The organism is Gordonia rhizosphera NBRC 16068 (assembly GCF_000298195.1).
Lineage (GTDB): Bacteria > Actinomycetota > Actinomycetes > Mycobacteriales > Mycobacteriaceae > Gordonia > Gordonia rhizosphera.
This window is the reverse complement of the sequence record NZ_BAHC01000078.1, coordinates 1-57,671: the sequence shown is the minus strand read 5'-3', so window position 1 is coordinate 57,671 and position 57,671 is coordinate 1. Positions and strand designations below refer to the sequence as shown.

The 57,671-nt window shown below is 68.3% G+C and carries 41 protein-coding genes and 1 pseudogene (1 of these 42 running past the window's edge); 25 read left to right on the top strand and 17 right to left on the bottom strand.

Features of this window, described 5'->3' with window-relative positions:
* Both mftD and GORHZ_RS09535 read left to right on the top strand, forming a co-directional pair.
* Positions 1 to 1,097: the 3' portion of a pre-mycofactocin synthase MftD gene (gene mftD, locus GORHZ_RS09540; protein WP_006332455.1), read on the top strand. Its footprint begins 106 nt before the window's first position; 1,097 of the gene's 1,203 nt are visible here — the last part of the coding sequence; the start codon falls outside the window, past its left edge; it ends in the stop codon at positions 1,095 to 1,097.
* A 223-nt stretch (positions 1,098 to 1,320) separates the two neighbouring features.
* Positions 1,321 to 2,133 (top strand): mycofactocin-coupled SDR family oxidoreductase, encoded by an 813-nt coding sequence (locus GORHZ_RS09535; protein WP_040531019.1) that lies wholly within the window; start codon positions 1,321 to 1,323, stop codon positions 2,131 to 2,133.
* A 239-nt stretch (positions 2,134 to 2,372) separates the two neighbouring features.
* On the opposite strand, the gene GORHZ_RS09530 is transcribed toward GORHZ_RS09535, so the two are convergent.
* On the bottom strand, positions 2,373 to 3,485 hold the full coding sequence (locus tag GORHZ_RS09530) for a CaiB/BaiF CoA transferase family protein (protein WP_040531048.1): 1,113 nt from the start codon (positions 3,483 to 3,485) through the stop codon (positions 2,373 to 2,375).
* 183 nt (positions 3,486 to 3,668) lie between these two features.
* Here GORHZ_RS09530 and mftE point away from each other — a divergent pair, with 183 nt between their 5' ends.
* From mftE to GORHZ_RS09510, 4 genes and pseudogenes are all read left to right on the top strand, one after another.
* Positions 3,669 to 4,412: a mycofactocin biosynthesis peptidyl-dipeptidase MftE gene (mftE, locus tag GORHZ_RS09525; protein ID WP_006332452.1), complete on the top strand. Its 744-nt coding sequence runs from the start codon at positions 3,669 to 3,671 to the stop codon at positions 4,410 to 4,412.
* On the top strand, positions 4,409 to 5,845 hold the full coding sequence (gene mftF, locus GORHZ_RS09520; RefSeq protein WP_006332451.1) for a mycofactocin biosynthesis glycosyltransferase MftF: 1,437 nt from the start codon (positions 4,409 to 4,411) through the stop codon (positions 5,843 to 5,845). The genes mftE and mftF overlap by 4 nt, the downstream gene beginning before the upstream one ends.
* Before the next feature lie 19 nt (positions 5,846 to 5,864).
* Positions 5,865 to 7,191, top strand: a pseudogene (gene mftG / locus GORHZ_RS09515) (mycofactocin system GMC family oxidoreductase MftG).
* A gap of 40 nt (positions 7,192 to 7,231) precedes the next feature.
* On the top strand, positions 7,232 to 7,660 hold the full coding sequence (locus GORHZ_RS09510) for a PPOX class F420-dependent oxidoreductase (RefSeq protein ID WP_040531016.1): 429 nt from the start codon (positions 7,232 to 7,234) through the stop codon (positions 7,658 to 7,660).
* A 32-nt stretch (positions 7,661 to 7,692) separates the two neighbouring features.
* Here the strand turns inward: GORHZ_RS09510 and GORHZ_RS09505 are convergent, their stop codons facing one another.
* The 12 genes from GORHZ_RS09505 to GORHZ_RS09440 form a co-directional block, all read right to left on the bottom strand.
* Positions 7,693 to 8,358, bottom strand: coding sequence for a vitamin K epoxide reductase family protein (locus GORHZ_RS09505; RefSeq protein ID WP_006332447.1), 666 nt, complete (start codon positions 8,356 to 8,358; stop codon positions 7,693 to 7,695).
* 37 nt (positions 8,359 to 8,395) lie between these two features.
* Positions 8,396 to 9,130 carry a DsbA family protein gene (locus GORHZ_RS09500; RefSeq protein WP_040531045.1) on the bottom strand — a complete coding sequence of 245 codons (735 nt, stop codon included), beginning with the start codon at positions 9,128 to 9,130 and terminating at the stop codon, positions 8,396 to 8,398.
* Positions 9,131 to 9,370: 240 nt separating this feature from the next.
* Positions 9,371 to 10,354: a TIGR00341 family protein gene (locus GORHZ_RS09495; RefSeq protein WP_006332445.1), complete on the bottom strand. Its 984-nt coding sequence runs from the start codon at positions 10,352 to 10,354 to the stop codon at positions 9,371 to 9,373.
* A 94-nt stretch (positions 10,355 to 10,448) separates the two neighbouring features.
* On the bottom strand, positions 10,449 to 11,201 hold the full coding sequence (locus GORHZ_RS09490; RefSeq protein WP_006332444.1) for an aspartate/glutamate racemase family protein: 753 nt from the start codon (positions 11,199 to 11,201) through the stop codon (positions 10,449 to 10,451).
* 6 nt (positions 11,202 to 11,207) lie between these two features.
* Positions 11,208 to 12,776 (bottom strand): NCS1 family nucleobase:cation symporter-1, encoded by a 1,569-nt coding sequence (locus GORHZ_RS09485; RefSeq protein WP_006332443.1) that lies wholly within the window; start codon positions 12,774 to 12,776, stop codon positions 11,208 to 11,210.
* 131 nt (positions 12,777 to 12,907) lie between these two features.
* Positions 12,908 to 13,603 (bottom strand): GntR family transcriptional regulator, encoded by a 696-nt coding sequence (locus GORHZ_RS09480; protein WP_006332442.1) that lies wholly within the window; start codon positions 13,601 to 13,603, stop codon positions 12,908 to 12,910.
* An 11-nt stretch (positions 13,604 to 13,614) separates the two neighbouring features.
* Positions 13,615 to 15,576, bottom strand: a complete 1,962-nt coding sequence (locus tag GORHZ_RS09475; RefSeq protein WP_051998819.1) for a S9 family peptidase — start codon at positions 15,574 to 15,576, stop codon at positions 13,615 to 13,617.
* A 14-nt stretch (positions 15,577 to 15,590) separates the two neighbouring features.
* Positions 15,591 to 17,390, bottom strand: a complete 1,800-nt coding sequence (locus GORHZ_RS09470) for an N-acetylglutaminylglutamine amidotransferase (protein WP_006332436.1) — start codon at positions 17,388 to 17,390, stop codon at positions 15,591 to 15,593.
* A gap of 1,011 nt (positions 17,391 to 18,401) precedes the next feature.
* Entirely contained in the window at positions 18,402 to 18,899 is a 498-nt protein-coding gene (locus GORHZ_RS09460; protein WP_006332431.1) for a hotdog fold domain-containing protein, read from the bottom strand.
* Between the two features lie 349 nt (positions 18,900 to 19,248).
* Entirely contained in the window at positions 19,249 to 19,998 is a 750-nt protein-coding gene (locus GORHZ_RS09450) for a succinate dehydrogenase/fumarate reductase iron-sulfur subunit (RefSeq protein WP_006332429.1), read from the bottom strand.
* 13 nt (positions 19,999 to 20,011) lie between these two features.
* Positions 20,012 to 21,982: a fumarate reductase/succinate dehydrogenase flavoprotein subunit gene (locus GORHZ_RS09445; protein WP_006332427.1), complete on the bottom strand. Its 1,971-nt coding sequence runs from the start codon at positions 21,980 to 21,982 to the stop codon at positions 20,012 to 20,014.
* A 1-nt stretch (position 21,983) separates the two neighbouring features.
* On the bottom strand, positions 21,984 to 22,781 hold the full coding sequence (locus GORHZ_RS09440; RefSeq protein WP_006332425.1) for a succinate dehydrogenase cytochrome b subunit: 798 nt from the start codon (positions 22,779 to 22,781) through the stop codon (positions 21,984 to 21,986).
* A gap of 489 nt (positions 22,782 to 23,270) precedes the next feature.
* Here GORHZ_RS09440 and rpsJ point away from each other — a divergent pair, with 489 nt between their 5' ends.
* The 17 genes from rpsJ (at position 23,271) to GORHZ_RS09355 (ending at position 34,566) form a co-directional block, all read left to right on the top strand.
* Positions 23,271 to 23,576 carry a 30S ribosomal protein S10 gene (gene rpsJ / locus GORHZ_RS09435; protein WP_003938093.1) on the top strand — a complete coding sequence of 102 codons (306 nt, stop codon included), beginning with the start codon at positions 23,271 to 23,273 and terminating at the stop codon, positions 23,574 to 23,576.
* 19 nt (positions 23,577 to 23,595) lie between these two features.
* Positions 23,596 to 24,273: a 50S ribosomal protein L3 gene (gene rplC / locus GORHZ_RS09430; RefSeq protein ID WP_006332384.1), complete on the top strand. Its 678-nt coding sequence runs from the start codon at positions 23,596 to 23,598 to the stop codon at positions 24,271 to 24,273.
* A gap of 11 nt (positions 24,274 to 24,284) precedes the next feature.
* Positions 24,285 to 24,944: a 50S ribosomal protein L4 gene (rplD, locus tag GORHZ_RS09425; RefSeq protein WP_040531011.1), complete on the top strand. Its 660-nt coding sequence runs from the start codon at positions 24,285 to 24,287 to the stop codon at positions 24,942 to 24,944.
* A gap of 2 nt (positions 24,945 to 24,946) precedes the next feature.
* Complete coding sequence (gene rplW, locus GORHZ_RS09420; protein ID WP_006332380.1) at positions 24,947 to 25,252, top strand: 50S ribosomal protein L23; 306 nt, start codon at positions 24,947 to 24,949, stop codon at positions 25,250 to 25,252.
* 33 nt (positions 25,253 to 25,285) lie between these two features.
* Positions 25,286 to 26,122 carry a 50S ribosomal protein L2 gene (gene rplB / locus GORHZ_RS09415; RefSeq protein ID WP_006332378.1) on the top strand — a complete coding sequence of 279 codons (837 nt, stop codon included), beginning with the start codon at positions 25,286 to 25,288 and terminating at the stop codon, positions 26,120 to 26,122.
* A gap of 20 nt (positions 26,123 to 26,142) precedes the next feature.
* Positions 26,143 to 26,424 carry a 30S ribosomal protein S19 gene (gene rpsS, locus GORHZ_RS09410; protein ID WP_006332376.1) on the top strand — a complete coding sequence of 94 codons (282 nt, stop codon included), beginning with the start codon at positions 26,143 to 26,145 and terminating at the stop codon, positions 26,422 to 26,424.
* The gene (gene rplV / locus GORHZ_RS09405; protein ID WP_006332374.1) at positions 26,424 to 26,831 is read left to right on the top strand and encodes a 50S ribosomal protein L22; all 408 of its coding nucleotides are present in this window, start codon (positions 26,424 to 26,426) and stop codon (positions 26,829 to 26,831) included. Before rpsS ends, rplV begins: the two co-directional genes overlap by 1 nt.
* 2 nt (positions 26,832 to 26,833) lie before the next feature.
* Positions 26,834 to 27,640 (top strand): 30S ribosomal protein S3, encoded by an 807-nt coding sequence (gene rpsC / locus GORHZ_RS09400; protein ID WP_006332373.1) that lies wholly within the window; start codon positions 26,834 to 26,836, stop codon positions 27,638 to 27,640.
* Between the two features lie 3 nt (positions 27,641 to 27,643).
* Positions 27,644 to 28,060, top strand: a complete 417-nt coding sequence (rplP, locus tag GORHZ_RS09395) for a 50S ribosomal protein L16 (RefSeq protein ID WP_004020548.1) — start codon at positions 27,644 to 27,646, stop codon at positions 28,058 to 28,060.
* Entirely contained in the window at positions 28,060 to 28,293 is a 234-nt protein-coding gene (gene rpmC / locus GORHZ_RS09390; protein WP_006332369.1) for a 50S ribosomal protein L29, read from the top strand. The genes rplP and rpmC overlap by 1 nt, the downstream gene beginning before the upstream one ends.
* Positions 28,290 to 28,580 carry a 30S ribosomal protein S17 gene (rpsQ, locus tag GORHZ_RS09385; protein WP_006332367.1) on the top strand — a complete coding sequence of 97 codons (291 nt, stop codon included), beginning with the start codon at positions 28,290 to 28,292 and terminating at the stop codon, positions 28,578 to 28,580. Before rpmC ends, rpsQ begins: the two co-directional genes overlap by 4 nt.
* 154 nt (positions 28,581 to 28,734) lie before the next feature.
* A complete protein-coding gene (locus GORHZ_RS09380; protein ID WP_006332365.1) occupies positions 28,735 to 30,045 on the top strand; it encodes a cation:proton antiporter in 1,311 nt (436 codons plus the stop codon).
* Positions 30,033 to 31,481: an alpha-amylase family protein gene (locus tag GORHZ_RS09375; RefSeq protein ID WP_085948695.1), complete on the top strand. Its 1,449-nt coding sequence runs from the start codon at positions 30,033 to 30,035 to the stop codon at positions 31,479 to 31,481. The genes GORHZ_RS09380 and GORHZ_RS09375 overlap by 13 nt, the downstream gene beginning before the upstream one ends.
* A complete protein-coding gene (locus GORHZ_RS09370) occupies positions 31,478 to 32,644 on the top strand; it encodes a sensor histidine kinase (protein WP_006332357.1) in 1,167 nt (388 codons plus the stop codon). Before GORHZ_RS09375 ends, GORHZ_RS09370 begins: the two co-directional genes overlap by 4 nt.
* Entirely contained in the window at positions 32,641 to 33,711 is a 1,071-nt protein-coding gene (locus tag GORHZ_RS09365; protein WP_006332356.1) for a DUF8320 family protein, read from the top strand. Before GORHZ_RS09370 ends, GORHZ_RS09365 begins: the two co-directional genes overlap by 4 nt.
* 130 nt (positions 33,712 to 33,841) lie before the next feature.
* Entirely contained in the window at positions 33,842 to 34,075 is a 234-nt protein-coding gene (locus tag GORHZ_RS09360; RefSeq protein WP_006332355.1) for an MbtH family protein, read from the top strand.
* Between the two features lie 143 nt (positions 34,076 to 34,218).
* Positions 34,219 to 34,566: a hypothetical protein gene (locus GORHZ_RS09355; protein WP_006332354.1), complete on the top strand. Its 348-nt coding sequence runs from the start codon at positions 34,219 to 34,221 to the stop codon at positions 34,564 to 34,566.
* Positions 34,567 to 34,590: 24 nt separating this feature from the next.
* Here the strand turns inward: GORHZ_RS09355 and GORHZ_RS09350 are convergent, their stop codons facing one another.
* From GORHZ_RS09350 to GORHZ_RS29485, 4 genes are read right to left on the bottom strand one after another with little or no spacing between them, the layout of a single operon-like run.
* A complete protein-coding gene (locus tag GORHZ_RS09350; RefSeq protein ID WP_006332353.1) occupies positions 34,591 to 35,088 on the bottom strand; it encodes a phosphoribosyltransferase in 498 nt (165 codons plus the stop codon).
* A 19-nt stretch (positions 35,089 to 35,107) separates the two neighbouring features.
* Positions 35,108 to 35,932, bottom strand: a complete 825-nt coding sequence (locus tag GORHZ_RS09345; RefSeq protein ID WP_006332352.1) for an ABC transporter permease — start codon at positions 35,930 to 35,932, stop codon at positions 35,108 to 35,110.
* Positions 35,929 to 36,723: an ABC transporter permease gene (locus tag GORHZ_RS09340; protein ID WP_006332351.1), complete on the bottom strand. Its 795-nt coding sequence runs from the start codon at positions 36,721 to 36,723 to the stop codon at positions 35,929 to 35,931. Before GORHZ_RS09340 ends, GORHZ_RS09345 begins: the two co-directional genes overlap by 4 nt.
* Entirely contained in the window at positions 36,720 to 38,234 is a 1,515-nt protein-coding gene (locus GORHZ_RS29485; RefSeq protein WP_006332350.1) for an ATP-binding cassette domain-containing protein, read from the bottom strand. Before GORHZ_RS29485 ends, GORHZ_RS09340 begins: the two co-directional genes overlap by 4 nt.
* A gap of 420 nt (positions 38,235 to 38,654) precedes the next feature.
* Between GORHZ_RS29485 and GORHZ_RS09330 the strand changes: the two genes are divergently transcribed.
* On the top strand, positions 38,655 to 46,688 hold the full coding sequence (locus GORHZ_RS09330; RefSeq protein ID WP_051998817.1) for a non-ribosomal peptide synthetase: 8,034 nt from the start codon (positions 38,655 to 38,657) through the stop codon (positions 46,686 to 46,688).
* Between the two features lie 11 nt (positions 46,689 to 46,699).
* Positions 46,700 to 57,671 (top strand): non-ribosomal peptide synthetase (locus tag GORHZ_RS09325; RefSeq protein WP_006332348.1); only part of this gene is annotated, 10,972 nt, incomplete at its 3' end.

Below are 57,671 nucleotides of genomic sequence, written 5' to 3'. Positions count from 1 at the left end.
CGGGTACGCAGGCCGGCGTCACACTCCACGACAACATCGACGCGTTCTCCGAGCTGGGATACGCGCCGCACGTCGTCGGCGCGCAGCCCGACCGCGAACTGTCCACAACCGTCATGGGGCAGGAGATCTCCTTCCCGGTCATGATCTCACCGACCGGTGTCCAAGCCGTCGACCCCGATGGCGAGGTCGCCGTCGCCCGCGCCGCGGCCGCCCGCGGGACCGCGATGGGGTTGTCCAGCTTCGCCTCTCACCCGATCGAAGAGGTCACCGCGGTCAACGACAAGATCTTCTTCCAGATCTACTGGCTCGGCAGCCGCGACGACATCGCCGCGCGCGTCGAGCGGGCCCGCGCCGCCGGCGCCAAGGGTCTCATCGTCACCACCGACTGGGTGTTCAACATCGGTCGTGACTGGGGCAGTCCGGAGATCCCCGAGAAAGTCGACTTCAAGGCATTGCTGCGCCTCGCCCCCGAGATCGCGGTCAAGCCGCGGTACGCGATGGACTGGGTCAAGGGCGGCAAGGTCGTCATCCCCGATCTCACCGCACCCAACCTCCCGGCCGACAAGAGCCAGACCGGTCCGACCTTCTTCGGCGCCTACTACGAGTGGATGACCACCCCTCCGCCCACGTGGGACGACCTGAAGTGGCTGCGTGAGCTGTGGGGCGGACCGTTCATGGTCAAGGGCATCACCCGGCTCGACGATGCCAAGCGTGCGGTCGACATCGGTGCCACCGCGCTGTCGGTGTCCAACCACGGCGGCAATAACCTCGACGGCACGCCCGCGACCATCCGCCTGCTGCCGGGCATCGCGGATGCCGTCGGTGATCAGATCGAGGTTCTGCTCGACGGCGGTATCCGCCGCGGCAGCGATGTTGCCAAGGCGGTCGCGCTCGGCGCCCGCGCAGTGATGATCGGCCGCGCCTACCTGTGGGGCCTCGCGGCCAATGGTCAGACCGGCGTGGAGAACGTCCTCGACCTGCTCCGCATGGGCCTCGACGGTGTCGTGATGGGCCTGGGCCACAAGAGCGTTCACGAGCTCTCCCGCGACGACCTGATCATCCCTGATGGGTTCGAGAGGAGTTTCGGCACGATCTGACCGACGCAAGATCCTCTCGCACCTTCTTCGTGTCGATGTCGAGTGGGCGCAGCGTTACGTCGAGTGGGCGCAGTTTTTCGTCGAGTGGGCGCCAGCGTTACGTCGAGTGGGCGTGTCCGGTCTGGCATGCGCCCACTCGACGAAAAACAGCGCCCACTCGACGGCCGTGCTGGGCACGTTGGGTGAGCGCGTCGCGGAAGTAGAACGTGTTACAGTTTTCCGCATGGGAATGTTCGACGGCAAGGTCGTCTACATCACCGGCATCGCGCGCGGGCAGGGGCGCAACCATGCGCTCAGGTTCGCGCGGGAGGGCGCGGCGATCATCGGGCTCGACATCGCCGGCCCGGTCATCGACCACGCGACCTATCCGCCGGCCACCACCGATGACCTCGACGAGACGGTCCGCCTCGTGGAGGAAGCCGGCGGGAAAATCCTTGCCCGCCAGGGTGATACTCGAGATCTGGCATTCCAGCAGGAACTGGTCGCCGACGGTGTCGAACTCCTCGGCCGGCTCGACCACGTGGTGGCCAACGCCGGCATCCTCACCTGGGGCACGACCTGGGAGATGACCGAGGAACAGTTCACCGACGTCGTCGATGTCAACCTGGTCGGCACGTGGAAGACGCTACGCGCCACGATCCCGGCGATGCTCGAGGCCGGCAACGGCGGATCGATTACGATCATCAGTTCGGTGGCGGGCCTCAAGGCGATGCCGATGCAGGCGTCGTACTCGGCGTCGAAATTCGGCCTGCGCGGACTCACCCAGACCGCGGCGAAAGAGCTCGGGCACTATCGCATCCGCGTGAACAGCGTGCACCCATACGCGGTCGACACCCCGATGGGGGTGGCCGACACCGAGGCGCACCGCATCTTCGGCATGCGGTGGGTGACACCGCATCTGAAATCGATTCTCGACCACCACCCGGTGGCGTCGCCGGACGAGATCAGCGATGCCGTGCTGTATCTTGCGTCCGACGGTGCCAAGGCGATCACCGGTGCCGAGTTCTCGATCGACATGGGTAACTCGAAGGTCTGACTGCTTGCGGGTCATCCCGGCCCCGTCGAGGGCACCCGGGATTTCGCCGACGGCAACCTGTTTCGCGCCGAGAGCACCCAGAATATTGTCGAGAGCATCCTGGCTTGGGCGCGGGTGCGTTTGGCGCGGATGCTCTCGACGAAATTCTGGGTGCTCTCGGCCGCCGTGCTGGTGGCGTTGGGAGCCTGGGGTGCTCTCGGCTGCCGTGCTGGTGGCGTTGGGAGCCTGGGTGCTGTTGGCTAGTCCTGCCAGATGGTCGCGGGGTCGGTGGCCTCGCGGGCCGGGCCGGTCGGTGTCTCCGGCGAGGTGCGCGAGAAGCGCGGCGCGACCTGGGCCTGCATGACCCCGTCGATCTCGACGAGGTTCGCGCGGGCGGCCATATGCGGGTCCGACGGCGCCTCGGCGAACGTGAGCACCGGGGAGGTGCAGGCGTCGGTGCCCTCGAAGACCTTCGCCCACTCGTCGCGCGTGCGGGAGGCGAACGTGTCGGTGAAGATCTGCTTGAGTTTGGGCCAGTTGGCGATGTCGTTCTGAGCCGGCAGATCGGCGTCGGCGAGGCCCAGCCCGGTCAGCAACTCGGCGTAGAACTGCGGTTCGATCGCTCCGACGGCCATGTACTTGCCGTCGGAGGTCTCGTACACCTCGTAGTACGGCGCCCCGGTGTCGAGCATGTTGACCCCGCGGGTGTCACTCCACATACCCATGCCGCGGAAGGCCCACATCATCTGGCCCAGAACCGACGCACCGTCGACCATCGCGGCGTCGACGACCTGACCGCGGCCCGAGGTCTGCCGCTCCAGCAGAGCCGCCAGCACACCCATCACCAGGAACATCGATCCGCCGCCGAAATCGCCGGCCAGGTTCATCGGCGGCACCGGCCGGTCGTCCTTACGGCCGATGGCGTGCAACATGCCGGTCAGCGAGATGTAGTTGATGTCGTGGCCGGCGCGGTCGGCGCGCGGGCCCTCCTGTCCCCATCCGGTCATGCGACCGTAGACGAGCCCGGGGTTGATCTCGGCCAGTTTGTCCGGCCCGAAGCCGAGACGTTCCATCACGCCGGGGCGGAAACCCTCCAGGACGACGTCAGCCTTGGCCACCAGACCCAGGATGGTGTCCCGGTCGGCCGGATCCTTCAGGTTCGCCTCGACCACACGGCGTCCGCGCAGGAGGGCGTCGGCGTTGCGTCCGGCGGGTGTCAGATCTCCCGGACGCTGGACGCGGATCACGTCGGCGCCGAGGTCGGCGAGCATCATCGCCGCATGCGGGCCGGGCCCGATCCCGGCGAACTCGACCACGCGGATTGCGCTGAGTGGCCCGTCTTTTCCGCTGCTGCGAGGTGAGGTTGACGTCATGTGTGTCCTCCCGAAATCCACCCGGCCGTTGTGTCGGGTCTCACGTTTGCCCACCCAGCATCCCACAACCGATCGATCGCTCGTACAGTCGGGGCCCAACCCGGCTCAGGGCTGCTTCCGTCGAGTGGATGAAAAGAGCCGTCCCGGTTAACACACCTCATCTGCGTCGCTAGAGTTGGACGAATGGAACGTCGGGCCGCGCTGGGGGAGTTGTGCTGGCCGCAGTTGTCCGATCGGTCGGTGACCTTGCTCGTTCCGCTGGGCGCCACCGAGCAACACGGACCCCATCTGCCCCTCGACACCGACACCCGCATCGCATCGGTGGTCGCCACCCGCGCGGCCGACCTGCTGGCCGACGACCCGGCGCACGACACCGACGGTGCCCCCGCCCCACTGGTGCTGGCGGCCCCGGCGCTCAACTACGGGGCCAGCGGGGAACACGAGGGGTTCCCGGGCACCATCTCGCTCGGGCACGAGGCCCTGCATCTGCTGCTGCTCGAGTACGGTCGCAGCGCCTGCCGCTGGGCCGACCGGCTGGTGTTCGTCAACGGGCACGGCGGCAATGCGACGTCGTTGGTGTCGGCGGTCGGACGACTGCGCTACGAGGGCCGTGACGTCGCCTGGTTCCCGTGCGCGACCCGGGGTGGCGACGCGCACGCCGGTATCACGGAAACATCGGTGCTGCTTCACTTTTCGCCCGACGACGTGAGTCTGTCAGCGGCCGAGGCGGGCAATGTGGCACCCATTGCGACGCTGCTCGAACCGATGCGCGCCGGCGGGGTCGCGGCGGTCAGTGCCAACGGTGTCCTCGGTGACCCGTCGGGCGCGACCGCCGAACACGGCGCGGAGCTGACCGACACGCTGGTCACGACGCTCGCCGATGCCGTGCGCACCTGGACGGTGGATGGTCAGGGGTGGCTGCGATGACCGCACTCGAGGGCCGCGCGCAGGCCCCGGCGGCTGCCGACGATTCGCTGCCCGACGGCTTCCAGGTGCAGATCGACATGCGCTGCGCCCGCAAACGCGACCTCCGCTATCTGGTCGGCGGGTCGCCGACCCGGCTCTTGCGGATGTCGGATGCCGCGCTGGGTATGACCTCGGCCGACGGACGGATCGAGGTCTGCGATCCGGCCACCCGCGCGCTGGCCCGCAAACTGCTCGACACCGGGATCGCGCACCCGCGCCCCATGTTCGGGCCGCGTCCCGATGACGTGACAGTCGTCGTCCCGGTGCGCGGGAATCAACGGGGAGTCGACCGCCTGCTGCTCGCCCTGGCGGGGACGAAGACGGTCATCGTCGACGACGGGTCCCCCGAACCAATCCAGGTCCACGGCGCCGACGTCGCGCTGATCAGATTCGACGAGAACCGCGGCCCGGCTGCCGCCCGCAACGCCGGTGCCGCGGCGGCCACCACCGACTTCGTCGCCTTCCTCGACTCCGACGTCGTGCCACCGGCCGACTGGCTGACCATGTTGCTCGGCCACTTCTCCGATCCGGCCGTCGCGATCGTGGCGCCACGCATCGTCGGCCTGAGCCGAGCCGACCGCGGCGCCTCCATCGCCGAGCGCTACGAGAATGGCTACTCCTCGCTCGACATGGGCCCCGAGGAGTGCGCGGTCGTCCCCGGCTCCCGCGTGCCCTATGTGCCCAGCGCGGCGATGATCGTGCGCCGCAGCGCCTTCGACGGATTCGACGAAGAGCTGCGGGTCGCCGAGGACGTCGACCTGTGCTGGCGCACCCATAAGGCGGGCTGGCGCATCCGCTACGACCCGGTGGCCGAGGTCTCACACGATCACCGGACCGACGTCCGCTCGGTGCTCGACCGGCGCCGCTACTACGGCACCGGGGCCTCCTATCTGGCCGACCGTCACGGCGGGTCCGCCGCACCGGTGGTCATGTCGATCCCCATGGCGGTGGCCGTGATCGCCCTGCTCACCCGTACGCGGATCGGGCTTGCGGTGGCGATGATCGTCATCGGCCAGATCGCCATGCGGTTGCGCCGGCGACTCGGTGAGCTACCCGGCGCGCCCATCGTGGCGACCCAGATGACCGGGCGCGCCGTAGGATTCGGAGTCCTGCAGGCCGCAGGTGCGGTGTGCCGCCACTACTGGCCGGTCGCGGTGGTGCTGGCGTGCTTCTCCGCCCGGTTCCGGCGCACCGCGATCGAGATAGCGGTGGGTGAGGGCATCGTGTCGTGGGTGCGGCAGGTCGTCCTCGAGCCCTCGGCCACCCCGGCGATGGGGCCGCTGACCTACACGCTGTTCCGGCGCCTGGACGATCTGGCCTACGGCGCCGGGCTGTGGCAGGGCGCATTGGCCCACCGCGACCTCGGGGCGCTGCGGCCGGTGCTGACCAAGTAGACACGGGCCGGGCGTGGACATGGGGCACGGCGGTCTGCCGCGCACGGCCGACGTCGTCGTCGTCGGTGCGGGCAGTGCGGGATGTGTGCTCGCCGAGCGGTTGTCCCGCGACCCGGCGCGGTCGGTGTTGCTCCTCGAGCGTGGACCGGCGCGGTGGCCGTCGGATGCCGTCCGGGATCTGCGGACGCTACCCATCACCGCCGACTCGGCTTACGCCGTGCATCACCCGGAGGCGACCGGGCTCGGGGTCGTGCGGGGCAGCGGGTTCGGCGGTTCGTCGGCGGTCAACGGCGGCTACTTCCTGCGCTGGCACGCCGACGACTTCGCGGACTGGCCGACCGGTTGGGGCCTCGACGAGGTCGCGACCGCCTACGACGAACTCGATCGTCCCGGCGGCACCATGGGGGTGTCCGCGTTCGGCGACGACGAGCTGTCCGACGCCGCGCTCCGTTTCGAGGCTTACTGGGGGCAGCGGATGCCGATCCGCCCGCCCGACGATCCGTGGCCCATCGTCGGGGTCAACCGGGTGCGCTCCAACCGTGCCGGCATGCTGCGCATGACCGCGGCCGAGGCCTACCTGCGCCCCGCCGCGCGCCGACCCAACCTCGTCATCCGCGCCGCCGAGCAGGTCGACGGGGTCGTGACGTCCGGACGCGTCGTGTCGGGCGTGCGGCTCGGTGACGACGTGGTCGACTGCGGCGAGGTCGTGTTGTGCGCGGGCACGCTGGGGACCGCGGCGATCCTGCTGCGCTCCGGGCTCGACACCGTAATCGCCGGGGATGTACTGACCGTGGTGGAGCACCGGGAGGTGCTCGTTCACTACCGAACCCGCGCACGCGGCTCGAGGACCGCCCTTCTGCAGAGTGTGGTCCACACCGACGACGACCTGGAGATCCGCTGCTACAGCGCGGACCTGGCCGACTACATCGACGGGCTCGCCCCCGTCGGGCCGGCGGTCGGCGTGGCCGCGATGCGTCCGGGAACCCCCGGTACGGTCCGGCTCGGCGCGACCGGTGCGGAGGTCGATCTGAGTGTGGTCGCGGCAGATGTCGCCGATCGGATGGCGAACGGTGTCGCCGCGGTGGTCGGGATGCTCGGATCGTCGGAGTTCGGTGACCTCGTCGACGAACGGTCGGTGACCGTGGACCCGGTGATCCGAACCTCCCAGCACGCCTGGGGCAGCATGCCGATGGGATCGCGGACCGACCCGCGAGGGGGTGGTCGAGGGGGTGCGCGGGCTGCGCATCGTGGACGGCTCGATCCTGCCTTCACCGGGTCGCAGCGGTCCTCACGCAACCATCATGATGGCGGCGTGCCGGATCGGGGACCTGCTCACCGCTGGGTAGTCACTAAGTGGTGCCGAACAGGACCACTAAGGTCGATGCCGTGGCTGCATCACTCGACGACCCCGCGATCCGTACCCATCTCGGCGGCGGCACCCGGACCGGTCATCTCGGCTATCTCGCCGCCGACGGCCGCCCGCTCGTCGCGCCGATCTGGTTCGTCCTCGACGGCGACCGGATCGCCTTCAACACCGGCGAGTCCACCGCGAAGGCCCACGCCATCGCACGCGATGCCCGGGTAACGCTGAGCGTCGACGATCCGCACCCGCCGTACGGGTTCGTGCAGATCCAGGGGCGGGCGGTGGCCGGCGACGACCTGGACGAGGTGCGACGGGTGGCGACGCTGTGCGGTGCCCGCTACATGGGAGCCGATCGCGCCGATGAGTTCGGCGCGCGCAACGGGGTGCCGGGAGAGCTGGTGGTGTGGATCGAACCGACCCGGGTGATCGCCAACCTCAACGTCTCCGGCTGAGCGTTCCCTTCCAGATCAGCGCGTCCACGCGGTCAGATCAGAGTCGACCAGTAGTCCCAGAACTCGACACCGATCGCGACGATCACGACCGCGTACCACACCGGCAGCAGCACCCACATCCACGACCTGACCTCACGGGCACGATCGGAGTCGGCAAACAGCCGGCCGATGCTGATGATGAGGATGATCGGGGTGACGATCCACACCACGATGCAGTACAGACACAGTGCGTGAATCCGGTAGAGCGCCTGGAATGCCAGCCAGTTGATCATCACGAAACCGGCTGTGGTGCCCAGCGCCTGCCCGAGCCAGTACCAGCGGGGCAGCGCCACCCGGGCGGTGGCCAGCACCCCGGTCACCACGATGACCGAGAACGCCGCGATTCCGATCAGCGGGTTGGGGAACCCGAAGATCGCGGCCTGCTTGGTCACCATGACCGACCCACACGAGATGATCGGGTTGATGCTGCAGCTCGGGGTGTAGTTCGGGTCGGTGAACAGATGGAACCGCTCGATCGACAGCGTCGCCGACGCGATCAGGCCGATCGTGCCGGCGATGAGGACCGCCAGCCCGGTGCCACGTGTGACGTCGACGCGGTCGAACAGTCCGCCGCGGTCGGCGGGGGTGGTGTCGTGGGGCGCGCTGTCGTCAGGGGTCGAGGGTTGCTCGTTGACGTCGGCGGTCGGGGTCGTGCTCATGGTGATGCCTCGTGATCGGTGTGCGGTCGAGAGACGGCTACTTCGTTGCCGCCTGGTTGACGGCCTGTAGCAGCGCGTCGGGGGTGGACAGCTGGTACTGCTCGCCGTTGATGAGGATGGTCGGTGTGGAGTTGACGCCGGAACCGAGGACGGTCTGGGTGGTGTTGGCGACGTAGTCACGGAACTGGCCGTCGGCGATGCACTGGCCCACGTTCTCGGCGCCCGCCTGCTTGGCGATGCTGTTCAGCTGGTCGTCGGTCAGACCCGAACCGCCCTCGGCGGGCTGCTGCGCGTAGAGGGCGTCGTGGAACTTCAGCCAGGTGCTGAAGTCACCGTCGCCGGCGGTGGCCTCGGCGACGCAGGCCGACGCGTTCGCTGCGCGCGAGGAGTACTCGGTCGTCGACATGTTGTCGAGGAAGGCGATGGGCTTGTAGTCGACGGCGACGTCGGGGTTGGCCCGCAGCTGTTCGATGGTCCCGGCGAACTGCGCCTCGAACGCCCGGCATGCCGGGCACTGGAAGTCCTCGACGATGGTGACCGTCACCGGCGGTGTCGTCCCTGCGGGGGCGGCGGTGACCCGGAAGGCGCCGTCGGTCGCGACCGTGAGCTCGTTCGACGACCCGGTGGACGACTCGTTGGAGACCACGACCCAGATACCGATACCGACCGCCAGGGCGACCAGGACCACGGCGGCGCCGATCTTGGTCCAGAGTGAGCGGCGCTTCTCCGCTGCACGTGGGTCAACGATCGGTTTGCGGCGGTTGTCAGGCACGGATTCCTCACTGTTCGTCCACTGGCTGGGCTGCCCGGCGTGGCGCATGGCGATAGGTGCCGGTGGGCGGCCACCACGAGCAGCACCCAGCGTACTGTGCTCGCGCGACCTCCCGGCCGGTGGTCGGGGTGCGCGCGGTCGATAAGGGTCTTTTGTCGGGTGGATCCGAGCCCTTCGGCCGACCGTCGGAGCACGTCAGGCGCGGCCGTCATCGGAGAGCTGTGAGGTCGGGCACGGCCGTCAGTTCGGCGTGATCAAACCGCCGTAGGTGTGGATGATCTGCACATCCGGGTTACCGGGTACCAGGTCGTCGACGGTCTTCTGCAAGTCGTCGGTCGGCGGGAGTTGCTGTGGTGCCAGGACGGAGATGTTGACCGTGTTGCCGGTGTACTTGACGTTGGTCACCTCGGCATTCGTCTCACCGGCATCGCTGAGCCACTGTTGGGTGGCCTCGGAGATCTGCTGGGCCCACAGCGAGGACAGCGAGTTGCCGACCATGGGCACCATCACGACGAACAGCGCGACCGCGAGGATGATGTAGGTGCTCCGACGCCGGGGGGCACGGGCCTCGGCCGCTTCGTCGGATTGGGTGTAGCGCGCGATCGCGAGCACGATCACGGCGGTGATGACCATCGCGATGACGTTCGACGCGAAGAGGATGAACGCGCCCAGCGCCAGCGACGGTGCATCCGAGCCCAGACAGACGCCGACCACCCCGAGCGGGGGGACCAGGGAGATCGCGATCGCGACGCCCGGCAGGATATCCCCCACATCGCGCCGGCACACCGCGATCGCACCCGCGAAGCCGGTGGCGACCGCAGCGAGCAGGTCCATCAGCGTCGGCGATGTCCGCCCGGTGACCTGGGGGTTGGTCAGGATGCTCGTCGTGTTCGGCAGGATCGCGGCCACCACCCAGCCGAGAAAGACCACGACCACGAGTCCGGCAACGACCAGGGCGACACTGCGCCATATCAGGGATACGCGCCCGGTGACGATGCCAAGTCCGATGCCGAGGATGGGGGTGGACAGCGGAGCGATGATCATCGCGCCGATCACCGTGGCGGTGCTGTTGGAGATGATGCCGGAGACGGCGATGACGCCCGACAGGACCAGCATGATCCAGAACCCCGAGCGCTTGGCGCGCCCGTCACCGATCGTGAGATCCAGGCGGTCGGTGAGCTCATCGAGGGTTCGGCGCTGGCTGGTCGGAATGAGCACGCTCATGTTTCCACCTTTCGAGTGGATCTCACCCTAGCGCTCTTGCCCTGTGGCCGACGCGAAGACGCGGCCTCCTGCGCCGACTCGTTGCGGGCGATTCTCAGCCGAGGCCGAAATTGGTTGGCAGCCCGGTGTACAGCTTGGTGCGCGGTGTGGCGAACTCGCCCGAAGCAGTGCCGGTACGCAGCCCCATCGCGGCCATCCCGGCCAGCAGTCCGACACCGGCGGCCACACCGTCGATGACGGGGGCGCCGATGGCGTGGCCGACCTCTGCCGTCAGGTCGGCCATGCCGGCGCACCCGAGGACGATCGCGTCGGACCCGTCGGTGCGCAAGGCCTCCCGACACGCGTCGGTGAGAATCGAGCCGGTCAGCGGGTTGGTCTCGAGGTCCAGGACCGGGATCTCGGTGGCGTGGATTCCGCGGCACTGGCGCGAGAACCCGTAGTGGCCCACCAGATCCGCGGCTCGGCCGATCGTCCGTGACAGGGTGGTGACCACCGAGAACCCCCGACCGAGCATTGACGCGACGTGGAAGGCGGCTTCGGCGATGCCGATGACCGGTGCGGTCGCGACCTCGCGGGCGGCGTCGAGCCCCGGATCGCCGAAGCACGCGATGAGGTAGCCGTCGGCGGGGTCGGTGCGTTCCATCTCGGTGATCACCGAGAGCAGGCCCGGTGCGGCGAGCGCCTCGTCGTAGTGGCTCTCGATCGACTCCGGCCCCATCGGGTTGGTGACCGCGACGATCTCGGTCCTGGGCGGTGCCACCGCCCGCGCCGCGGCGGCGATGAGCTCGGTCATCGCCGCCGCAGTGTTGGGATTGATGACGCAGATGCGCGTCGTCTCGACAGTCACAACGTCCTACAGAGCCGACGGTTCCAGCTTGCCGTCCTTGGCGGTCGGCAGCACGGCCGGCACCTCGCCGGTCTCGTAGATGAAGCTGGTCGGCGCGAACCGCATGCCCAGCCAGTAGACGACGGCGCCGGCCCCGGCACCCATGAACCAGGTGAAGCTGGCCTGATAGGCGGTGCCCCAGATGACGAAGCTGATCGGCAGGATCGACGCCACGATCACCGAGATCACCGCGACCGGGTTCCAGCCGTTCCGGTAGGAGTACGACTTGCCCGGGTCCATGCTGAACAGGTCGTCGACCTCGATCTTCTGCTTCTTGATGACGTAGAAGTCGATGATGAGGATGCCGAACAGCGGGCCGATCACCGCGCCGAGCGTGTCCATCGTGTAATGGATCGCGGTGGGGTTGTTGAACAGGTTCCACGGGGTGATGAGCACCGATCCGACCGCGGCGATCATGCCGCCGGTCCGCCACGAGATCTTCGTCGGCGCGACGTTCGAGAAGTCGAAGGCGGGGGAGACGAAATTCGCCACGATGTTGATGCCGATGGTCGCGATCGCGAACGTGAGCACACCGAGGACCGCCGCGGTGGTGTTGTCGATGCGGTCGACGATGTGGACCGGATCGGTGATGATGTTGCCGTCGTCGTCGGTGCCGATCACGGTCGCACCGGCGGACACCGTGCACACCACGAGCAGCGAGAAGAACAGGAAGTTGACGGGCAGACCCCAGAAGTTGCCCTTCTTGACCTCCGCGAACGACTTTCCGTAGCGGGAGAAGTCACCGAAGTTGAGCATCGGGCCGGAGAAGTAGGAGACCACCAGGGCGAACGCGCTGATCATCTGCGTGATCGAGGACCATCCGGACAGTCCCGGCCCGGTCGACAGGTCGAGGCTGACATTGCTCCAGCCCGCCTTGACGATCAGGTAGGCGGCGAGCGCGACCATGACGACGTAGACCGCGGGTCCGCAGAAGTCGATGAACTTGCGGATGGTGTCCATACCGTTCCAGAACACGAACGCCTGCAGCACCCACATCAGGATGAAGCCGGCCCACCCCAGCACGCTCAGGCCGAGGAATCCGTGCTGATCGACATCGGCCCACGGTTCGAGGCCCGGCCAGAACTTCAGTGCGAGCAGCCCGAAAGCGACAGAGGCCAAATAGGTTTGGATGCCGTACCAGACGACCGCGATACCGCCGCGGATGATCGCGGGGATATTCGCGCCCTTGACGCCGAACGACACCCGGGTCGTGACCGGATACGGCACACCGGCCAGCTGGGAGGGCTTGGCGACCAGGTTGCACAGGATGTTGACGGCGACGATGCCGACCACCAGGGCGACCAGGACCTGCCAGGCAGCGATCCCGAGGGCGAAGAGGCTACCCGCGAAGACATATCCGCCGACGCTGTGGATGTCCGACATCCAGAACGCGAAGATGTTGTACCACGTCCACTTCTGTTCCTTCAGCGGCGCGAGGTCGGAATTGGTCAGGCGCTGGTGATACCCCAGCTTGATGACGCTCTCGCCGGCCGCACTCTCGTGTGCGGTCACGACGTCGGCAGATGGTGCAGACATGGGCTCTCCCGGTTCAGGTGGGTCAGCGACCCTCGGGGCGGAACGCTGATGTGATCACGCTAAGAACGGTTTGTTACCCAAGAATTAACCGAGAGATATATTCCTGGCCGGGAGAAATCCGTGCCGGTGCGTCAGTCGTCGTGCCGGACGCCGAGTTCGGCGGCATTCTCGATGATCGCACTCTCGAGTCGCCGGTGGTGGACCTGGGCGACCGTGAGGACCGAGTCGACGTCGCGTGCGGCAAATCCCTCGAGGAGCGCGGCGTGGTCGTCGTTGAGGGCTTCCTGGGTGTCGATACCGGTGGCGCGCATCACCTGAAATGGTTCGGTGAGATTCCAGGTGTTCTCGAACATGTTGAGCAGTCGGGGCATTCCGCACGGTGTCGTGAGTTCCCGATGGAACTCACGGGAGATGTCGTGAAAGGCCTTCCGGTCGTGATACTTCACCGCGGTAACCAAGTCGTGGTGGCGCTCGCGGGCCCTGTTGAGCCCGTCGTCGTCGATCCGTTCGACGGCCCTCGCCAGTGCCGCCTGCTCGAGAGTCCCACGGACGAAATAGATCTCGCGTAGTTCGTCGGTCGACAGCTGACTGACCCGATAGCCCGCGTTGCGTTGGTGGACCACCAGTCCTTCGCCGACCAGGGTCTTGAGGGCCTCGCGGACGGGGATCGCGCTCACACCGAAGGCGTTCGCGACCTCGGCGGGCGGAATCTGGATACCCGGCGGTGCACCGCCGGAGAGGATCAGACGTCGCAGCTCCTCGAGCACGTTGGCGCGGTCGTTGTCCGATCGGGTCTCGACGAGCTGCGCGATGAGCTGGTCGGCCATCCGGGGGCTCATCACGCCATCGCCTGAGGAGGTATCGCCGACTTGCTCGGGTGGGAGAGGACCCAGCCCGCCACGGCCTCGGTGAGCCGCTGCTGGTTGTGCCGCTTGACGATCTCATGTCCTTCGTCGCTGAACAGCAGCAACTCCGCGACCGCCCCGCGGGCCCGCAGTTCGTCGACCATCTGCTGCGACTCACTCACCGGCACGTTGGTGTCGTGCGCGCCGTGGATCACCAGCAGCGGCGCGCGGACGTCGGCGATCCGGTGGATCGGGGACAGGTCGGCAAGCAGTTCACGATCGGAGTCGGGGTGTCCGTACTTGGTGTGGGCGGCCACCGCGATCCACGGCTCGGTGTTGCGGAAGAAGGACTCGAGATCGCTCATCCCGCAGATCGCGATCCCGGCGGTGAAGAGTTCGGGGTGGAAGGTGAGGCAGGCCAGGGTGAGGTATCCGCCGTAGGACCGTCCCGAGCAGTACAGCGAGTCCCGGTCGGCGACGCCTTGCGCACACAGATATTCGGCGCAATCGGCGGCGTCGTCGATCCCGGCATAGCGGCCGTAGCGGTCGTCGGCGTGGGAGAACAGGCGACCGTATCCCGACGACCCGCGCACGTTGGGTGCGAAGACGGTGATCCCGGCGTCGACGAGCGGACCGAACAGGAAATGGTAATCGGGTCTGGTCTGCGCCTCGGGGCCGCCGTGGAAGTAGAGCAGCGTGGGACCGGGGCCCTCACGGCGGGCACGAAACAGCAGCCCCGACAGGGGCATTCCGTCGCGGGCGGAGAACTCCACGGTCTCGGAGACGAGGAATCGCGACGGTCCCTCGCCGGCGACGACGTCGTCGCGCACCGCGGTGACCTCGCCGGTGCTGGTCCGGATCAGGTGCACGAGCGGTGAATGCTGAGGACTCGACACGGTCACCGCCACCAGGGTCCCGGCCGCGCTGATCGACAGCTCCGACGCCACGTCCCCGGGCAGGTCGATCGGGTCGTGCAGGGTCTGGTCGGGGAGGGTGAGGATCTGTAACTCGCTGCGGCCGGACACATTCCACAGCAGAGCGACGGTCGACTGGTCATCGCTGACCGCGAACTCGTCGAGGCTGCAGTCGCCGCGCTGGGCGAGCACCCGGAATCGGACACCCGTGCGGGAGACCTCGACGCCCAGCAGACGCGGGAACTTGGCGTCGAAATCGCTGGCGACGATCGCCTGCACGCTGTCGAGGTCACGTTCGGCATCCTGCGGTGGCCCGACGAAGATGTAGGAGTGGTGTTCGAAACCCTGATCGAGGATGTAGCCCTGGTCGGTCACCGAGCCCGGATCGTTGGGCAAGAGCGGGGTCATCTCCACCGCGTCGGCGCCGTCGGTGTCGATCCGACGGCGCAGCAACAGCATGTCCCGATAGCCGCGCGGCCCGACGCGAACGAGGGTGGCGCCCTTCCAGGAGTCGATGAGTGCCCCGCCGACGCGGACGTCGAGGGTCATCGTCGTCCCGGTGCTGGGGTGTACGCGCAGCGAGTGGGCCGTGCCGTCGATGTCGATGGCGGTGATGAGCACCCAGTCGGTGTCCCAGCCGACCAGGGTCACGGTGCCGAACGTGCGCCCGTCGGGGCGGGTCGCGGCGATCCAGTGTGCGGTGTCGTCGTCGGGGTCGGTGGTGACGACCCACACCTGGTGATGCTCGCCGCCGCTGGGGGCGATCTCCACCGCCAGCCACTTGCCGTCCTTGGAATGGATCACCCTCCGGACCGGTCCGGTGGACCGCAGCCGAACCCAGCGCAACTCGCCGACGCCGTCGACCGACAGCGAACGTTGCGCGGCGCGCGGATACCCCGTGCCGTCGTCGACGATGTAGGCGAACGCACTGCCGTCCGGCGACACCGATGCACCGTGGGTATGCCAGCCACGATCGTCGAAGTTGATCGTGGGCGTCGTCGACAGCGGCCCCGGTTCGTCTGCTCCGGGGCCGCCGACGATGGTCTTCGACACGCTCACCGGGTGGTGAGCGCTTCCATACTCTGTAGCCACATCTCCAGCATCGCAACCTGCCACAACTCGTTCACCTCGAGGGAGGTGCGGTAGCCGTTCGGGTCGGCGAACAGCCTCTCGAGCGCCTCGGGCCGGTAGAGTCCGCGATCGACCGCCGCGGACGAACGCAGCGTGTCGGTCACGAGGTCGAGGACACCGCCCTCGAGATGCCGGATGCCGGGCACCGGGAAGTACCCCTTGGTCCGGTCGATCACGGCGGCCGGCAACAAGGCCCGGCTCGCCTCCTTGAGCACACCCTTCCCACCGTGGGCGATCTTCAGATCCGGGGGACAGGTCGCCGCCAGCTCCACGAACTCGTGGTCGAGGAATGGCACCCGGGCCTCCAGACCCCAGGCCATCGTCATGGTGTCAACGCGTTTGACCGGATCGTCGACGAGCATGATCGTCGTGTCGAGGCGCAGCGCTGCGTCGACCGCGGTGCGCGCACCCGGCGCCGACTGATGGGCCAGGGCGAACTCCCAGCTCGGGTCGTAGTCGTCGTCGAGTTGATAGGGCGGCGCGAGCAGCGCACCGATCTCGTCGTGACTACGGTCGAAGAACACGCTCGCGTAGGCCTTGGTGGTGTCCTCGCGCGGCGTGTGCTGCAGCGGCGGATACCAGTGGTAGCCGCCGAGGATCTCGTCGGCCCCCTGGCCGGACTGCACCACCTTGATCGACTTGCTGACCTCCTGCGAGAGCAGATAGAAGGCGACACAGTCGTGGGAGACCATCGGCTCGCCCATGGCCGCGATGGTGTCGGGGACCGCGGGCAGCAACCGGTCGGTGCCGATGTGGATCTTGTGGTGATCGGTGCCGAACGTGTCCGCGATGAGATCGGAGTAGGCGTATTCGTCGCCGGATTGACCACCGGCGGAATCGAATCCGATGCTGAAGGTCGCGAGGTCGGTCTGCCCCTGTTCGGCGAGGAGGGCGACGACGAGCGAGGAGTCGACGCCGCCGGACAGCAGCACCCCGACCGGGACGTCGGAGACCATACGGCGGCGGACCGAGGTACGCAACGAGTCGATGATCTCGTGCTGCCAGCGCTTCTCGTCCCAGTCCAGCCGATCCGGATGGGGTGCGAATGTCGGCGCCCAGTAGCGCCTTTCGGTGCTCTTGCCGTCCGGGGTGATGATCCGGACCGTCGCCGGCGGGAGCTTGCGAATGCCGTTGTAGATGGTGTGCGGCGCGGGCACCACCGAATGGAAGCTGAAGTAGTGATGCAGCGCGACACGGTCCAGCGAGGTATCGACGTCGCCGCCGCGCAGCAGCGCCTGCAGCGACGATGCGAAACGCAGACGACCGGGGGTCTCGGCGAGATAGAGCGGTTTGATGCCGAGGCGATCGCGGGCCATGGTGACCGTGCCCGTGTCGGTGTCGACGACGGCGAAGGCGAACATGCCGATGAGATGGTCGACGCATTCGGAACCCCACGCGTGGAATGCCTTGAGGATCACCTCGCTGTCGGCGTGGGAGAAGAACCGGTAACCGCGGTCCTCGAGTTCGGCCCGCAGTTCCTCGTGGTTGTAGATACACCCGTTGAACACCAGCGCGAGGCCGAGTTCGGGGTCCACCATCGGCTGGCTGCCCCGCTCGGACAGATCGATGATCTTCAGGCGGCGATGCCCCAGCGCGACCGCACCCTTGGCGAAGATACCCGAACCGTCGGGACCGCGGCGGGTCATCGCGCACGTCATCTCGTTGACCACGCTGACATCCGGAGTCCCTCCGTCGAAACGGATTTCCCCGCAGATTCCGCACATGACCTAACCTCCGATTCCCTGGGACGACATGTCCACCTCTTCACCGCCGCGCGACGGGTCGTCGATCACGTCGGCGTCGGTCGAGTCACGCGGATGCCCCGGCACCCGGTGATCGATGCTGTGCCGGATGAGTGCCGGACGGGTCGGGCGGGCACCTGTCGGGTTCCGGCGGGGCGGATGAGGGTATCCACCGTGCCGGCTTCGGCGCACTCGAGCCCGGGCGTCATTTCCTCAGCGTAGTGTCGCGCGTCGGACGTGTCCTGTCGGAAAGGCGGCCCGGCGAGTCGTGGCCATCTCTGGAAAATGGCGACCTCGCGCAACCCCGCCCTTACGATGAAGCGGACCCGCTCGAGAGGACACATGATGCGCAGAGCGCTTCTCATCCTGGCCGGACTCGCAGCCGCACTGGCGGTCGCCGCGCCGCCGGTGTGGGGCGACACGGCGCTTCCTGACACGCGCGACAAACTTCGGGTGCGTCGGCGACTGGTGCATCGTCGGTGTCACCGGAAACGGTCACTTCTGCATCCAGCATCAGCACGGCCCACCGCCGACCCGATGTTTCGACCTCCCGCCGGTGCTCATCCCGAACCCCGTCGACCCGTCATTGCCGCCGTTGATCGAAGTGCCCGGAGGGCATCCGCAGCAACCGGACAACACGCGTCCTGAGGTCACACCACCGAATCAACTGCCGGACAACTCACGTCCCGAGGTCACGCCACCGAATCAGCTACCGGACAACTCGCGCCCGATCGTGCCGCCGCGTCCGCCGCGTCCGCAGCCGCCCGGTGGTGGCGACAACGGGTCGTCGTGTCTCGACATTCTCGAGTGTCTCTGCGGGTGTCTGTCATGAACCCGGCACGGCGACGATAGCTATGGGGCATCGCCCCCGCGGTGCCCCATCCACGTCGTCTGCGGCGTACTCGATGACCAGTCGGTGATCGATGCAGCGTCGCGCGTGTCCTGTCGGAAAAGCCGACCCGCGAGCGTAGTGGACGGCGTGCGCCGGCGGTATCAGTGTCGCCGGGTGACCCAGGTGGTTATGTCGCAGCGCACGACCGCGGTCCCGTGGGAGTCGAGGATTTCGACGGCGACGACGACGTCGGTGCCGTCGGTGATCGCGTCGACGTCGAGGGGCCCGGACAGTTCGGCGACAGCGGTCAGTCGGGTCGTCGCCGGGGCCAGGTATCGGGTGTGCATCGCCTTGGGAATCCACCGGTGTGTCGTCGGTGTGGATGCCTCCATCGCCATCCCCATCGCGGCCTCCGCAAGGTTGCACGCCGCGATTGCGTGGAACGTGCCGAGGTGATTGTGGACGCCGAACCACTTCGGCGCGGTGACGCGGCAGTATCCGGGGCGCATCTCCCGGACGATCGGCAACACGGTGCCGAAGTAGGGGACCCGCGCCACCATGCCCGCCGAGAACACGACCTGCCCGAAGAGGTTGTCGGGCAGGCGGCGCCACAGTGAATAGGTGCGGCTGGACTGTCCGAGGTCGCTCACCTCGTTCACCTCGTTCACCTTACTGCCCGGTAAGGATCGGCCGCGGGCAAATCCGTCCCGTCGATCGTGCGCACCCCATCGTCCATCCTGCGCACGGGTGCGTCCATCGTGCGTACCGGTGCGTCGAGCGTGCGCACCGTCGAGTTGAGCGTGCACACCGATTCGTCGAATGTGCATGCCAGCACACGCTCGACGGGATTCTGGGGCACGATCGACCGGGCGGGGTCTTGGGATCGACGCTGCGGCGCGCACGGTCGACGATGGGGTGGGCACGATCGACGGGGTGGGGAGCTGGGGTGGAGCGAGCCGCACGAGGCGGGGCGAGGCGGGGGCCGGCGTGGGGCCCGGGCGACGGAGGTCAGTCGGGTTTGCGGCGGAAGCGGGCGCGCAGGGCTTCGCGATTCACCGCGGCGACGGCGTCGAGGGGTATGCCGGCCGGACAGACCTCGGTGCACTCGCCGTAGGTGGAGCACGGGCCGAAGTCGTGTTCCATCTGGCCGGTGATCGCGCGCGCTCGCCGGCCGCGTTCCTGTCGGCCGTAGGTCAGTTCCGCCAGGTGCACGAGCTTCGCGCCGGCGAACAGATGGGCGGCGCCGTTGGGGCAGGCGGCGACGCACGCGCCGCAGCCGATACATGCCGCGAAGTCCAGGGCCGTCTCGCTGCTGTCGTGGGGCACCAGTGTGCCGTCGGCGTCGGTCGCCTGACCGGCGTCCATGCCGACGTGGCCGCCGGCCTCGATGACCCGATCGAGCGCCGAGCGGTCCACGACCAGGTCACGCACGACGGGAAAGGCGTTGGCGCGCAGTGGTTCGAGTCGAAGGAGGGCGGCGTCGGGGAAGTGCCGGAGGTGCTGTCGGCACGACGGCGTGTTCGGGACCGGTCCGTGGGGTCGGCCGTTCACCATGATCCCGCAGGCGCCGCAGACGCCCTCCCGACAGTCCGAGTCGAAGGCAACGGGTTCCTCATCCTGTTCGACAAGGTGGTCGTTGAGGCGGTCGAGCACTTCGAGCAGCGACATCTCCGGTGTCGCGTCGTCGACGGTGTAGGTCTCGAATCTCCCCGCGGCGTCGTGGTCGGACTGTCGCCAGGCCTCGATGGTGATCCTCATGTCTGCCGACCCCTCACCGGTAGTTGCGTGTCTGCAGCGGAACCGCACTGAACGACAACGGCTCCCGATGCCGGATTCGGTATCCGTCGGCGGTGGTCTCCCAGGCCGAGACGAAGCACCAGCGGTCGTCGTCGCGCAGGGCCTCCCCGTCGGGTGTCTGATGGTCGACCCGGAAGTGTGCCCCGCACGACTCGTCGCGGTCGAGGGCGTCGACGCACAGCAGCTCGGCGAGTTCGAGGAAGTCGGCCACCCGGCCGGCCCGCTCGAGTTCCTGGTTGAACGACGCCGCGGAGCCGGTCACCCGCAGGTCGGACCAGAATTCCTGCGACAACTCGCGGATCTCGCCGATCGCTGCGGTCAGCGACTCGACGCTGCGCGACACCCCGCTTCCCCGGTACAGGATCTCGCCGAGCCGGCGATGGAAGCGTTCGGGACCCTGCGTCCCGCCGATCGACGTCAGGTGCGTGATGCGCTCACGTACGGCCGCGGCCGTCTCCGCGACGGCCGGATGGTCCTGTGCGAGCGGGGCCTCACCGAGGCGCGTCGACAGATAGTCGGGGATCGAGTACGGCAGGGTGAACCAGCCGTCGACACATGCCGACAGCAGCGAGTTGGCGCCGAGCCGGTTCGCCCCGTGATAGCCCCAGCCGACTTCCCCGCCGACGAACAGGCCGGGTATCGAGGTCATCTGGTCATAATTCGACCAGAGACCGCCCATGGTGAAGTGGGCCGCCGGCGCGATCCGCATGGGGACCTCGTACGGGTCCTCGCCCGTCGCGTCGTGATACATCGAGAAGAGGTTGCCGTAGCGCTCGGCGATGGTGGGCTTGCCGAGACGGCCGAGGGCATCGGCGAAGTCGAGGTAGACGCTGTTGCGCAGCGGCCCCACGCCGTGACCGGCCTCGATCCGCTCGCGGGCGGCGCGAGACGCGACGTCGCGCGGGGTGAGGTTCCCGTAGGCGGGGTAGCGGCGCTCCAGGTAGTAGTCGCGCTCCGGTTCGGGGATCTCGTTCGGGGCGCGGTCGTCACCGGGTTGCACCGGTACCCAGATCCGCCCGTCGTTGCGCAGCGACTCGCTCATCAGGGTGGTCTTCGACTGCCACTCCGCGCTTACCGGTAGCGCCGTCGGGTGGAACTGGATGAACGACGGCGACGCCAGCAACGCACCCCGACGGTGCGCTCGCCACGATGCGGTGGCATTGCAGTTGCGGGCCAGCGTCGACTGGAAGAACACGGTGCCATAGCCCCCGGTCGCCAGGACGACCGCGTGGGCGGTCTGCGCGGAGATCTGTCCGGTCACCAGATCGCGGACGACGACGCCCTGGGCACGACCGTCGGCGACGATCAGGTCGAGCATCTCGTGACGGGTGTGCAGCGTGACGGTGCCCGCAGCGACCTGCCGCAGGAGTGCCTGCGAGGCGGCCACCTGAAGCTGCTGACCGGTTTGCCCCCGCGTGTAGTAGGTGCGCGAGACCTGGACGCCCCCGAAGCTGCGCGTGGCCAACGCGCCGCCGTATTCGCGTGCGAACGGGGCGCCGATGGCGTTGAGGTGATCGATCACGCGGATCGACTCCTCGGCCAGCCGGAACGCGTCCGCCTCGCGGGCCCGGAAGTCGCCGCCCTTCACCGTGTCCACCACGAACCGCCTGATCGAGTCGTTGTCGACCTTCCGCGCGCGGGCGGCGTTGATGCCGCCCTGCGCCGCAACGCTGTGAGCGCGGCGAGGGGCGTCGTGGAATGTGAAGGAGTGGACGTCGTAGCCGAGTTCGCCGAGGGCTGCGGCGCAGCCCGCGCCCGCGAGGCCGGTGCCCACGACGATGACGCTGAACTTGTGTCGGTTGAGCGGACCGACCAGACGATACCCGTCGCGTCGACGCCGCCATGCGGTTGCCGGGTCGCCGTCGGGCACGCCGGAATCGAGGTCGGCGCCGATGCCGCGAAGGGAGTCGAGGTCGGGTGACGCCGGTGGCGTGGAGTGCGTCATGTCAGCTCACCAATCCCGTCAGCACGGCCGCGGGGATGGTGATATTGCCGATCATCACCACGGCCGCGAGCCCCACGGCGAGGGCCGCACCGGCCTGCCGGACCCGTTGCCCGGTGATGCCGAGGTCGTTCACGACGCTCCACAGACCGTGCACGAGATGCAGTCCGAGCAGGACCATCGTGACCACGTAGAACACCGCCACCGGCCAACGCTCGAAACTCTCGACGAGGTTGTGGTAAGCGTGCGAGGTGTCCGGGGTGGTGCCGATGAACTGATCGCTGGCAACCGGCTCGGCGCCGACGGTGAGGTCGAGGATGTGGAACACGATGAACGCCAGCAGGACCAGCCCGGTGTAGGGCATCAGCATCGCCGGCCAGCGTCGCCACCGGAGACCGCGTCGTCGGAAGCGCCCCTTGGCCCGGTATGCGCGGGCGATCAGGAGCGCCGATGCGCCGACGTGGGCGACGAGGCAGGCCAGTAGAACCAGGCGGAAGATCCACAACGCACCCTCGTACGGCAGGAGCGGCTCGGCGAGGGTCCGCAGCCAGTGCGCATAGGCGTCGAAGTGCTCGGCGCCGGTGTAGACCTTGAGATTGCCGATCATGTGGACCAGCACGAACAGGGCGAAAACCGTGCCGGTGAGCGCCATCGTCACCTTCAGGGTGACGTCGGTCAGGTGTCGTCGGGGAACCGGCGACAGGACGGCCGCCGCACGCGGTGTCGGGGTCGGAGCGTCGGGATCGTCGAGCACCGTGCTGTCCCGCGGCGGGTCGGCGTGCGGCGGAATGACCGTGCTCATACCCAGGCCTTCCAGTCGGCTCGGGGCTGGCGAGCCGGGTCTCGGGTCCCAGGTGAGAGATTAGAGTGCGCGGTCGACAGGCGCTGGGTGAAACGCCCGACGACGAGCCGCTCGAGCGCTGCTCGGGCCGGATTTGAATCCCTACCACGAAGTAGTGCATACTTGTCGGGTTGCCCTGACCGGCGGACGCGCTTCTGTGCGGCCCCGGTGGGGTGAATGACTCCCAGGCCCCGGATTCCGGGCCAGGGCGTGTAACGCATGCGCCGGATCAGGTTCATGGCCACGACACGCCCGACCGCGGGTGCCGGAGCACAACCGGTTCGTCCTCGTGACGAGCCAACGTACAACGATAGATGAACAGCGTCGATCCCCGAATCTCACGCGGGTGGTCATGTGTCCAGCGGCGATTTGCGCCGGCGTGCCCTTCGGGGCCTGCATTGGCCACGCGGTGTTTGTCTGTCGAGAACAACTGACGGAAGAGGACACAGCGTGGCGGGACAGAAGATCCGCATCAGGCTCAAGGCCTATGACCACGAGGCGATCGACGCTTCGGCGCGCAAGATCGTGGAAACCGTGACCCGTACCGGGGCACGGGTGGTCGGCCCGGTGCCGTTGCCCACCGAGAAGAACGTCTATTGCGTCATCCGTTCGCCGCATAAGTACAAGGACAGCCGCGAACACTTCGAGATGCGCACCCACAAACGACTCATCGACATCCTCGACCCGACGCCGAAGACGGTCGACGCGCTGATGCGCATCGACCTGCCGGCGAGCGTCGACGTCAACATCCAGTAGGCGGGGGGCGAGAGAAATCATGAGCAATCAGAGCGCGAGCAGTAATCAAAGTGCCACAAGGGGAATTCTGGGCACCAAGCTCGGCATGACCCAGGTCTTCGACGAAAACAACCGTGTCGTCCCGGTGACGGTCATCCAGGCCGGACCGAACGTCATCACCCAGCTCCGGACCGCCGAGCGCGACGGCTACACCGCCGTGCAGCTGGCCTACGGCGCGATCGACCCGCGCAAGGTCACCAAGCCGGTCGCCGGGCAGTACGCCAAGGCCGGGGTCACCCCGCGCCGCCACCTCACCGAGATCCGCGTCGCGGACGTCTCCGAGTTCGAGGTCGGCCAGGAGCTGACCGCGGAGATCTTTGCCGACGGTGCGAAGGTCGACGTGACCGGCACCTCCAAGGGCAAGGGCTTCGCCGGCGTCATGAAGCGCCACGGCTTCGCCGGTCTGGGCGCCAGCCACGGCGCGCACCGCGTGCACCGCGCACCCGGCTCGATCGGTGGCTGCGCCACCCCGGGCCGCGTGTTCAAGGGCATGCGGATGGCCGGTCGTATGGGTAACGACACCGTGACCACACAGAACCTGACCGTGCACAAGGTGGATGCCGAAGCCGGTCTGCTGTTGATCAAGGGCGCGATCCCCGGCCGCAAGGGCGGCATCGTGGTGATCCGCGACGCAGTGAAGGGTGGTGCACAGGCATGAGCACCGAAGCAGTGAACACTGAGAGCACGACAAAGCTGACGCTGGACGTCAAGGCCGCCGATGGCAGCACCGACGGCACCGTTGACCTGCCCGCCGAGCTGTTCGACGCGCCGGCCAACATCGCGCTGATGCACCAGGTGGTCGTGGCCCAGCAGGCCGCCGGCCGCCAGGGCACCCACGCGACCAAGACCCGCGGTGCCGTGAGCGGTGGCGGCGCGAAGCCGTACCGCCAGAAGGGCACCGGCCGGGCCCGCCAGGGTTCGACCCGCGCTCCGCAGTTCGCCGGTGGTGGCACCGTGCACGGTCCGCAGCCGCGTGACTACAGCCAGCGCACCCCGAAGAAGATGAAGGCCGCCGCCCTGCGTGGTGCCCTCTCGGACCGCGCGCGCAACGAGCGCATCCACGTGATCACCGAACTGGTGGCCGGGCAGACCCCGTCGACCAAGTCGGCACGGGTGTTCCTCGAGAGCCTCAGCGACCGCCGCAAGTTCCTGGTGGTGCTTGGCCGCGAGGACGAGACCGCGTGGAAGAGCGTCGCCAACCTGGGCAACGTGCTGCCGATCGCTCCGGATCAGCTCAACACCTACGACGTGCTCGACTCGGACGATGTGGTGTTCAGCGTCGAGACGCTCAACGCGTTCATCGCAGCGAATACGAAAGAGGAGGCGTGAGAATGGCTACGCAGGCTGACCCGCGTGACATCATCCTGGCGCCGGTGATCTCGGAGAAGTCCTACGGACTGATCGAGGACAACGTGTACACCTTCCTGGTGGCGCCGGACTCGAACAAGACCCAGATCAAGATCGCGGTCGAGAAGATCTTCGACGTCACGGTGACCAGCGTCAACACCGCCAATCGGCAGGGTAAGCGCAAGCGCACCCGCTTCGGCTACGGCAAGCGCAAGGACACCAAGCGCGCGATCGTGACGCTGTCCGCTGACAGCAAGCCCATCGAGATCTTCGGGGGCCCGGTCGGCTGACCGGAGCTTCGAGAGTAGAGGGACTTTCAACTCATGGCTATTCGTAAGTACAAGCCGACGACCCCCGGCCGTCGCGGTTCCAGTGGCTCGGATTTCGCCGAGGTCACCCGCGACCACCCGGAGAAGTCGCTGGTCCGTCCGCTGCACGGGCGTGGCGGCCGTAACGCACACGGCCGCATCACCACCCGGCACAAGGGCGGCGGCCACAAGCGTGCCTACCGGCTGATCGACTTCCGTCGCAACGACAAGGACGGCGTCAACGCCAAGGTCGCACACATCGAGTACGACCCGAACCGCACCGCGCGGATCGCGTTGCTGCACTACGTCGACGGTGAGAAGCGCTACATCATCGCGCCCAAGGGACTGAACCAGGGCGATGTGGTGGAGAGCGGCGCGACCGCCGACATCAAGCCGGGCAACAACCTGCCGCTGCGCAACATCCCGACCGGTACCCAGGTGCACGCCGTCGAGCTGCGTCCGGGTGGCGGTGCCAAGATGGCCCGCAGCGCGGGTGCCTCGATCCAGCTGCTGGGCAAGGAGGGCGCCTACGCGACCCTGCGTATGCCCTCGGGTGAGATCCGTCGCGTCGATGTGCGCTGCCGCGCCACCGTCGGCGAGGTCGGCAACGCCGAGCAGTCGAACATCAACTGGGGCAAGGCCGGCCGTATGCGCTGGAAGGGCAAGCGCCCGACCGTCCGCGGTGTCGTGATGAACCCGGTCGACCACCCGCACGGTGGTGGCGAGGGCAAGACCTCGGGTGGTCGCCACCCGGTCAGCCCGTGGGGTCAGCCGGAAGGCCGCACCCGCAAGAACAAGGCAAGCGACAAACTGATCGTTCGTCGCCGTCGCACCGGTAAGAACAAGCGATAAGAACAGGAGGAGGTAAGAGAATGCCACGTAGCCTCAAGAAGGGCCCGTTCGTCGACGACCATCTCCTGAAGAAGGTGGACGTGCAGAACGAGAAGGGCACAAAGCAGGTCATCAAGACCTGGTCGCGCCGTTCGACCATCATCCCCGATTTCATCGGTCACACCTTTGCCGTCCATGACGGACGCAAGCACGTGCCGGTGTTCGTCTCGGACAACATGGTCGGGCACAAGCTGGGCGAGTTCGCCCCCACCCGCACCTTCAAGGGTCACATCAAGGATGACCGGAAAGCGAAGCGCCGGTAATGACTACGCAGACCGATAATCCCACAGCCAAGGCGACCGCGAAGTTCGTTCGCGTCACGCCGATGAAGGCGCGTCGTGTGATCGACCTGATCCGCGGCAAGAACGTCGACGAGGCCCTCGACATCCTGCGGTTCGCGCCGCAGTCGGCTTCCGAGCCGGTGTACAAGGTGCTCGCCAGCGCGGTCGCGAACGCGGAGAACAACCTCGGTCTGGATCGCCGGACCCTGGTCGTCGCCACCGCCTTCGCCGACGAAGGCCCCACGCTCAAGCGGTTCCAGCCGCGTGCGCAGGGTCGTGCGTTCCGCATCCGCAAGCGCACCAGCCACATCACCGTCGTCGTCGAGAGCCTTCCGGAGAAGGCGACCTCGGGTCGCGGTCGCTCGCGTCAGCAGAAGAAGGGAGCCTAGTAGTGGGCCAGAAAATCAACCCGCACGGCTTCCGTCTGGGCATCACCACCGGGTGGAACTCGCGGTGGTACGCCGACAAGCAGTACGCGGAGTACGTGAAGGAAGACGTCGCGATCCGCAAGCTCCTGTCGCAGGGGCTCGAGCGGGCCGGCATCTCCAAGGTGGAGATCGAGCGCACCCGTGACCGGGTTCGCGTCGACATCCACACCGCCCGCCCGGGCATCGTCATCGGCCGCCGCGGCGCCGAGGCCGACCGGATCCGTGGCGACCTGGAGAAGCTCACCGGCAAGCAGGTCCAGCTGAACATCCTCGAGGTCAAGAACCCCGAGTCCGATGCGCAGCTCGTGGCCCAGGGTGTCGCCGAGCAGCTGAGCAACCGTGTGGCGTTCCGTCGCGCGATGCGCAAGGCGATCCAGTCGGCGATGCGTCAGCCGAACGTGAAGGGCATCCGGGTCCAGTGCTCGGGTCGCCTGGGCGGCGCCGAGATGAGCCGCAGCGAGTTCTACCGCGAGGGTCGCGTGCCGCTGCACACGCTGCGCGCCGACATCGACTACGGACTCTACGAAGCCAAGACCACCTTCGGCCGCATCGGCGTGAAGGTGTGGGTCTACAAGGGTGACATCGTCGGTGGACGTCGTGAGCTGTCCGCAGCCGCGCCGGCCGCCGAGGATCGTCGTCCGCGCCGTCCCAGCCGGCCCCGACGCAGCGGTGCCTCCGGTACCACTGCGACGAGCACCGATGCCGCTCGCGCGGCCGACGCTCCGGTCGAGGCCGCTGCTGGTGCGGGTGCAGAGAAGCAGGAGGGCTAGGCCATGTTGATCCCCCGTCGGGTCAAGCACCGCAAGCAGCACCACCCGAGCCTCAAGGGACAGGCCAAGGGCGGCACCAAGGTGACGTTCGGTGACTACGGTATCCAGGCTCTGGAAGGTGCCTACATCACCAACCGTCAGATCGAGTCCGCTCGTATCGCGATCAACCGGCACATCAAGCGTGGCGGCAAGGTCTGGATCAACATCTTCCCGGACCGTCCGCTGACCAAGAAGCCGGCCGAAACCCGCATGGGTTCCGGTAAGGGTTCGCCCGAGTGGTGGGTCGCGCCGGTCAAGCCGGGTCGCGTGCTGTTCGAGATGACCTACCCCAATGAGGAGATTGCTCGCGAGGCCCTGCGTCGCGCGCAGCACAAGCTCCCGATCAAGACCAGGATCGTGACCAGAGAGGAGCAGTTCTGATGGGACTGGGAGTTGCTGCAGCAGAGCTGCGCGAACTCAACGACGCCGATCTGGTCGATCGCCTGAAGGAATCGAAGGAAGAGCTGTTCAACCTTCGGTTCCAGATGGCCACCGGCCAGCTCGACAACAATCGTCGGCTGCGGACCGTGCGTCGCGAGATCGCGCGGATCTACACCGTCATGCGTGAGCGTGAGCTGGGCCTCGCGGCCGGGCCGGAGGGTGATGACGCATGAGTGAGGACCAAAAGGTGACCGAAACCCAAGCTGAGGTGCGCAACAGCCGCAAGGAGCGGATCGGCTACGTCGTCAGCGACAAGATGCAGAAGACCATCGTGGTCGAGCTGGAAGACCGCAAGAGCCACCCGCTCTACGGCAAGATCATCCGGACCACGAGCAAGGTCAAGGCCCACGACGAGAACGGCGATGCCGGCGTCGGTGACCGCGTGCGGATCATGGAGACCCGCCCGTTGTCGGCGACCAAGCACTGGCGCCTCGTCGAGGTGCTGGAGAAGGCCAAGTAAGGCGTTCTCCACCAGATTCTGCGAAGCGGCCCGCTTCCCGAAAGGGGAGCGGGCCGCTTCGCGTTTTCTCGGCAGGTGGCGCGTTCGCACCCGCGCCACACCGTCGACTGCTGCATAATCCGAGCATGTCCCGGGGACACTCGGCGGATCCGCGATGAGCGCCGCAGCGATTGCCGTCGTGTCTCTGCTCGTTCTCGTGTGGGCGGTCCTGTCCGGTGTGCTCGCGCGCCACGACGTGACCGGCCCGCTGCTGTTCGTCGTGTGCGGGTATCTGCTCGCCAATCCCGACTGGGGTGTGCTGACCGTCGACGTGGACGCCTCTGCCGTGCATCTGCTCGCGGAACTGACCCTCGGCCTGGTGTTGTTCACCGACGCGTCGCGTGTGGACGTCGGCCGGCTTCGTCGCGCGGTGCTGCTCCCGTCAAGGCTGCTGGTGGTCGGGCTGCCGCTCACCATCCTCTTGGGGACTGTCGGAGCCGAGGTCATCTTCGGCGACTTCGGATGGGAACTCGCGCTGTTCGTCGGCGCCGCACTCGCACCGACCGACGCAGCGTTGAGCGTGCAGGTGATCAACGACAAACGCATTCCTCGACGGCTTCGGTTGTCGCTGAACGTCGAGAGCGGGCTCAACGACGGAATCGCCACTCCCGTCGTCACCCTGGCCATCGCGGTCGCTGCGACCGCACTCGGTGTAGGCCACCCCGAAGCCATCACGGTGCGCGAGGCCGCCGTTGAACTCGGCCTCGGCGTGGCCATCGGCGCCGTGGCCGGCGGCCTCGCCGCCTGGGCGATCAATGCATCTGCGATACGGAGCCTGTCCTCGGGGAAGTCCCGTGAGATCGCCACCCTGGCCACGGCGGGCGGTGTGTTCGCGCTGGCCATCGCCATCGAGGGCAACGGCTTCATCGCGGCCTTCGTCGCAGGGATGACCTTCGGTCACGTCATCGACCGCGAGCGCGTCGAGACCGCCGACGACGACGGCGCGCCGACCGTTCTGGAGGTGTTGCCGGAACTCGTCGGGGAACTCCTCGCGCTGGTCGTGTGGTTCATCTTCGGCGCGATCCTGATACCGCTCGCGCTTCGCGTCGTCGAGACCGGTGATCTGCTGGTCATGTGTGGCTACGCCCTGTTGAGTCTGACGGTCTTCCGGATGGTTCCGGTTGCGCTTTCGCTGATCGGCAGCGGGCTTCCGGGCCGGGATGTGTTGATCCTCGGGTGGTTCGGACCTCGCGGCCTGGCGACGGTGGTGTTCGCGATGCTCGGGATCGAGCAACTCGGGTCCGATCCGACCGCCCAGGTCGCCTTGGCGGCGATCGGCGTGACCGTGCTGGCCAGCGTGATCCTGCACGGTGTCACCGCGGGACCGGTCGCGCGTCGCTACCCGGCCGATCACGCCGCGAGACACCCCATCGACAATTCCGGAGTGCGGATGCGTTCGCGTGGTGTCCATCTATGGCGACACTGAGCCGGACGCCGCCGCGGCTGACGTCGTCGCCACTCATCTACGAGATCAACACGTGGCCATGGCTGGAGATGCTGACTCGTGGATACGGCCCGCGGATCACCTTGGCAAACGTGCCCGACGACGAATGGGACAGCATCGCGAAGGCGGGATTCCACGCCGTCTGGCTCATGGGCGTGTGGCGGCGCAGCCCCGCCGCGATCGCGATCTCGCGCGCCGATCCGGCGCTGATGGACTCGTTCGCCTCGGTGCTCACGGACCTCGACGACGACGACGTGGTCGGGTCGGCGTATGCGGTCGGCGACTACATCGTCGACGATCATCTCGGTGGGGAGTCCGGACTGGCGGCGGCGCGCGCCGCGCTGGCAGCCCGCGGCATCGCACTGATCCTCGACTTCGTGCCCAACCACGTCGCCCCCGATCATCGGTGGGTCGCCGAACATCCGGCGTGGTTCGTCACCGGCGAACCCGCTGATCTGCGCGAGCAGCCCGAATCCTTCGTCGAGGTCGGCGGCCGGGTGATCGCCTGCGGGCGCGACCCGTACTTCCCGGCGTGGCGCGATGTCGTCCAGCTCAATGCCTTCCACCCGGGACTGCGGGACGCGTTGACCGGCACGCTGCGGCGGATCGCGACTCGCTGCGACGGTGTGCGCTGCGACATGGCGATGTTGGTGATGAACGACATCTTTGCCCAGACGTGGGGGGACCGGGCCGGACCTGTGCCCGACGACGACTTCTGGCCGGACCTCATCGACGCGGTCCGCGCCGACCATCCGCAATTCTGTTTCCTCGCCGAGGCCTACTGGGGAACCGGGCCCACACTGGCTGCGCAGGGATTCGACCACTGCTACGACAAGTACTTCTACGACACCTTGCGCGACGACCCGGACGACATCAAGTCGGTGCTGTCCGCGATCCCGGCGTCGGACACATCGCGGTTGCGGTTCACCGAGAATCACGACGAACCACGCGCACCGGTCGCGTTCGCGGGCCGCGACCGGCAGGCCGCGGTCATCACACTGACCCTGCCCGGCGCGCGGCTGGTCCACCAGGGGCAACTCGAGGGCCGCCGTCTCCGGGTTCCGGTGCACCTGGGCAGGTTTCCCGACGAGGCCGCCGACCCCGACCGGGAGGCGTTCTACCGCCGGCTGCTCGACCTGCTGGCCGATGACGCGTTTTCCTCGGGTGCGTGGGGGATCTGCCCGACCAGCCCCGCCACCGACACGGTCATCGCCTGGTCACGGGGAACCGCGCCCCGATGGGTCGTGGTGGTCAATCTCGCCGACCGGCCCGTGTCGACGAACGTGAAACTCACCGACCCTGCCTCCGCCGACCCTGCCTCCGCCGACCCTGCCGCCACCGATTCGGCGACGAGCCGGCACGTCCGGCTCGCGGCGTGGGGCTGGCAGATCATCCGGGTCGGTGAGGAGGCCGCGTGAACCGGACCGATGACTCCGATCTGGCCAGGCTGGAGCGGATCGGCAGCCGCTTCGTCGGCCTGGGCACTCTCGCGTTCGCACTGGTGATGCTGCCCGTCGCGACCAGCACGTCGGGGCTCACCGAGCCGTGGTGGACGCCGACGAGTGTCGTGCTCGTGGTGGGTCCGGCCGCGGCTCTTGTGGCCGTGACGTTCCGGTCCGAACCCGGTCGGCTCGTTCCGCTCGTGTATGCGGGGGCGCTGGGGTACCTCATCGCGACGTTGCTGTGGTTCGTGGCCTGGCGCGGCGTCCCCGACGACACGGCGCGGTACACGGTGTGGCTGGTGCAGTTCCCGTCGCTGGCGAGTATCGCGCTGGTGTTGGTGTCGCGGACCCGGTGGGCGGTGGTGAACCTGGTGGTGGCGACGCTGCTCGCGCACGCGGCCAACCAGGTCGGCCTCTACGGTGAGGTGCATTCGGTGCCCCTGCTCAGCGCCCCGCTGACGATGGCGCTCAGCGGGGTGTTCATCGCGGTGGCGTACGCGACGACCCGCACCGTACGGTCCCTCGACGATCGGCGCGCCGCGACGCTGCGCGCGGCCGCGTCGAGTGCAGCGGACATGGCGCAGGAATCCGAACGGGCACGATTCGCGGGGATGATCCACGACAACGTGATCGCGACATTGCTCGCGGTGGAGGAAGGGCGTCCCGATCCACGCCTCGTCCGCGCGGCCGCCTCGGCGCTCGACGAGCTCGACCGTGGCGAGGATCCGGACGCCTCGGCGGTAGCGGTCGCCGTGGTCGCCGAGCGGATCCGGGCCGCCGCAGCTGCGGTGGGCGGCCGGGTGCGCGTCGACCTGTGGGTGCCCGACCGCGAGATCTTCTACCCGGCCGAGGCGGTCGCCGCGATCATCGGGTCGACGGCCGAGGCGCTGCGCAACTGGAGCCGGCACGCGGGCGCCGGCGCGGGCTGTGTGGTCACCGGCGAGTTCACCGACGACACGGTCCGCGTCACGATCGCCGACGACGGGGCGGGCTTCGACCCGGACTCGGTCGGGGACGAGCGCTACGGGATCGCGGTCGGGATCCACGGGCGGATGGATGTGCTCGCGGGCGGGTCCGCGGAGGTCCACAGTCAACCCGGTCGCGGAACCCGGGTCACCGTCGGTTGGCGGCGACCATGACCGAGTCGGCCGCGACGCGCGTCGCACCCGACGATGTCCCCGATCTGTTCGGTCTGGGCTCGGCGACCCTGCGCTGGGCGCTGGTGGCGTTCGCCGTCGTGTACGTCGCGGTGTCCGTCGGTGCCGGATGGCAGATCCGCTCACCCTGGAGGTGGGCGGGCCTGCTGTGCGGGTTCGTGCTGTTCACTCTGGCCATCGGCCTGGTGGTGCGTACGGGTGGTTCGCGTGCGTCGACGGGTGCGGCGGTCGTGGCCACCGCTGCGTCGGTGGGTGGGATCGCCGTTTCGTTGTGGAGCCTTCCGGTGGCCACCTACCAGACGGTGCAGTCCTCGTCGCCGGTCTCGGCGATGACCATCGCGATGGCGATGCTCGCGCTGCACCGCCGCACGCTGATCGCCTGGTCGGGTGTCGTGTGCTGCTCCGCGGTGGCGATGGCGTGGGGTGAATCGATCGGGTTCGGGCTCGGCACCGGCGCGCAGACGACGTTCTTCTGCTACCCGGTGATGATCATGGCGACGCTGTTCGTGCTGGTGGCTCTGCCGTTGGAGGACCGCATCCGGATGCTGCGCGAGCGCGCGATCGCGCAGGCCTCCACCGAGGCCGCGACCGCCGCAGGAGCCGCCGAACGTAATCGTCAACTCCGCCGCCTCGACCGCCGTGCGCGCCCGATCCTGCAGCAGATCGTCGAGCGCCACGAGTTCACGTCCGCGGAGGTCGCCAACGCACGCCTGACCGAGGCGCAGCTGCGTGACGGAATCCGGGCGCAGGCGTGGGAGTCCGAGGCGGTGCGCGAGGCCGTCTGGCGGGCCCGACGCCGCGGGGTGTCGGTGCTCCTGCTCGACGACGGGGCGGCCGGCCCGGCCACCGACTCAGTGGTGGGTCGACGACTGCGCGATGCGCTCGTCGATGAACTCGACGCCGTCGACGGCGGTCAGCTGACCGCGCGGGTGCTCCCGCCGGGCCGGGCGCTGCTGGCGTCCATCGTCGTCAACGAAGACCCGAGGTTCCGCCGGGTCGAGTTCGGCCTCGATGGAGTCGTGGCGGTGCACACCGGCAGTCTCGATTAGTGGGTCGACAAGCCGACGATCAGCCGGGCGTTGCCGGCGCACGCGGTGGCCGCAACCTGCGGCGACCTCGGTCGGTGCGACCCCGTAGCATCGTGTGGAGCATTTCGACACGAGAGGAAAGACGGCGCCGATGACCAATCCGTTCGACGACGAGAACGGGCGTTTTTACGTCCTGGTGAACGACGAGAACCAGCACTCGTTGTGGCCGACCTTCGCCGACATCCCGGCGGGCTGGACCACCGTCTTCGGTGAGGACAGCCGGGCGGCCTGTCTGGAATACGTCGAGAAGAACTGGACGGACCTGCGACCGAAGAGCCTCATCGAGGCCATGGAGGCCGACGCGGCCGAGCCAGAGGCCCAATGACACGTACCGGCCAGTTTGGTTCACGCGAATCTGCCGTGCCCCGATGACAATTGCCTTCCGAACTGTCATCATTTCTACACAGAGGGAACACCCAGAACCATCAGGTCTGGTCGCGGGTTGCTCGAGCGAAGGTAGGTCCAGACATGGTCGGTGCCAATGGTCCGTGGGAGATCACACGACTGCGCGCGACGCGCGATGCGATCGCGCACCGCGCCGAGATCACGCCGACACTGACGGCGGTGCGCTGCAGCGGTGACTCCGCCACCTACCGGGATCTCGCGGGCGCACTCGTCCGCTACGACACGGTGGCCGAGCACAACGGACTCGGAATCGGGTCGACGGTCACCGCGGCGATCATGCACTGCCTGCCGCGGATCGGCTCGCTCGACGAGCCGTCGGACGTCGCCGGCACCGTCTGTGAGGTCATCGAGTGGCTCGCCCGCGACATCGACGAAGGCCACGGCCGCCCGCAGCTGCGGGCCATCAGCTGATCCGCGCATCCGGGTCAACCGCACTCACACGCGGCGATCGACCACAGGTCCCTCGGCGGACCAGGGAAAATTGATCCACTTGTCGGTGGTCCGCCAGCAATAGTCCGGCCGCGTGATCGTGTGCGGCTTCTGATACAGCACCGCGTTGCGCACCTCGGCGACCCGGCCCTGCTGTTCGCAGTAATCGTTGACCAGTTTCAACGTCTTGCCGGAATCGGCGACATCATCGACCACCAGCACACGCTGGTCGGTCAGCCCGCTGCTCTCGAGCAGCGATGGCAGCAGGACCGGCTCGGTCAGCGTCTCGCCGATGCCGGTGTAGAACTCGACATTCAGCGATATCAGCAGCTTGCAATCCAACGCGTATGCCATCGCGCCCGCGGGGATGAGCCCGCCCCGGGCGATGCCCAGAATGATGTCGGGCACGAATCCGTCGTCGGCGACCATCTGCGCGAGCGTACGGCAGGCGGTTCCGTTGAGTTCCCAGGTGAGGATCTCCCGGTCCGATGCAGGGCTGTCCATGGGGGCTACTGTGCCAGGTTCAGCGGGCGGTCGCGGCCTTGCGATACCCGCGCAACGCCGGATAGATGCAGACCCCGATGATCAGGATGGTCCAGATCGTCACCTCGATCATGTTGTGCGCGATCGGTCCGCCGGCCGCCAACGACCGCATCACCTCGATGGTCGGGGTCATCGGCTGGTTCTCAACGATCGGCTGCAGCCACTCCGGGTACGCGTCCACCGGTGAGAATCCCGAGTTGAAGAACATCAGCACGCTCGACACCAGCGACAGCAGCGGCACGAGTGGCGCCGATGGCTCAGCGCTGACCGCCAGGGCCAACACCAGCATGGCGTAGGCGACGCCGAACATGAGCGCCACCCCGAAGATCCCGACCACCGACCAGAAACCCCCGGTGATCTCGAACCCGATCGTGGAGCCGACCGCGATCAGCAGCGCGGTGACCAGCACGATCCGGACGACCTCGCTCGCCAGCCGCGAGGTGAGGTCGGCGCCACGGTTGATCGGCAGCACGTACAGGCGCGCTAGCAGACCGGTGCCGCGCTCCCTGTTGAGCCGGATCCCTGCCGCGACCGACCCGAACATCGCGCTGACCAGGATGACCAGCGGGACCGTCGAATAGGTGCTGTCCTGGCCGGTGGCACCACCGATGGCGTCGCCGAGGACCACCTTGAACATGAGGAGCGTCGCCAGCGGGACGACGATCAACTGTACGAACGTCGCCCGGTCGCGGACCATGACCGATACCTGACGCGACGTGAGTACCACGGAATCGGTGAACCAGGCGCGAACGGATCCTTCGGCGTGCTTCCGGGTCGGTGCGGTGTCGAGTCCGGCGGTCGTCATCGCACCGACCGTCGTATGCCGATCGTGGTCAGCACGATCCCGAGGACCGCGAACCCGATACACCACCAGATCGTCGGCGTCAGGATCTCGAGGGTGACCGTCCCGTCGCTGAGCGCGCGCATCGAGTTCGCGAACTGCGAGATCGGTTGATCGCGGACGAACGGCTGAATCCACTGCGGGAACTGGTCCTCGGGCACGAACCCGGTGGAGAGCAGACCGAGGATCAGGATGGGCAGCGACAGCGCCTGGCTGGTTGCCTCGGGACTGTTGGAGAGCAACCCGATCGCGTCGGCCAGCACTGCGACGAGGATGCCGACGGTCAGCACGACTCCGAACAATCCCGCGGTCTCCAGGGCCGAGCCCTCGGGGCGCCACCCCATCACCAGACTCGTGCAGCCGGCGCAGATCACCGAGATCACGAGCAACGCCGTGTTGGTACCGAGCCGGGCCAGCGTGGGGATCGCCACGGGCATCGGCAAGGTGCGGAACCGGGTGTTGATGCCCTTGGTCGTGTCCACGGAGGCGCGCATCGCCGCCGACGACGCGACGAAGCTCACCGACTGCAACGAGATGATCGGCATGAGGAACGAGGCGTAGTCCATCGTCGGGTCTGCGTCCATGATCGACCGAAGCGGCAGATAGAAGCAGATCGCGAGGAGGACCGGCGCGACAAAGGCGAAGATGATCTCCCCGTTGCGCACGATGGCGCGCAGTCCGCGGCTGGTGAGGGCCCACCACTGCGCGACGGCACTGGTCGTCGGCCGCCCGACGACGACGCTTCCGGACGTCATCGTGTGGTGTCCTGCCGGCCCGGCTCGGCGTCTGACCCCGGCTCGGTCTCTGACTCCGATACCGTCTCCGACTCCGATACCGTCTCCGACTCCGACTCCGACTCCGATACCGTCTCCGACTTCGATCCGGACCCGGGCGCCGATTGTGCCTCCGACTCCACGGTTGCCGTGCTCGCGTCGGTCCCGGACCCCGACGGGTCGGTGAGGGCGAGGAACACCTCGTCGAGGCTCGGGCGGCGCAGCGCGACGTCGGACAGCCGGATGCCGGCGCCCGTGGTGCGCTGGACGATCTCGACGAGCGTGTCGGCGCCCGCCGGGGCCGGGACCGACACCGCGGAGTGGTCGAGGTCGTCGTCGTCACGATCGGCGGAGCCGGCCGGCACCAACTCGCCGAGGCAGGCGATGAGGCGGTCGCGGTCGCCGGGTTCGGCGGGGGTCACCACGTAGTGCGACGCGCCGGTCGCCGTCTTCAGTTCATCGGCGGTGCCCGACGCGATGACCCGCCCCCGGTCGATCACGACGATGTGGTCGGACAGGGTGTCGGCCTCCTCGAGGTACTGCGTCGTCAGGAGCGTGGTCACCCCCTGGTCGCGCAGCGACTCGACCAGCCGCCAGACCTCCTGTCGGCTGCGCGGGTCGAGCCCGGTGGTCGGCTCGTCGAGGAAGACCACTTCGGGTTGGGTGACCAGGCCGCAGGCGATGTCGATGCGCCGCCGCATGCCCCCCGAGTACTCGCCGACCTTGCGGCCGGCCGCCTCGGTCAGGGCGAAGGACGTCAGGAGTTCATCCGCGCGCGTGCGTGCCGCAGCTTTGGACAGACCCATCAGCCTGCCGAACAGGATCAGGTTGTCCCGGCCGCTGAGCGCCTCGTCGAGTGCGGCGAACTGCCCGGTCAGCATGATCGACCGGCGCACCCCGGCCGCATCGGACACCACGTCGTGGCCGGCCACGAGCGCGGTTCCGCCGTCGGGTTTGAGCAGGGTGCAGAGCATGTTGACGGTGGTGGTCTTGCCCGCACCGTTGGGGCCGAGCAGCGCCAGGATGGACCCCTTGGCGACCGAGAAGCTCACCGATTCCACGGCGACGTTGTCGCCGAAGCGTTTGTGCAGGTTGACGACCTCGATCGCGGATTCGGTCGTGGTGACCTCGGCGACCGCCGCGTCGGTCGCGGGTGGGTCGGTATCGGAGATCGGTGTGGACACAGTGCTCCCAGTGGCGGTTGCGGTGTCGACGGCGTCGGCCGTCGCATCCGTCGGGGTCGCATCGTCTGACGGTTCGGCCGGCAGAGATGTGGGCGTGTGGTCGGTGCCCGTCACAGAGAACCGAACCGTCGGCGATTCGTCGCCGGGTACCGCGGCATGGCGCGGTCGTGATGTGGCGGGGCCGGATCGAGGAATATCGGCGATGTGCCGGAAGTTGAGATCACCCGTGTCGAGCACATCGCTGATCTTGCCGACCTCCGGGACCTGGTCACCCGATGGGGAGGTGGTCGGGCGGGTCGGCTCGGCCATCGACTACTCCTCTCGGACCACCTCGGTTTGCCGGAGCACACGGCCGGATGATTGTGTGGGCGATGCTACCGAAGTCATCGGCAAACCCTCGAACTATGCTCGTCGGGCGGCGATGATTCATTACTCACGTGGCGGAGGTGTTCGTACGTTCGGATGACTCTGGGCGCAGATCGTAACGAACGGTGGCACGGGACCGAATTTCTACGGTGAGCAAGTCCTCTACCTCGGATTCCGGTGGTCGCGCCGCCATTGAACCATTCAATCGAATCATGGTGAAGTTAGTTTTGAAAGGTGGATAATGACGCACACTGTTGCGTGGGAAAAGCCATTGTCCGCAACAGACAGCTCGCAACGATCCACGTGTCGGTTGTCCAGATCGATGCTTGAGCAGGTTGGCCGATGACCTGGGAGAGAGAGGCTATGGGGTCATCAGAGAACACCCATGATGTCGGAGGAGCGGACCTGGTTCCTCTCGAGCTGACTGCCGCTCAGCGTGGGATGTGGTTCGCCGAGAACCTCTCTGCAGACTATTCGGTCACCGTCGCCCAGTATCTCGACATCCGCGACGACGGGCGGGTGCTCGACCGTGAGACGTTTCGCCGGGTCGCGGTCGAGAGTGGGCGTGAGCGTGAATCCCCGTTCACCCGCATCATCGAGGTCGACGGCGTCCCCATGCAGGTCGTCGACCAGAGCCTCGACACCGACCTGGAATTCCTCGACCTCCGTGACCGGCCGGATCCGGTGGCCGCGGCGTTCGAGTGGATGAACAACGACTACCAGGGGCAGATGGATCTGCACGCCGGACGGCTGCTGGTGTCCACCCTCATCCGCGTCGCCGACGACCGGTCGTTCTGGTACGTGCGCGCGCACCACATCGCCCTCGACGGATACGGCGGACTGACCGGCGTCCTCGAGGTGATCAACAAGTACAACGCCGCGATCAACGGGACGGACTACGTACCGAAGCCGTGGGCGCGTCTGGCCGAACTCGTCGCCGACGACAAGAAGTACATCGAGGGCACGCGACGCCAGGCCGATCGTGAGTACTGGGTCGAGCGGGTCCGCGACCTGCCCGAGCGGGTCACGCTTGCGCAGCAATCCGCGTCGGCGCCGTTGTCCCCGCGCAATCTCGTCGCGGGCGCCGAGGTGAGCGCCGAGCAGCAGTCCGCGCTCGACCGGACCGCCGGGGAACTCAACTCCTCGGCGGCCGTGCTGCTGACCGCGGCGTTCTCCGCCTTCCTCGCTCGGATGGCCGGCACCGACGACGTCGTGCTCAGCCTGCCGGTGACGGGCCGGGCGACGGCCAAGATCAAGCAGGCCGCCGGCATGCTCTCCAACATGCTGCCGGTGCGCGCCCGCGACGTGTCGCGGGTCTCGATGCGCGAGCTCATCGGCCAGATCCAACTCGAACTCACCGGTGCGCTGCGCCACCAGCGGTACCGCTTCGAGGACATCCGCATCGATGCCGGACTGCAGGACGCGGCCACCGCGTCGTTCGGACCCATCGTCAACCTCATGTTCTTCGACAAGCCGATCGAGATGGTCGGGGCGAAGGTCGAGTATCAGATCCTGAGCTCGGGAATCCTCGAGGACCTGCGGCTCAATATCTATCAGGCCAGCCCGGGCGCGCGTCTCGTCGTCGACCTGCACGGCAATCCGAACCTCTACACCGCCGACGAGCTGCGCGGGCACCTTCGTCGCTTCCTCACCTTCCTCGGTCGCCTCTTCGACGACCTCGACACCCGGGTGGGCGACGTCGACCTGCTGCTGCCCGGCGAGCGAAGCGAGATCATCGAGCTCGGGCACGGACCCGAACTGATCCTGCCGGAGTCGGTCACCCATCTCCTCACGCCGTTCGAACGCAACGTCCGCGAGCACCCCGATCGCGTCGCGGTCGAGTTCGAAGGTCGCGAATGGACCTACGCCGAGTTCGATCGGCTGCGCGGCCTGTTGGTGGCACACCTGCAGTCCGTCGGCGCGGGCCGCGGCGATCGTGTCGTCGTGGCGCTCGACCGCGGCGTCGCACAGGTTGCCGCGCTCTACGCGGTCATGACGATCGGCGCCGCCTACGTACCCGTCGACCCGTCCCAGCCCGACGAACGGCGCACGCTGATCTCGCAGACCGTGGCCGCGCGCACCGTCATCGACGACGCGCTGCTGGGGTCGGTCGGATTCTCCGCGGCCCTCGCCGGGGACACGCCGCTCGACGCGACGACGCCGACGACCGCAGTGGGCGGCAGCGGCGAACTCGCCTACGTGCTGTTCACCTCCGGTTCGACCGGCACGCCCAAGGGCGTCGCGGTGTCGCACTCCGCAGTCATCAACCGGCTCGCCTGGATGCAGGGCAACTACCCGTTGGCCCCCGAGGACCGGGTGCTCTACAAGACGCCGTTCACCTTCGACGTCTCGGTCTGGGAACTGCTGTGGCCGTTGGCGGAGGGCGCGCGGATGGTCATCGCCCGGCCCGACGGCCACCGCGACCCGGAGTACCTCCTCGAGCTGATCGGTTCGCGCGGGGTCAACGTGCTGCACTTCGTGCCGTCGATGCTCGACGTGTACACCGAGGTCCTGGAGAACGAGGGCCACCGCGAGCTCCTGCCTCCGACGGTGCGACGGGTGTTCACCTCCGGTGAGGCACTACCGCGGATGCTGGCCGACCGGGTCCTGGCGGGATCCTCGGCCGAGCTGGTCAACCTGTACGGTCCGACCGAGGCCGCCGTCGACGTCACCGAACACCGGGTGCAGCCCGGTGGCGGCCCCGTGCCGATCGGCCGGCCGGTCGCCAACACCGACACCTATGTCCTCGACACCGCACTGCAGCCGGTTCCGGTCGGCGTCGCGGGTGAGCTCTATCTCGCGGGTTGCCAGCTGGCCGACGGATACGTCGGGCGGCCGGACCTGACATCCGACCGGTTCGTCGCCGATCCGTACGGCCCGCGCGGGACCCGGATGTACCGCACCGGCGATCTGGTCCGGTGGAGTCCCGACGGCGAGCTGCAATACCTGGGTCGTACCGACTTCCAGGTCAAGATCCGCGGTCAGCGCATCGAGCCGGGCGAGATCGAGGCGGTCCTCGTCGCGATGCCCGGCGTCGACGCGACCGCCGTCATACCGCGGACCGACCTCGGGTCGGGCCCCGTTCTGGTGGCCTACCTGCGGTCTGATGACCGGTCGGTCAGCGAGGCATCCGCGTTGTCGTGGTGCCGGCGCCATCTGCCCTCACACATGGTGCCGTCTGCAGCTGTCCTGCTCGATCACTTTCCGACCAACAGCTCGGGCAAGCTCGATCGCAAACAGCTGCCGGCGCCGGACCTGAAGCCGGTGGTCGGCTACGAGGCGCCGCGCACCCCGGTGGAGCAGGCACTCGCCGCGCTCGTCGGGGAGATGCTCGGCGTCGAACGGGTCGGGTTGCGGGACAACATCTTCGCGCTCGGCGGAGACTCCCTGATGGCTGCGCGGCTGGTGTCGCGGGCGCGCCTCGAATACGACGTGACCGTCGACCTCACCGACGTGTTCGGTTCGGTCGACGTCGGCGAGATCGCCGAGCGTTCCCGCCGGGGCGGTACCGACGGCCACCCGCCGCTGACGCGGGTGCAACCGCGTCCCGACGTCATTCCGCTGTCCCCGGCCCAGACCCGGCTCTGGTTCGTCAACCGGATGGATCCGGGTGCGGGAACCTACAACATGCCCGGCGCGGTCCGCCTCGGTACCGATGTCGACATCCCGGCGCTGCAGCGCGCGATCGGCGATCTGGTGGCACGTCACGAGACGCTGCGGACCCGATTCGGTTCCCGCGGAGGTGAACCGGTACAGGAGATCCTCGACGCCGCACAGGCGATGGAGTTCCTCGACCTCGACGTCGATGTCGTCGAGGACCGGATCGACGACACGATCGCGGCCGAGGCCGCGCGCGGATTCGACCTTGCGCACGAGATCCCCTTCCGCGCAAGGCTTCTGCGTGACGGCTCGGGCTATGTGGTGGTGATGGTGCTGCACCACATCGCCGGTGACGGCTTCTCCCTGATGCCGCTGATCCGGGATCTGTTCGTCGCGTACATGGCGCGCCGTGACGGCGGGGAGCCGCAGATCGCGCCGCTGGAGGTGCAGTACGCCGATTTCGCGATCTGGCAACACAACCTGCTCGGAGAGCCCGACGCTCCCACCGAGATCGCCGCCGACGGCCTGGCGTTCTGGCAGGAGGAACTCGCCGGTATGCCCGGCTTCCTGCCGCTGCCCACCGACCACCCGCGTCCGCACGTCGCGTCGGGTAACGGCGGTTACGTCGACGCCACGCTCGACGCGGAGCTCGCGGCCGGTATCCGGACGCTGGCGCGTGAGCACAACGTGACGCCGTTCTCCGTGTTGCACACCGCATTCGCGATCCTGCTGACCCGGTGGGCCGAGGTCGACGAGGTCGCCATCGGCACCGCGGTCGCCGGTCGTGACGAACCCGAGACCGCGGACTTGGTCGGCATGTTCGTCAACACCGTGGTGTTGCGGACGCCGGTCGGCGCGCAGGACACGACGATCGACCTGCTCGGTCGGGCGCATGCCACGCGCACGCGCGCGATGCGTGAGTCGGCGATCCCGTTCGAGCGGGTCGTGGAGGCCGCCGCGCCGGAACGGTCGGCCGCGCATACCCCGCTGTTCCAGGTGTCGTTGACCATGCATCCCGGTCAGGCCACTGCGCTCGATCACTGGGTGGAATCGGCCGAGTTGATCGACGCCCGTGTGCCGTCTGCGAAGTACGATCTGTCGGTCACCGTCACCGACCAGGTCGGCTCGTCCGGTTTGGATGTCGAACTCGCCTACGCAGCAGATCTTTTCGACCAACGAACCATCGAACGTGTGGCGACTCAGCTCGTCACGATCCTGCGTGCGATGGTGCAGGCGCCGGACCGCCACGTGGGCACCATCGATCTCGTCGAGCCCGCCGTTCTCGCCGAACTCACCCGGCAACCGTCCGCGCCCGCCATCCCGGAGACGCTCAGCGATCTCCTCTTCAACGGTGTCGCGCAGGCGAATCCGGCCGCGGTCGCGATCAGCGGGACATCTACCGTCACCTGGACGAACCTGGAAGCGGGGACCAACCAGCTGGCCCGCGAACTCGTGGCCCGTGGCGTGGGGCCCGGCGACGTGGTGGCCATCTGCATCCCGCGGTCGCATCTGTCGGTGATCGCGATGATCGCCGTCGCGAAATCCGGTGCGGCCTTTGTGAGTATCGATCCGGCGCACCCGGCGGGTCGTCTGGCCGAGATCCTCGCCGACAGCGGCGCCCACCTCGGGCTGACCTCCGTCGCGGTGGCCGCGAAGGCTCCGGCCGGAGCCGAGTGGCTGGTGATCGACGACGAGACGATCGAACTTCAGCTGGCCGGTCACAGCGGTGCCCGGTTGCGGCCCAACGAACTGGTCCGTGTCCCGCGCGTTGACGACCTCGCCTACCTCATCTACACCTCGGGGTCGACGGGCCGGCCCAAGGCGGCGGCGCTGAGCCACCGCGGGCTCGCGGGTCTGGTGGCCAACCAGCGCAAGATCCTGCGGCTCGACCAGCGCTCCAAGGTGCTGCACGTGGCGTCGCCGAGCTTCGACGCCTCGATCTTCGAGATCCTGATGGCATTGTGCACGGGGGCCGAGCTGGTGGTCAGCCCCGCCGGCGTGTTCGGCGGTGACGAGCTGGCGCAGCTCATCGCCACCCACCACGTCACCCACGCGGTCATGACACCGTCGGCGCTCGGCACGATCGAGCCCGCGGCGGTGCGCAGCCTTTCTCGCGTGATCAGCGTCGGTGAGGCGTGCCCGCCGGAACTGATGCGCCGGTGGGCGCGGGCGGGTCGATCGTTCTTCAACCTGTACGGACCGACCGAGGTGACGATCTGGGCCACCGCGGCCGGGCCGCTGCGCGAGGGTGACGAGGTCACCATCGGTCGTGCGATCCCCGGTGTCGGGGTCCTGGTCCTCGATCCGGCGTTGCGACCGGTTCCCGACGGGGTGCCCGGCGAGCTCTATCTGTCCGGAATCCAGCTGGCACAGGCCTACCACGCCCGGCCCGACCTCACCGCGACCCGGTTCGTCGCCAACCCGTTCGGCTCGGGCGACCGGATGTACCGCACCGGTGACCGCGTGGTGCGCACGGCGGGCGGGAACCTCCGGTATGTGGGCCGGACCGACTTCCAGCTCAAGATCCGTGGTCTGCGCATCGAACCGGGCGAGGTCGATGCCGCGATCGCCAAGCACCCGCTGGTCAGTGAGGTGATCAGCATGGGCGTGCCCGGCCCCGGCGGGGACGACGTGCTCGTCTCGTATGCCCGGTTGGTCGACGGCGCGTCCGCCGAACCCAAACGGATCCTCGAGCAGGCGGCGGCGCATCTGCCGGCGTACATGGTGCCGCATTCGCTGGTCATCGTGGACGAGTTCCGCCTCACCACGGCCGGTAAGATCGACCGGAGATCCCTGCCGGCGGTTGACTTCTCGGCCGCCTCGCCGTATCGGGCGCCGAGTTCGCAGATGGAGACGGTGGTCGCCGGGATCTTCGGGCAGGTGCTGGGTCAGGAGCGGGTCAGCGCGGACGCGGACTTCTTCGACCTCGGCGGCAGTTCTCTGTCGGCGACCAAGGTGACGTCACGGCTGTCGGCGCTGCTCGACCGGTCGGTGCCGGTGAAACTGCTGTTCGAGCGGCCCACCGTGGCCACCCTCGCCCAGGCGCTGGCCGGCGGTGCCTCCGGTCACGGCGGACCGCCGCTGCTGGCCCGCAGCCGTGCGGAGTTGGTCCACGTCTCGGGTATGCAGCGCGGACTGTGGCTGATCAACCGTGCCGATCCGGACTCTGCGGCCTACAACGTGGCGATGGCGCTGCGGCTCGCCGGTGACCTCGACGTCGCCGCGCTGCGGCTCGCGACCACCGACCTGGTCCGTCGGCACGAGTCGCTGCGCACCACCTACCCGATGATCAACGGCGAACCGACGCAGGTGATCCTGCCCGCCGATGTCGTGGAGAGCGAGATCGTCGTCGAGGTGCGCGACGCCGGGCGTTCGCTCGAGGACGCGATCGCGAATGTGACCGGCAAGGGATTCGACATCGCCACGCTTCCGCCCGTGCGGGCGGTGCTGCTGCGGGTGTCGGCGACCGAACACATCCTCGTGTTCGTCGTCCATCACATCAGCGCCGACGGCGCGTCCATGGCACCGCTGGCGCGGGACCTCATGACCGCCTACGCCGCCCGCAGCACCGGTGCCGAGCCCGCGTGGAAACCGCTGCCGGTGCAGTACGCGGACTTCAGCCTGTGGCTGTCGGAGCGCCTCGGCGTCATCGACGCCGACGGGGTCACCGAGGAGGAACGGCAACTCGGCTACTGGGACGACCGGCTCGCCGGTGCTCCCGGGCTTCTGGACCTGCCGCACGACCATCCGCGGCCCAAGACGCCGACGTTCCGGGGCGACGCGGTGGATTTCGAGATCCCGGCGTCGGTGGTCGCGGATCTGGACTCCGTGGCGCGCGAACACCACACGACGGCGTTCATGGTCGTCCACGCCGCGTTCGCGGTGTTGCTCAACCGGATGTCGGGAAGCACCGACCTGGTGATCGGCACTCCGTTCGCCGGTCGTGGCGAGCAGAGCCTCGACGACGTCGTCGGGATGTTCGTCAACACCCTGGCGCTGCGCACCCATATCGACCCGGCCGAGAGCTTCGTCGATCTGCTGCTGCGGGTGCGCAACGAAGACCTCGCGGACATGTCCCACACCGATGTGGCCTTCGACGACATCGTGTCCCGGACCCTGCCGAAGCCGCCGACGTCCTACAACCCGGTCTATCAGGTGATGCTGGCATTCCAGGACGTGGAGTTCCCGACGCTGCAGTTCGATCGGCTCACGGTGTCCCCGGTCCCCGAGGAGCTCACCGCGGCGAAGGTCGATCTGCAGTTGACGCTGTTCCCGAACGACCCAGATCGCGACGAGCGGGGCGGCGGCATGCGGGCCCAGTTCATGTACGCCACCGATCTGTTCGACCGCTCGACGATCGATCGCCTCGCGGCCCGGTATGTGCAGGTACTGGAGTCGGTGGCCGGCGATCCCGACGTCACGGTGGGTGATGTGATCATCCGGCTCGCCGACGAGGTGCTCGCCACCGCCGAGGCGAGCCCCGCGGTCGAGGTCGCCCTCGCCGATCTCGTCACCCAGGCCGCCGCCGCGGAGCCATCCACGGTGGCCGTGTCCGGACCGCCGCCGCTGAGCTTCGGGGATCTCGCGGTGATGATGCAGGCCATGAGCGCGACCGCACCCGATGCGGACTCGGCGCTCACGATGGCGGCGATGACCCTGGTCCCAGGCCTGGCCCTGGCCGGACCGGACGGGTTCGATGCGTTTCTCGCCGAGCTGAGGGAACGTGCAAACATGATAGTGGGCACGGGGGTGCATGCGACGGATTCGATTGAGTCGGAAGGCAACGAACGGACGTGACAGGAACCGGCTTGGACGCAGTTGACATTTCTACGGGATGGGGACAGCGGCCGCCGACGCGAGACCTGATCACCATTGCGGCGCAACTCGAGCCGGACACCGTCGCCATCGACACGGCCGGTACGGTGGTGACCTTCGCCGACCTCGACAACCGTGTGTCGGCGACCGCGTCGGTGTTCGTCGCACGCGGCCTCGACACCGAGGCCGCGGTGAGCGCCATCGTGACCGCCCTGATCCCGAAGGACGGGCTCGACCCGGCGGGGATCGCGGCAGCGATCCAGCGCGCCGTCGCCGACATCCGGGACCGGGCCTGCGCGATCGCCGGCACCACCGACTGGGGATCGCTGCCCGGCATCTTCCGGTCGGCGGTGCACCGGTTCGGCGGCCGTGTGGCCGTGACGGACGTCGACGGCGCCGCCCTGACCTACCGTGAACTCGACGAGCTCTCCGACGCGGTCGCCAGGGGCCTGCTGGCCTACGGTGTGCGCCCCGGCGGTGTGGTCGGCCTGGCCACCCCGCGCACCGTCGACGTGATGGTGGCGATCCTCGGTATCCTCAAGACCGGTGCGGCCTATCTGCCCCTGGACACCTCCCATCCCGCCGACCGGCTCGCGTTCATCGTCGGCGACGCGGCACCGACGCTGATCATCACCGACCGCGACGGCCGGGAGGCGCTCGGTTTCCTCGAGGTCGAGCGGCACACCATCGAGGAGCTGGCCGCCGACGCCGACGCGGCGCCGGCCCTGCCCGCGACGGTCGACGGGCGCACCGCCGCCTACCTGATCTTCACGTCCGGATCGACCGGACGTCCCAAGGGCGTCGTGGTCGAACACCGCAGCGTCGTGGCACTGATGGCGGCGGCGCAGCAGCACTACGGATTCACCGAAAGCGACGTGTGGACAATGTTCCACTCCTACGCCTTCGACGTCTCGGTGTTCGAGATGTGGGGGCCGCTACTGTTCGGCGGACGCCTCGTCGTCGTCGACTTCCTGACCACGCGGAGCCCCGACGAGTTCGCCCGGTTGCTGATCGCCGAACAGGCCACCGTGGTCTCCCAGACTCCGTCGGCGTACTACCAGCTCGCGGCCGCGGTCCGGCCGGACTCGCCGACCCGGCTCGCCGACAGCGTCCGGTACATGGTCTTCGCCGGAGAGGCTCTGGATTTCGCGCAGGTCCGGCGCTGGTACGCCGACCGTATGGAGGCCGAGGGCCGGGTCGGTCCGGTCCTGGTCAACATGTACGGGATCACCGAGACGACGGTGCACTCGACGTTCCGGGCGCTGGACCCGGAGTTCGTGGTGTCGGCGAAGGGTTCCGACGTCGGTGACGGTCTGCCGAACCTGACGATCCATGTTCTCGACGACCGCCTGCGACCCACCCCCGACGGGGTGACCGGCGAGATCTACGTCAGCGGCACCCAGGTCACCCGTGGCTATCTCGGCCGCCCGGGTCTGTCGTCGACCCGTTTCGTCGCCGACCCGTTCGCCGCCGACGGCAGCCGCATGTACCGCAGCGGTGACCTCGCCATCCGCCGCGGGGACACCCTGGAATACCTCGGCCGCTCCGACGCGCAGGTCAAGCTGCGTGGCTTCCGGATCGAACTCGGGGAGGTGGAGACGGCACTGCTGGGTGCACCGGGTGTGGACGCGGCCGCGGTCGCGGTCAAACGCCGCGACAACGGCGACGAACTGCTCGTCGGCTACGTCGTCCTCGAAACGGCCGAGGCGGCCACGCCGTCGGAGATCCGGGTCGCCGCGGCCGGCACGCTGCCGGGGTACATGGTGCCCGACGTGGTGATGATCATGGATCTGTTGCCGTTGACGGTGAACGGCAAACTCGACCGTCGGGCGCTGCCCGAACCCGAGATCAAGGGCGCCGCAGAGTATGTGGCGCCCGGCACCGAGACGGAGAAGATCCTCGCCGAGATCGTCGCCGATGTGCTGGGTCTCGAGAAGGTCAGTGTCACCGAGTCGGTGTTCGACCTGGGCGGTAACTCGTTGGCCGCCGCGCGGATCGTCGGGCGGGCCGAGGAGACCTTCAACGTCGAACTGTCGGTGCGTGACGTCTTCGACGTTCCCCATGTGCGTGGCCTGGCCGAGGTGATCGGTGGCCGCGGTGTCGGTCTGGCGCCCGTGGTGGCGGTCGTGCCGCGCCCGGAGCCGGTGCCGCTGTCGTTCGCCCAGTTGCGGATGTGGTTCATCAACCAGTTCGACCCGACGGCGGCGACCTACAACATCCCCGTGGTGCTGCGTCTGCGCGGCTCGGTGGACGTCGACGCGTTGCGTGCGGCGCTGGTGGACGTGGTGATCCGCCACGAGGTGCTGCGCACCGTGTTCCCATCGGTCGACGGCTCACCCGTGCAGGTCATCGATCCGGCCTCCGAGGTCGCCGAAGGACTCGACTGGGCGGAGGTGAGGTCGGAGACCGAACTGGCCGCCGCGATCACCGCCGGTTTCGATGTCACGACGCAGTGGTCCATGCGCGCCCGGTGGTGGCGGGTCACCGATGACGAGATCGTCTTCGGTCTGGTCGTGCACCACATCGCGGCCGACGGCGAGTCGATGGGACCGCTGGTGTCCGACGTGGTCACCGCCTATGCGGCGCGGGTCGCCTCCGCGGAACCGGAGTTCGCACCCCTCGATGTGCAATTCGCGGATTTCGCGATCTGGCAGCATCAGGTGCTCGGATCGGCCGACGACGCCGATTCGATCGTCGGACGCCAGCTCTCGTACTGGTCGGCGCAGCTGGCCGGCGTACCCGACGTGCTCGAACTGCCCGCCGACCGTCCGCGACCGGCGGTCGCGACGCAGCGAGGGGCCCAGGTCTCCTTCGAGGTGCCCGAATGGGTCGTCGACCGGATCGGCATCGTGTCGGGCGCCTACGGCGTGACGTCGTTCATGGTGGTCCACGCGGGGCTCGCGGTGTTGCTGTCGCGGCTGTCGGCGACCTCGGACATCACGGTGGGCACGCCGATCCACGGTCGCGGGCAGCGCGTGCTCGATCCGCTCGTCGGCATGTTCGTCAACACCCTGGTGTTGCGGTCGGAGATCGATCCGGGGATGTCGTTCGCCGAACTGCTGAATCAGGTGCGCACCACCGACCTCGACGCGTTCGCGCATGCGGACGTGCCCTTCGAGACGGTCGTCGAGCGTCTCGATCCGGTGCGGTCGGAGGCCTTCGCCCCGCTGACCCAGGTGCTGCTCTCCTTCGACCAGTCCGTGCTCTCCGAATTCGCCGCGGGTGGGATCCTCGCCCACGACGTCGCCGGCGTCGAGGTGAGTTCGATTGCCGTCGAGGAGGTTCCGGCGAAGGTCGACCTCACCGTCGGGATCACCGATGCCGGCGACCGCTGGCTCGGTTCCCTCATCTTCGCCACCGATCTGTTCGATGCGTCGACCGCCGAACACATGGCGGCGCAACTGGTGCGACTGCTCGATGCGCTCACCGCCGATCCCACCCTGCCCATCGGCGACTCGCAGCTGCTCGCCGATGACGAGGCCGCGGCCCTGCTGCCCGTCACCGGTGGCCGCGCCACGGCGCCGCGGCTGCTCGCCGACGTGTTCACCGAGGTCGCCGGCCGTCACCCGAACCGGATCGCGGTCGCCGACGCGACCGGCACGGTGCTGACCTACGCCGAACTCGACAAGCGATCCAATCGCCTTGCGCGGTGGCTGATCTCGCGCGGCGTCGGGACGGAGACGCTGGTCGCGCTGGCCATCGGGCGCTCCGCGGACCTGCTGGTCGCGATGTGGGCTGTGGCCAAGACCGGTGCCGGCTACCTCCCGATCGACCCCGACTATCCCACCGAGCGGATCGAGCACATGCTCACCGACTCGCGGGTGCGGATCGGGTTGACCACTGCTCAGGTGCGGGCCGGGCTGCCCGTCGCGGGTGTCGACTGGACGGCGATGGAGGAGATCGATTCGCCCGAGCAGCTGGGGCTCCTCGACGCGACCGGCATCCGGGACGACGAACTGCCGGTGGCCGCTCACCTCGACGCCACTGCCTATGTCATCTACACCTCGGGTTCCACCGGCACACCGAAGGGTGTCTCGGTGACCTTCCGGGGTATCCACAACTTCGCGGTCGCCGAGATCGCCCGGTTCGGCGTCGACGAGTCGTCGCGGGTTCTCGGTTTCGCCTCGCCGAGCTTCGACGCCTCGATCCTCGAATGGCTGATGGCGTCGGTGTCGGGCGCCGCGCTGATCTACCGCCCCGAGGGTGTCCTCGGCGGGGACATGCTGTCGGCGTTCATCAACGAGCAGGCCCTGACCCATGTCTTCCTGACCCCGACGGTCCTCGCGACCGTCGAACCGGACTCCGTGCCGGACGTCGAGGTCCTCGCGTCCGGCGGCGAAGCCGTGTCGCAGACACTCGTGGACCGGTGGGCGCCGAGACTGGAGTTCTTCAACGCCTACGGACCCACCGAGGCCTCGGTCGCGGTGGCCATGAGTCATGCGCTCACCCCCGGGCAACCGGTGCACATCGGCGGTCCGATCGACGGGGTCGGGTTGCTGGTGCTCGACTCGCGACTGCACCCCGTCCCCGTCGGGGTGGCCGGTGACCTCTATGCGGCCGGAGTGGCGCTGGCCCGCGGATACCTGGACCGTCGCGGTCTGACCGCCGAACGATTCGTCGCCAATCCCTATGGGACACAAGGTGAACGGATGTACCGCACCGGAGACGTGGTGCGCTGGACCCGTTTGGTGGCCGGGGCACTCGTTCTCGAGTACGTCGGCCGCAGCGACGATCAGGTGAAGCTGCGCGGACTGCGGATCGAACTCGGCGAGATCGAGACCGTGCTGGAATCGCATCCGGCGATCTCGTCGGCGGTGGTCGTCGGGGTGGGCGGTTCGGTCGCGACCGCCCTGGCGGGCTACGTGGTCGCCGACGCGTCGGTCGACGTCGCTGCGGTGGCGGACTTCGTCGCCGAGCGACTGCCCTCGCACATGGTGCCGGCCAGCCTGCAGGTGCTCGACGCGTTGCCGCTGACACCGGCCGGCAAACTCGACAAGCGTGCGTTGCCCGAACCCGTGATCGACACCGAGGCAGCCGAATACGTGGCGCCGTCGTCGTCGACGGAGGTTGCGCTCGCGCAGGTCGTCGGCGGGGTACTCGGGCTGGACCGGGTGAGCGTGACCGAGTCGTTCTTCGCCCTCGGCGGTGACTCGATCCTGTCCATCCAGCTGTCGTCGGCGGCCCGCGCGGTGGGTCTGTCGCTCTCGCCGCGTGACATCTTCGAACACAAATCGGTGCGCGCGATGGCGCTGGCGCTGTCGGCCGGGGGCGATCGGTTGCCGATGCTTGCCGAGCCGGGGGACGGCTCGGGCGCCACGGCGATCTCGCCGGTCGTGTCCTGGATGCTCGAATCATCCGATTCGGCAGCCGATTTCGCCGACTTCTCCCAGGCCGTCGTGCTGTTCGCCCCGGACGGCCTCGAGCCGCACGTGCTGTCCGAGGTGCTGGGCGCCGTCGTCGACGCCCATCCGATGTTGTCGTCGCGCCTCACCGAGGTCGACGGACAATGGGTGCTGACCGCCGGTGTGGGCGCGCGCCCGGTCGTCCGGGAGGCGAGCACCCCGGCGGCGCTGGGCTCGGCCGCGTTCACCGAAGCACTGTCCGCGGCGCACGCGGATGCGCTGGCCCGGCTCGACCCGTCGGCGGGTGTCCTGGTGTCGGCGGTCGTGGTGTCAGGGGCCGACGCGGCCCGCGTCGTGCTGGCCGTGCACCACCTCGGGGTGGATGCGGTGTCCTGGCCGATTCTGATCGAGGACGTGATCACCGTCTGGGGTCAGCTGCAGGCCGGTCACGGGCCGCAGGTGCGTCCGGAGGTCACCTCCGCACAGGCATGGCACGCCGCGATGGCCGCGCAGACGACCCAGCGCACCGACGAACTGTCCTACTGGGCGTCGCGGTTGGGTTCCCCGACCGGATTCGGTACCTCCTTCGACCGTGCGCGCGACCGGTTCTCGGCGGTCTCGTCGGTGCGTCACCGCGTGGACGCGGCGGTCACCGAGGCGCTGGTCACGGTGGTCCCGGAGGCCTTCGGCGGTCACGTCAACGATGCGCTGCTCGCGGCGCTGGCGCGGGCGGTGCGGTCGTGGCAGCAGTCGCACGGCATCGCCGACGACGCGCCGGTGGGCGTCCTGGTGGAGGGCCACGGGCGTTACGAGGAACTCGTGGCCTCGGGTGCGGACCCGCGACGCGCCGACCTGTCCCGGACCGTCGGATGGTTCACCACCATCACCCCGATGAACCTCGACCCGGCCGACGACGCCGTACACGCGGTGAAGGCGGCCAAAGAGGAGCGGTTGGGTCAGCCCGACCGCGGCGCCGGCTTCGGGTTGCTGCGCTTCGGCGACGAGCGATTGGCGGGCCGTGCGCTGCCCTCGATCGGTTTCAATTTCTTCGGCGCCGGCGGACGTGGTGGTGCCGGCGACGAGATCGCCGTGCCGTTCATGGTGGACCCCGATGCGCCGCCGCTGCCTGCGACGGTGTCGGGGGCGATGGCCGCGATGAACGTCCTCACGGTCAACGTCGGCACCCGGGTGACCGAGGCGGGCCGTGAGCTGTCGGCCGAGTTCTTGTTCGTCGAGGAGATCCTGTCCGCCGAGGACGTGGCTGGTCTCGCGGATCGGTGGTCGGCCGAGCTGGCGGCCATCGTCGACGTCGTGTCGCACGGCCCCGACATCGGGCCGTCGCCCTCGGATGTCCCCGGAACGGGTGTGTCGCAGGCGGATCTGGACCTGCTGGCGAACCGCTATCCGGGTGCCGCGATCTGGCCGCTGTCCCCGCTGCAGCACGGCCTGTATCTGCAGTCCGCGCTGGCCGGCGCGGATCCGGATGCCGACGCGGTCGACGTGTACGTGAGTCAGGCGGTGCTGCGGCTCGGTGGCGACGTCGACGAGCGGCGCCTGCGCGCTGCGGTTACGGCGCTGGTCGGACACCATCGGGTGCTGCGGTCGGCCTTCCTGCAGACCGAGGGCGGTGCGGTGGTGGCCGTGGTGCCCGACGAGGTGTCGGTGCCCTGGCGCACCGTCGAGCTCGGCGCGGTCGACGAGTCGGAACGCCGGCGGCGTGTGGACGAGGTGACCGCCACCGAGCGTGTCGAACCCTTCGACCTGTCGTCGCCGCCCCTGTTGCGAGTCGTCGTGGTGCGCGACGCCGACGGCGTGAGCGTCGTCATCACCAACCACCACATCCTCTTCGACGGGTGGTCGGGTCCGCTCGTCCTCGCCGATCTGTTGGCCCTGTACGCCTCGGGCACCACCTACACCGCCCAGATCGGTCGTGGGACCACCGATTTCGGCGACCACCTGCGGCAGATCGCCGGCGCCGACCATGCGGCCGGGCTGGCGGCGTGGCGCGGGGTGCTCGCCCCGCTGGAGGGTCCGACGCTGGTGGCGCCGGGAGCCGAGGCGACCCGGGATTCGCTGCCGCGCAATCACACGGTCATCGTGGACTCCGAACTGACCGCCGCGCTCGAGGCGTTGGCGCGCACCGAGGACGCGACCGTCGCGACCGTCCTGCAGTTCGCATGGGGGGTGCTGTTGTCGCGGCTGACCGGGAATCGGGTGGTCGCCTTCGGCGAGACCGTGTCGGGTCGCCCGGCCGACCTCGAAGGCGTCGAGTCGATGGTCGGTCTGTTCATCAACACGCTGCCCGCGGTGGTGGACGTCGATCCGCAGGCGCCGATCGCCGAGGTGTTGTCGCGGTTGCAGGCGGCGAAGGTGTCGGTGCTCGACCACCAGCACCTGGGTCTGCCGGAGCTGATGGCGCTGGCCACGAACGCCTCGGGTGGTTCCGGTTTCGGCGGTGCGCTGTTCGACACGCTGACCGTGCACGAGTCCTATCCGGTGGACACCGAGTCACTGTCGACCACCGACGCCGCGCTGACCGGCGGACTCGACATCCGCGAGGCGGTGGTGAGCGACTCGACGCACTACCCGCTCAACATGATCACCGCCCCGATGGGCGATCGGCTCTCGATCACGCTGAAGTACCTCCCCGACGCCTTCTCCGACGAACAGATCGCGGTGTTCGCCGACGCGATCCGCGAGATCCTGCGCGCGGCGGTGTCGGCGCCGGGATCGCTGGTCGCCGACGTGCCGATGATGACCGACGACGCGGTCGCGACCATCTCGGCGCTCTCGGTCGGTGCGGACCAGGCGGTGCCGTCCGGGTCGGTCTCCGATGCCGTTGCCGCGCAGGTGCTCCGGACGCCCGACGGTACCGCGCTGGTGTTCTCCGGGCGCAGTGTGTCCTTCGCCGAGTTCGGGGCGCGGGTCGCCGTGCTGGCGCGGGAGTTGATCGCCGCGGGTGTGGGACCCGATGTGGCCGTGGGTGTCTCGATGGACCGCTCGGTGGAGCTGGTCGTCGCTATCCACGCGGTCGTCGCCGCGGGTGGCCAGTACGTGCCGATCGACCCGTCGATCCCCGCCGATCGCGTGCAATACATGATCGAGACGGCGGATGTCGGGGCGGTGCTCGTCGGCGTCGGCGCCACACCGGAGTCGGTGACGGCCCTCGGTGACGCGGTCACCGTGATCGAGGTGGACACCACCGGTGACGTGGATCTGTCGGTCGCGCCGGTCACGGATGCGGATCGGTTGGCGCCGTTGCGGTCCGACCACGCGGTGTACACGCTGTTCACGTCGGGGTCGACGGGACGGCCCAAGGGCGTCACGGTGTCGCATCGATCGGTGGTCAACCGACTGTGGTGGGGCCTGGACGCCTACCCCTGGACGGTGGGCGACCGCGTGGTGCTGAAGACGCCCATCACCTTCGACGTGTCGGTGCCGGAGCTGTTCGCGCCGGTCATGACCGGCGCCACGATCGTCGTGGCGCGGCCCGGAGGCCATGCCGATCCGGGCTACATCGCCGATCTGATCGCCGATCAGCGGGCGACGTCGGTGCATTTCGTGCCGTCGATGTTGTCGGTGTTCCTCGACGTGGTGCCCGCCGAACAGATCCGCTCACTGGATTCGTTGCGCTGGCTGTTCTGTTCGGGTGAGGCGCTGCCGCCGGCCGTCGTCGCCCACGCCCACGACCTCCTGCCCCAGGTGTCGATCCACAACCTGTTCGGTCCCACCGAGGCCGCCGTCGAGGTCGCCTACGTGGACGTTTCCGACGCGCCCGACGTGGTGCCGATCGGTGTGCCGGTGTGGAATACGTCGACGTATGTGTTGGATGCGCGGTTGCGTTTGGTGCCGCCGGGTGTGCCGGGTGAGTTGTATCTGGGTGGGGTGCAGGTTGCTCGCGGGTATGCGTCGCGGTCGGGGTTGACCGCGGAGCGGTTTGTGGCGGATCCGTTCGGGGTGGCGGGTGCGCGGTTGTATCGGACCGGGGATCTGGTGCGGTGGAGTTCTGGTGGTGCGATCGAGTATCTGGGTCGTACGGATTTCCAGGTGAAGTTGCGGGGTCAGCGGATCGAGTTGGGTGAGATCGAGTCGGTGATCGCGTCGGCGCCCGGTGTCGTGCACACCGCCTGCACCGTCGTCGAAACCCCTGGCGGTGGACAGCAACTCGTCGCCTACGTGTCGCCATCGACTGTGGATACCGACGCGGTGAAGGCCACCGTCGCCGAGGCGCTGCCGGAGTACATGCGCCCGTCGGTGTGGATGACCCTCGACGACATCGCCCTCAACAGTTCCGGCAAACTCGACCGGCGTGCCCTGCCGGAGCCGGTGTTCGAGGAGGCCGAGTACGTCGCGCCGGCGTCCGGGCCCGAGACGGCGGTCGCGGCCGTGGTCGCCGACGTCCTCGGTGTGGAGCGGGTCGGCGTGACCGAATCGTTCTTCGACATCGGCGGCAACTCACTGTCGGCGATGCGGGTCGCGGCCCGTGTCTCGGAGGTACTCGGCGCCGACGTGTCGGTGCGCGACATCTTCGAGACCCCCACGGTGCGGGCGCTGGCGGCCGCCGTGTCCACGCGCGGTGCGGGGTTGGCGCCGCTCGTTGCGGTGTCGCCGCGTCCCGAGCCGATCCCGCTGTCCTTCGCGCAGACGCGGATGTGGTTCATCAACCGGTTCGAGCCGGGTACCGCGACCTACAACGTTCCGGCCGTGCTGCGGTTGACCGGCGACATCGACGTCGCGGCGCTGCGGACCGCAGTCGCCGACGTGGTGCGGCGCCACGAGGTGCTGCGCACGACCTTCCCGCCCGTCGACGGTGTCGGCGTCCAACTCGTCCACCCGGCGGAGCTGGTGGACGAGCGGCTGGACTGGGCCGTGGTCGACTCTCCGGCCGAGCTGGACTCGGCGATGACCGCCGGGTTCGACGTGACCGGTGACTGGCCGCTGCGGGTTCGCCTGTGCCGGGTCGCCGACGACGAGCACCTGCTCGCGGTGATCGCCCACCACATCGCGGCGGATGGTGAGTCGCTGCTGCCGCTGGTGACCGACGTCGTGTCGGCGTATGTGGCGCGTGCCGACGGTCGTGCGCCGGAGTTCGCGCCGCTGGCGGTCCAGTTCGCCGACTATGCGATCTGGCAGCACCGTGCGCTCGGCTCCCCGGACGCCCCCGACTCCGTGGTCGGCCGCCAATTGTCGTACTGGACAGACAAACTCGACGGTGTGCCGGAGGTTCTCGACCTCCCTGCCGACCGCGAGCGGCCGGCGGTGGCATCGCATCGCGGTGCCCGCGTGGAGTTCACGCTGCCGGCCGAACTGGGGGAGCAGATCACCGCCGCGGCCCAGCGCTACGGCGTCACCCCGTTCATGGTGGTGCACGGCGGACTCGCGGTGTTGCTGGCGCGGTTGTCTTCGACCGACGACATCACCGTCGCGACGCCGATCGCCGGGCGTGGACAGTCGGTCCTCGACCCGCTCGTGGGTATGTTCGTCAACACCCTCGTGCTGCGGACCCCGATCAACACCGCGACGAGTTTCACCGATGTCCTCGACGGCGTTCGCCTCACCGATCTCGATGCCTTCGCGCACGCCGACGTGCCGTTCGAGACCGTCGTGGAGGCCGTGAATCCCT

What these genes read in the sequence shown, in the direction of transcription:
- GORHZ_RS09535 (WP_040531019.1), top strand. Translation starts at nt 1,321, where the DNA reads ATGGGAATGTTCGACGGCAAGGTCGTCTACATCACCGGCATCGCGCGC.
- GORHZ_RS09530 (WP_040531048.1), bottom strand. Translation starts at nt 3,485, where the DNA reads ATGACGTCAACCTCACCTCGCAGCAGCGGAAAAGACGGGCCACTCAGC.
- mftE (WP_006332452.1), top strand. Translation starts at nt 3,669, where the DNA reads ATGGAACGTCGGGCCGCGCTGGGGGAGTTGTGCTGGCCGCAGTTGTCC.
- mftF (WP_006332451.1), top strand. Translation starts at nt 4,409, where the DNA reads ATGACCGCACTCGAGGGCCGCGCGCAGGCCCCGGCGGCTGCCGACGAT.
- GORHZ_RS09505 (WP_006332447.1), bottom strand. Translation starts at nt 8,358, where the DNA reads ATGAGCACGACCCCGACCGCCGACGTCAACGAGCAACCCTCGACCCCT.
- GORHZ_RS09495 (WP_006332445.1), bottom strand. Translation starts at nt 10,354, where the DNA reads ATGAGCGTGCTCATTCCGACCAGCCAGCGCCGAACCCTCGATGAGCTC.
- GORHZ_RS09485 (WP_006332443.1), bottom strand. Translation starts at nt 12,776, where the DNA reads ATGTCTGCACCATCTGCCGACGTCGTGACCGCACACGAGAGTGCGGCC.
- GORHZ_RS09480 (WP_006332442.1), bottom strand. Translation starts at nt 13,603, where the DNA reads ATGGCCGACCAGCTCATCGCGCAGCTCGTCGAGACCCGATCGGACAAC.
- GORHZ_RS09470 (WP_006332436.1), bottom strand. Translation starts at nt 17,390, where the DNA reads ATGTGCGGAATCTGCGGGGAAATCCGTTTCGACGGAGGGACTCCGGAT.
- GORHZ_RS09450 (WP_006332429.1), bottom strand. Translation starts at nt 19,998, where the DNA reads ATGAGGATCACCATCGAGGCCTGGCGACAGTCCGACCACGACGCCGCG.
- GORHZ_RS09445 (WP_006332427.1), bottom strand. Translation starts at nt 21,982, where the DNA reads ATGACGCACTCCACGCCACCGGCGTCACCCGACCTCGACTCCCTTCGC.
- GORHZ_RS09440 (WP_006332425.1), bottom strand. Translation starts at nt 22,781, where the DNA reads ATGAGCACGGTCATTCCGCCGCACGCCGACCCGCCGCGGGACAGCACG.
- rplC (WP_006332384.1), top strand. Translation starts at nt 23,596, where the DNA reads ATGAGCAATCAGAGCGCGAGCAGTAATCAAAGTGCCACAAGGGGAATT.
- rplW (WP_006332380.1), top strand. Translation starts at nt 24,947, where the DNA reads ATGGCTACGCAGGCTGACCCGCGTGACATCATCCTGGCGCCGGTGATC.
- rplB (WP_006332378.1), top strand. Translation starts at nt 25,286, where the DNA reads ATGGCTATTCGTAAGTACAAGCCGACGACCCCCGGCCGTCGCGGTTCC.
- rpsS (WP_006332376.1), top strand. Translation starts at nt 26,143, where the DNA reads ATGCCACGTAGCCTCAAGAAGGGCCCGTTCGTCGACGACCATCTCCTG.
- rplV (WP_006332374.1), top strand. Translation starts at nt 26,424, where the DNA reads ATGACTACGCAGACCGATAATCCCACAGCCAAGGCGACCGCGAAGTTC.
- rplP (WP_004020548.1), top strand. Translation starts at nt 27,644, where the DNA reads ATGTTGATCCCCCGTCGGGTCAAGCACCGCAAGCAGCACCACCCGAGC.
- rpmC (WP_006332369.1), top strand. Translation starts at nt 28,060, where the DNA reads ATGGGACTGGGAGTTGCTGCAGCAGAGCTGCGCGAACTCAACGACGCC.
- rpsQ (WP_006332367.1), top strand. Translation starts at nt 28,290, where the DNA reads ATGAGTGAGGACCAAAAGGTGACCGAAACCCAAGCTGAGGTGCGCAAC.
- GORHZ_RS09380 (WP_006332365.1), top strand. Translation starts at nt 28,735, where the DNA reads ATGAGCGCCGCAGCGATTGCCGTCGTGTCTCTGCTCGTTCTCGTGTGG.
- GORHZ_RS09375 (WP_085948695.1), top strand. Translation starts at nt 30,033, where the DNA reads ATGGCGACACTGAGCCGGACGCCGCCGCGGCTGACGTCGTCGCCACTC.
- GORHZ_RS09365 (WP_006332356.1), top strand. Translation starts at nt 32,641, where the DNA reads ATGACCGAGTCGGCCGCGACGCGCGTCGCACCCGACGATGTCCCCGAT.
- GORHZ_RS09360 (WP_006332355.1), top strand. Translation starts at nt 33,842, where the DNA reads ATGACCAATCCGTTCGACGACGAGAACGGGCGTTTTTACGTCCTGGTG.
- GORHZ_RS09355 (WP_006332354.1), top strand. Translation starts at nt 34,219, where the DNA reads ATGGTCGGTGCCAATGGTCCGTGGGAGATCACACGACTGCGCGCGACG.
- GORHZ_RS09350 (WP_006332353.1), bottom strand. Translation starts at nt 35,088, where the DNA reads ATGGACAGCCCTGCATCGGACCGGGAGATCCTCACCTGGGAACTCAAC.
- GORHZ_RS09345 (WP_006332352.1), bottom strand. Translation starts at nt 35,932, where the DNA reads ATGACGACCGCCGGACTCGACACCGCACCGACCCGGAAGCACGCCGAA.
- GORHZ_RS09340 (WP_006332351.1), bottom strand. Translation starts at nt 36,723, where the DNA reads ATGACGTCCGGAAGCGTCGTCGTCGGGCGGCCGACGACCAGTGCCGTC.
- GORHZ_RS29485 (WP_006332350.1), bottom strand. Translation starts at nt 38,234, where the DNA reads ATGGCCGAGCCGACCCGCCCGACCACCTCCCCATCGGGTGACCAGGTC.
- GORHZ_RS09330 (WP_051998817.1), top strand. Translation starts at nt 38,655, where the DNA reads ATGGGGTCATCAGAGAACACCCATGATGTCGGAGGAGCGGACCTGGTT.